Annotated in this window: 54 protein-coding genes (2 of these 54 cut by a window edge); 35 read left to right on the top strand and 19 right to left on the bottom strand. The window is 60.4% G+C overall.

The window, feature by feature from the left end; translation table 11 throughout:
- Positions 1–1,061: the 5' portion of a TolC family protein gene (locus tag IPK79_12480; protein MBK8191252.1), read on the bottom strand. Its footprint begins 313 nt before the window's first position; only the first 1,061 of its 1,374 coding nucleotides appear in the window; it begins with the start codon at positions 1,059–1,061; its stop codon lies beyond the left edge, outside the window.
- A 98-nt stretch (positions 1,062–1,159) separates the two neighbouring features.
- Positions 1,160–1,393 (bottom strand): preprotein translocase subunit SecG, encoded by a 234-nt coding sequence (secG, locus tag IPK79_12475; GenBank protein ID MBK8191251.1) that lies wholly within the window; start codon positions 1,391–1,393, stop codon positions 1,160–1,162.
- A 125-nt stretch (positions 1,394–1,518) separates the two neighbouring features.
- On the opposite strand from secG, the gene IPK79_12470 reads away from it, so the two are divergent.
- From IPK79_12470 to IPK79_12415, 12 genes are all read left to right on the top strand, one after another.
- On the top strand, positions 1,519–2,250 hold the full coding sequence (locus tag IPK79_12470) for a hypothetical protein (GenBank protein MBK8191250.1): 732 nt from the start codon (positions 1,519–1,521) through the stop codon (positions 2,248–2,250).
- A 380-nt stretch (positions 2,251–2,630) separates the two neighbouring features.
- Complete coding sequence (locus IPK79_12465; protein ID MBK8191249.1) at positions 2,631–4,106, top strand: chorismate-binding protein; 1,476 nt, start codon at positions 2,631–2,633, stop codon at positions 4,104–4,106.
- Complete coding sequence (locus IPK79_12460) at positions 4,103–4,699, top strand: aminodeoxychorismate/anthranilate synthase component II (GenBank protein ID MBK8191248.1); 597 nt, start codon at positions 4,103–4,105, stop codon at positions 4,697–4,699. The genes IPK79_12465 and IPK79_12460 overlap by 4 nt, the downstream gene beginning before the upstream one ends.
- Complete coding sequence (trpD, locus tag IPK79_12455) at positions 4,693–5,736, top strand: anthranilate phosphoribosyltransferase (protein ID MBK8191247.1); 1,044 nt, start codon at positions 4,693–4,695, stop codon at positions 5,734–5,736. The genes IPK79_12460 and trpD overlap by 7 nt, the downstream gene beginning before the upstream one ends.
- Positions 5,733–6,539: an indole-3-glycerol-phosphate synthase gene (locus tag IPK79_12450; GenBank protein MBK8191246.1), complete on the top strand. Its 807-nt coding sequence runs from the start codon at positions 5,733–5,735 to the stop codon at positions 6,537–6,539. The genes trpD and IPK79_12450 overlap by 4 nt, the downstream gene beginning before the upstream one ends.
- A gap of 55 nt (positions 6,540–6,594) precedes the next feature.
- Complete coding sequence (locus IPK79_12445; GenBank protein ID MBK8191245.1) at positions 6,595–7,248, top strand: phosphoribosylanthranilate isomerase; 654 nt, start codon at positions 6,595–6,597, stop codon at positions 7,246–7,248.
- Between the two features lie 54 nt (positions 7,249–7,302).
- The gene (gene trpB, locus IPK79_12440) at positions 7,303–8,478 is read left to right on the top strand and encodes a tryptophan synthase subunit beta (protein MBK8191244.1); all 1,176 of its coding nucleotides are present in this window, start codon (positions 7,303–7,305) and stop codon (positions 8,476–8,478) included.
- A 355-nt stretch (positions 8,479–8,833) separates the two neighbouring features.
- On the top strand, positions 8,834–9,277 hold the full coding sequence (locus IPK79_12435) for a hypothetical protein (protein ID MBK8191243.1): 444 nt from the start codon (positions 8,834–8,836) through the stop codon (positions 9,275–9,277).
- 320 nt (positions 9,278–9,597) lie between these two features.
- Positions 9,598–10,425 (top strand): hypothetical protein, encoded by an 828-nt coding sequence (locus IPK79_12430; GenBank protein ID MBK8191242.1) that lies wholly within the window; start codon positions 9,598–9,600, stop codon positions 10,423–10,425.
- Between the two features lie 138 nt (positions 10,426–10,563).
- Complete coding sequence (locus IPK79_12425) at positions 10,564–11,214, top strand: hypothetical protein (protein MBK8191241.1); 651 nt, start codon at positions 10,564–10,566, stop codon at positions 11,212–11,214.
- A 54-nt stretch (positions 11,215–11,268) separates the two neighbouring features.
- Positions 11,269–12,132, top strand: a complete 864-nt coding sequence (locus IPK79_12420) for a flagellar hook-length control protein FliK (GenBank protein MBK8191240.1) — start codon at positions 11,269–11,271, stop codon at positions 12,130–12,132.
- Positions 12,133–12,198: 66 nt separating this feature from the next.
- Positions 12,199–13,050 carry a flagellar hook basal-body protein gene (locus IPK79_12415; GenBank protein ID MBK8191239.1) on the top strand — a complete coding sequence of 284 codons (852 nt, stop codon included), beginning with the start codon at positions 12,199–12,201 and terminating at the stop codon, positions 13,048–13,050.
- A gap of 136 nt (positions 13,051–13,186) precedes the next feature.
- On the opposite strand, the gene IPK79_12410 is transcribed toward IPK79_12415, so the two are convergent.
- The 4 genes from IPK79_12410 to IPK79_12395 form a co-directional block, all read right to left on the bottom strand.
- Complete coding sequence (locus IPK79_12410; GenBank protein MBK8191238.1) at positions 13,187–13,588, bottom strand: hypothetical protein; 402 nt, start codon at positions 13,586–13,588, stop codon at positions 13,187–13,189.
- Between the two features lie 280 nt (positions 13,589–13,868).
- Positions 13,869–14,996, bottom strand: coding sequence for a hypothetical protein (locus tag IPK79_12405; protein ID MBK8191237.1), 1,128 nt, complete (start codon positions 14,994–14,996; stop codon positions 13,869–13,871).
- A 24-nt stretch (positions 14,997–15,020) separates the two neighbouring features.
- A complete protein-coding gene (locus tag IPK79_12400) occupies positions 15,021–15,776 on the bottom strand; it encodes a pilus assembly protein (GenBank protein MBK8191236.1) in 756 nt (251 codons plus the stop codon).
- Positions 15,777–15,933: 157 nt separating this feature from the next.
- On the bottom strand, positions 15,934–16,965 hold the full coding sequence (locus IPK79_12395) for a hypothetical protein (GenBank protein ID MBK8191235.1): 1,032 nt from the start codon (positions 16,963–16,965) through the stop codon (positions 15,934–15,936).
- A gap of 411 nt (positions 16,966–17,376) precedes the next feature.
- On the opposite strand from IPK79_12395, the gene cpaB reads away from it, so the two are divergent.
- The 6 genes from cpaB to IPK79_12365 all read left to right on the top strand — a co-directional run bounded on the left by cpaB (position 17,377) and on the right by IPK79_12365 (position 25,160).
- Entirely contained in the window at positions 17,377–18,429 is a 1,053-nt protein-coding gene (gene cpaB, locus IPK79_12390; GenBank protein ID MBK8191234.1) for a Flp pilus assembly protein CpaB, read from the top strand.
- Between the two features lie 41 nt (positions 18,430–18,470).
- Positions 18,471–20,165, top strand: a complete 1,695-nt coding sequence (locus tag IPK79_12385) for a pilus assembly protein N-terminal domain-containing protein (protein MBK8191233.1) — start codon at positions 18,471–18,473, stop codon at positions 20,163–20,165.
- Between the two features lie 26 nt (positions 20,166–20,191).
- On the top strand, positions 20,192–21,424 hold the full coding sequence (locus tag IPK79_12380) for a response regulator (GenBank protein MBK8191232.1): 1,233 nt from the start codon (positions 20,192–20,194) through the stop codon (positions 21,422–21,424).
- 6 nt (positions 21,425–21,430) lie between these two features.
- Positions 21,431–22,993, top strand: a complete 1,563-nt coding sequence (locus IPK79_12375; protein MBK8191231.1) for a CpaF family protein — start codon at positions 21,431–21,433, stop codon at positions 22,991–22,993.
- Between the two features lie 98 nt (positions 22,994–23,091).
- Positions 23,092–24,096: a type II secretion system F family protein gene (locus tag IPK79_12370; protein ID MBK8191230.1), complete on the top strand. Its 1,005-nt coding sequence runs from the start codon at positions 23,092–23,094 to the stop codon at positions 24,094–24,096.
- A 59-nt stretch (positions 24,097–24,155) separates the two neighbouring features.
- Entirely contained in the window at positions 24,156–25,160 is a 1,005-nt protein-coding gene (locus IPK79_12365) for a type II secretion system F family protein (GenBank protein ID MBK8191229.1), read from the top strand.
- A 40-nt stretch (positions 25,161–25,200) separates the two neighbouring features.
- Here IPK79_12365 and IPK79_12360 read toward each other — a convergent pair whose 3' ends face one another.
- Positions 25,201–25,767, bottom strand: a complete 567-nt coding sequence (locus IPK79_12360) for a hypothetical protein (protein ID MBK8191228.1) — start codon at positions 25,765–25,767, stop codon at positions 25,201–25,203.
- Positions 25,768–25,913: 146 nt separating this feature from the next.
- Positions 25,914–28,520 carry a DNA gyrase subunit A gene (gene gyrA / locus IPK79_12355; protein MBK8191227.1) on the bottom strand — a complete coding sequence of 869 codons (2,607 nt, stop codon included), beginning with the start codon at positions 28,518–28,520 and terminating at the stop codon, positions 25,914–25,916.
- A 332-nt stretch (positions 28,521–28,852) separates the two neighbouring features.
- On the opposite strand from gyrA, the gene IPK79_12350 reads away from it, so the two are divergent.
- Positions 28,853–29,197, top strand: a complete 345-nt coding sequence (locus tag IPK79_12350) for an STAS domain-containing protein (GenBank protein ID MBK8191226.1) — start codon at positions 28,853–28,855, stop codon at positions 29,195–29,197.
- Between the two features lie 68 nt (positions 29,198–29,265).
- Here IPK79_12350 and IPK79_12345 read toward each other — a convergent pair whose 3' ends face one another.
- Positions 29,266–30,546: a type II toxin-antitoxin system HipA family toxin gene (locus IPK79_12345; protein MBK8191225.1), complete on the bottom strand. Its 1,281-nt coding sequence runs from the start codon at positions 30,544–30,546 to the stop codon at positions 29,266–29,268.
- Between the two features lie 3 nt (positions 30,547–30,549).
- Positions 30,550–30,759, bottom strand: coding sequence for a helix-turn-helix transcriptional regulator (locus tag IPK79_12340; protein MBK8191224.1), 210 nt, complete (start codon positions 30,757–30,759; stop codon positions 30,550–30,552).
- Positions 30,760–31,104: 345 nt separating this feature from the next.
- Between IPK79_12340 and IPK79_12335 the strand changes: the two genes are divergently transcribed.
- Positions 31,105–32,208 (top strand): glycosyltransferase family 2 protein, encoded by a 1,104-nt coding sequence (locus tag IPK79_12335; protein MBK8191223.1) that lies wholly within the window; start codon positions 31,105–31,107, stop codon positions 32,206–32,208.
- On the opposite strand, the gene IPK79_12330 is transcribed toward IPK79_12335, so the two are convergent.
- From IPK79_12330 to IPK79_12320, 3 genes are all read right to left on the bottom strand, one after another.
- Entirely contained in the window at positions 32,166–33,527 is a 1,362-nt protein-coding gene (locus IPK79_12330; GenBank protein MBK8191222.1) for a class I SAM-dependent RNA methyltransferase, read from the bottom strand. The genes IPK79_12335 and IPK79_12330 overlap by 43 nt on opposite strands.
- A 3-nt stretch (positions 33,528–33,530) precedes the next feature.
- On the bottom strand, positions 33,531–34,775 hold the full coding sequence (locus tag IPK79_12325) for an acyl-CoA thioesterase (protein ID MBK8191221.1): 1,245 nt from the start codon (positions 34,773–34,775) through the stop codon (positions 33,531–33,533).
- Between the two features lie 132 nt (positions 34,776–34,907).
- The gene (locus tag IPK79_12320) at positions 34,908–35,351 is read right to left on the bottom strand and encodes a hypothetical protein (GenBank protein ID MBK8191220.1); all 444 of its coding nucleotides are present in this window, start codon (positions 35,349–35,351) and stop codon (positions 34,908–34,910) included.
- A gap of 559 nt (positions 35,352–35,910) precedes the next feature.
- Here IPK79_12320 and IPK79_12315 point away from each other — a divergent pair.
- From IPK79_12315 to IPK79_12280, 8 genes are all read left to right on the top strand, one after another.
- The gene (locus IPK79_12315; GenBank protein MBK8191219.1) at positions 35,911–37,002 is read left to right on the top strand and encodes a hypothetical protein; all 1,092 of its coding nucleotides are present in this window, start codon (positions 35,911–35,913) and stop codon (positions 37,000–37,002) included.
- Between the two features lie 100 nt (positions 37,003–37,102).
- The gene (locus IPK79_12310; protein MBK8191218.1) at positions 37,103–38,386 is read left to right on the top strand and encodes a hypothetical protein; all 1,284 of its coding nucleotides are present in this window, start codon (positions 37,103–37,105) and stop codon (positions 38,384–38,386) included.
- A 137-nt stretch (positions 38,387–38,523) separates the two neighbouring features.
- Positions 38,524–39,351: a MotA/TolQ/ExbB proton channel family protein gene (locus tag IPK79_12305; protein MBK8191217.1), complete on the top strand. Its 828-nt coding sequence runs from the start codon at positions 38,524–38,526 to the stop codon at positions 39,349–39,351.
- Positions 39,323–40,327, top strand: a complete 1,005-nt coding sequence (locus tag IPK79_12300; protein ID MBK8191216.1) for an OmpA family protein — start codon at positions 39,323–39,325, stop codon at positions 40,325–40,327. The genes IPK79_12305 and IPK79_12300 overlap by 29 nt, the downstream gene beginning before the upstream one ends.
- Positions 40,328–40,332: 5 nt before the next feature.
- Complete coding sequence (locus IPK79_12295) at positions 40,333–41,160, top strand: flagellar basal body-associated FliL family protein (GenBank protein MBK8191215.1); 828 nt, start codon at positions 40,333–40,335, stop codon at positions 41,158–41,160.
- Between the two features lie 97 nt (positions 41,161–41,257).
- Positions 41,258–42,283, top strand: coding sequence for a flagellar motor switch protein FliM (fliM, locus tag IPK79_12290; protein ID MBK8191214.1), 1,026 nt, complete (start codon positions 41,258–41,260; stop codon positions 42,281–42,283).
- A complete protein-coding gene (fliY, locus tag IPK79_12285; protein MBK8191213.1) occupies positions 42,270–43,361 on the top strand; it encodes a flagellar motor switch phosphatase FliY in 1,092 nt (363 codons plus the stop codon). Before fliM ends, fliY begins: the two co-directional genes overlap by 14 nt.
- A gap of 239 nt (positions 43,362–43,600) precedes the next feature.
- Complete coding sequence (locus IPK79_12280; GenBank protein ID MBK8191212.1) at positions 43,601–44,191, top strand: hypothetical protein; 591 nt, start codon at positions 43,601–43,603, stop codon at positions 44,189–44,191.
- A gap of 24 nt (positions 44,192–44,215) precedes the next feature.
- Here IPK79_12280 and ilvD read toward each other — a convergent pair whose 3' ends face one another.
- Positions 44,216–45,922, bottom strand: coding sequence for a dihydroxy-acid dehydratase (ilvD, locus tag IPK79_12275; protein MBK8191211.1), 1,707 nt, complete (start codon positions 45,920–45,922; stop codon positions 44,216–44,218).
- Between the two features lie 143 nt (positions 45,923–46,065).
- On the opposite strand from ilvD, the gene IPK79_12270 reads away from it, so the two are divergent.
- From IPK79_12270 to IPK79_12260, 3 genes are read left to right on the top strand one after another with little or no spacing between them, the layout of a single operon-like run.
- A complete protein-coding gene (locus IPK79_12270; GenBank protein MBK8191210.1) occupies positions 46,066–46,800 on the top strand; it encodes a nucleotidyltransferase family protein in 735 nt (244 codons plus the stop codon).
- Positions 46,800–47,822 carry an NAD-dependent epimerase/dehydratase family protein gene (locus IPK79_12265; GenBank protein ID MBK8191209.1) on the top strand — a complete coding sequence of 341 codons (1,023 nt, stop codon included), beginning with the start codon at positions 46,800–46,802 and terminating at the stop codon, positions 47,820–47,822. Before IPK79_12270 ends, IPK79_12265 begins: the two co-directional genes overlap by 1 nt.
- The gene (locus IPK79_12260) at positions 47,819–48,841 is read left to right on the top strand and encodes an SDR family NAD(P)-dependent oxidoreductase (protein MBK8191208.1); all 1,023 of its coding nucleotides are present in this window, start codon (positions 47,819–47,821) and stop codon (positions 48,839–48,841) included. The genes IPK79_12265 and IPK79_12260 overlap by 4 nt, the downstream gene beginning before the upstream one ends.
- On the opposite strand, the gene IPK79_12255 is transcribed toward IPK79_12260, so the two are convergent.
- On the bottom strand, positions 48,838–49,242 hold the full coding sequence (locus tag IPK79_12255) for a DUF192 domain-containing protein (protein ID MBK8191207.1): 405 nt from the start codon (positions 49,240–49,242) through the stop codon (positions 48,838–48,840). The genes IPK79_12260 and IPK79_12255 overlap by 4 nt on opposite strands.
- Before the next feature lie 420 nt (positions 49,243–49,662).
- Between IPK79_12255 and IPK79_12250 the strand changes: the two genes are divergently transcribed.
- The 4 genes from IPK79_12250 to IPK79_12235 all read left to right on the top strand — a co-directional run bounded on the left by IPK79_12250 (position 49,663) and on the right by IPK79_12235 (position 53,678).
- Positions 49,663–50,361, top strand: coding sequence for a response regulator transcription factor (locus IPK79_12250; GenBank protein MBK8191206.1), 699 nt, complete (start codon positions 49,663–49,665; stop codon positions 50,359–50,361).
- Positions 50,362–50,568: 207 nt separating this feature from the next.
- Entirely contained in the window at positions 50,569–51,564 is a 996-nt protein-coding gene (gene queG, locus IPK79_12245; protein ID MBK8191205.1) for a tRNA epoxyqueuosine(34) reductase QueG, read from the top strand.
- 148 nt (positions 51,565–51,712) lie between these two features.
- Positions 51,713–52,576, top strand: a complete 864-nt coding sequence (locus IPK79_12240; protein ID MBK8191204.1) for an electron transfer flavoprotein subunit beta/FixA family protein — start codon at positions 51,713–51,715, stop codon at positions 52,574–52,576.
- Positions 52,545–53,678: an electron transfer flavoprotein subunit alpha/FixB family protein gene (locus IPK79_12235; GenBank protein MBK8191203.1), complete on the top strand. Its 1,134-nt coding sequence runs from the start codon at positions 52,545–52,547 to the stop codon at positions 53,676–53,678. Before IPK79_12240 ends, IPK79_12235 begins: the two co-directional genes overlap by 32 nt.
- Here IPK79_12235 and IPK79_12230 read toward each other — a convergent pair.
- The 4 genes from IPK79_12230 to leuC all read right to left on the bottom strand — a co-directional run.
- Positions 53,675–54,844 (bottom strand): TPM domain-containing protein, encoded by a 1,170-nt coding sequence (locus IPK79_12230; protein MBK8191202.1) that lies wholly within the window; start codon positions 54,842–54,844, stop codon positions 53,675–53,677. The two genes, IPK79_12235 and IPK79_12230, sit on opposite strands and share 4 nt — an antisense overlap.
- A complete protein-coding gene (locus tag IPK79_12225) occupies positions 54,819–55,367 on the bottom strand; it encodes a LemA family protein (GenBank protein MBK8191201.1) in 549 nt (182 codons plus the stop codon). The genes IPK79_12230 and IPK79_12225 overlap by 26 nt, the downstream gene beginning before the upstream one ends.
- A gap of 164 nt (positions 55,368–55,531) precedes the next feature.
- The gene (leuD, locus tag IPK79_12220; protein MBK8191200.1) at positions 55,532–56,140 is read right to left on the bottom strand and encodes a 3-isopropylmalate dehydratase small subunit; all 609 of its coding nucleotides are present in this window, start codon (positions 56,138–56,140) and stop codon (positions 55,532–55,534) included.
- Positions 56,140–56,662, bottom strand: the 3' end of a protein-coding gene (gene leuC, locus IPK79_12215; GenBank protein MBK8191199.1) for a 3-isopropylmalate dehydratase large subunit. 923 nt of this gene lie beyond the right edge of the window; the window shows 523 of its 1,446 coding nt (coding positions 924–1,446); its start codon lies off the right edge, out of view; the stop codon is at positions 56,140–56,142. Before leuC ends, leuD begins: the two co-directional genes overlap by 1 nt.

Below are 56,662 nucleotides of genomic sequence, written 5' to 3'. Positions count from 1 at the left end.
ATTTTCTTGCGTCCGGCGACCTGACGTCCGGCGTCAAACAGCGCAATCGACGTCGCCATGCCGACAGAGGCGGCGAACGGCTCGGTCTGCCGATAGGTCGACAGGACGCGTTGTGGGTCGGAGCCATACAGGCGGTAATTGCCGTAGGCCGTGATGGCGGGCAGGAGCTGGCGGTTTAAAACCTTGAGTTCTTCGCGTTTCTGGGCGATTTGATGGTCCACCTCGCGCGTTTGCGCGGTGTTGGTGAAATCCACGGACTGGAAATCGTCGACTTGGGCGCGCGCTTGCAGCGGCTCCAGCGCGGTTCCCTTGCCGCTGTAGGTTTCATGGGTGACTTGCGAGAGTCTGCTGAGGGCCTGCTCATAGCGATCGGTCTGCGCTTGGGCGTCGGCGAGCGATTGCGCGAGCTGAACCGCCTCATCGGCCACTTCTGCGCGCGAAATCAACCCGGCTTGATACAGGCGTTGCTTGAGGATGGTCACTTCCTGCTGCGAAGAGGCGACGAGCTGCTGCACCCGGCGGTCGGTGTCGGCAAGAAGCGCCTCAGTATAAAGACGGACGACTTTCTCTTTGAGCGCGCCCAGCTCAGCGCGTGCGGCGGCGGCTTTGGCCTGAACATCCTGCTTGAGGTAGCGTACTTTATGACGGCGAACGCCGAAATCCAGCACGTTATACGAGAGTTGAAGCGCCATCGAGTTCTGATACAGCGTGTTATTGACCGAGATCGTGTCGCCGACGCTGCGCACCGACGGCATCGCGCTGCCGGTCAGATCGCGCGCGTATTCGGTATTGACGCGAAACGTGGCGGCGGGCAGATACTCGTTGAGTTGGGTGCGCAACACGTCCTGGCGGCTGATGGACACGTCGGTCGCCGCGATTTTAAGGTCAAAGGAAGCCTCGATGGCTTTCTGAATGGCCTCATCCAGGCTGAGCGCCTGAGAAGGCGCGCAGAGCGAACATACCAGCGTCAGCGAAAACGCCAGCGCCAGAAGCCCGCTCAGACGCTGTTGCCGCCCGATCGCTCGCGTGTGCCGCGCAAAGGCTGGCCGTGACCCCGACATCCTCACACCCCGCTCGCTTGATCTCTAGCGACACGGTAGCACGGCGCAGACGGCGCGGCATCCTGCGTTTAAGGGAACGGCGGGTCGAAAACGCCCCGCTAGCCCTTCAGGTAATACCCCAAGATGAAAGACAGAAAGAAGAAAGCGCCCGACACCCAGGCCGTGATACGCACCAACGTGGCGTTAGCGCCTTTTGCGCTGGAGAAAATCTGCGCGGTGCCGCCAATCGCTCCGATGCCGTCGCCTTTGGGCGAATGCAGCAGGACCAGAACAATCATCAGAAACGCGGCGACGTTCTGCGCAATTTGCAGGATGAGCTTGAAAACTTCCATGCCCCTAGCTAATCACAAATTTGCGCGCGCGCCAAGCGGGGGCGAAGCTGCTACAATAGGGCCAGTCGGGCGCAATCGCGTATCGCCCGGTGATACCCGCTTCCAGTAAGAGAGGATGCTGCGCCATGACGACGATTTTTCCGAGACGGCTGTCGATCGGCGCTATCAGCGCGCTGGCCGCCTTGCTGGCTGTTTCAGTCGCGCTGGCGATGCCGTGGAGCGCCTCGGCGCAGGTGCGCGCGGGCGGACGCCTGAGCGGCCTTATTCAGCAGAAGTCCTCTCTGTACCTGCCCACGCGTTTACTCTGGGGGCAGGAGAACCGCATTCTGGTGAAAGCCCCGCCGGGCGCCCGCGTCGTGGTCTATATCTCGCCGCAGAATCAGGGCTTTACGGCTCCCAATGGCGCGCCGCTGCGGGTGGGAGCCGATCCCGAAAAGCTCGAAGGCGTCGCGTCTGAAAAAGGCGTCGCCGCGCTCACGCTCACCCTGCCTGCGCCGCCGGCGGGCGAGGGGCTCGACGAAGAAATCAAGCCCCGCCCGGCGTTTCTCGATGCCGTGGTGTACCAGAAAGACGATTTCTCGGATATGACGGTGGTGGAGATTATCGATCCCACGGGGCGGCCCGCCGCGTCGAATCAAACGATGCTGACACAGGCCGTGAACGGTAGAGGCCCCTTGTTTTTCCCGGGTATGCCGGGCGTCAGCGGCGATATTGTGCGCCGACTCTCCACGCTGGGCGATTTGCAGAGCGGAGATACCCGCAAACGCGAGCTGATTGACGATGGAACGCGCAATCAGCAAGTCGAGCAAGACCGCAATGTCTTTATTCGCCGCGCGGATCAGTTGAGCCAGCCGTAACGCGCGTTCGCCAGAGAAATCGGGCTGCAAGCCCCGCGCCGGGGGCTTGTTTTGCCGTGGGAGGCGTTACGGCCATGCGGGCGCCGGGATTCCGATCGGCATCTTTACACAAGCTTTATTTGACATCCTCGTTTCTTACGGTATCTTAGTGTAGAAAATACTATATACCCCTCCTTAAGTTTCTCGGTCTGATCGAAGGTTCATTCTTCTTGACCGAGTTTTTTTTTGGAGATTTTTTCGAGGGGGCTGTCTGGGCATGGATGGGCAAGGGCTGGTCCCCAGGACTGTTTATGACGCGGATGTTTATGACACAATAAACGACGCGCAGGCCCGTAAGCCTGCGGGTTGCGCCCCCTGGAACTCAAAAGCGCTGTCTTCGCATGATGCCTTCGCCACTAGTGGAAACGCTGCTCTCTGACGCCGAGACGCCCGTCTCGTTGTTCTATAAGCTGGCGCGCGCGGCCTCGACGGCGTTTCTGTTCGAGAGCGCGGAAGGCGACCGCCGCGTGGCGCGCTTCTCGTTTATGGGCGTCGATCCGCGCCTCACGGTGCGCTTTGAAGATGGCGAGGCCGTGATTGAAGATGCGCGCGCGCAGAGCCGCCGATGCGAACCGTGCGAGGACCCGACCGCCCTGCTGGCCCGCCTTGCCGCTGAATTTTTACCCGATGCGCCTGAAAAAACCGGCGCCCTCAAGACCTTTCCCTTTACGGCCGGTTGGGTGGGGGTGATGGGCTACGGCGCGACGCGCTATTACGAGAATATTCCGCAGCAGGCGCTTGACCCGCAGGGCGCGCCGGATGGGGCGTACGCGCTGTATGAATCGGTGATCGTCTTTGACCATCTGTACCGGCGTCTGTATCTGATTTCGTACGCGCCCGCCGACGAGGCCGCCAACTGGATGGCCCGCGTTCGCGCCGCGCTCGGGGATCGGGCTGCCGCCCCGCCCTTGCTGCCTTTTCCGGCTGAAGGGGCGACCTGCGACCCGTTTGCGGGCGTCCAAAGCGCGATGGGCGAAGCGGCTTTCAAGGAAGGCGTCGCTCAGGCGCAAGGGTATATTCAGGAAGGGCAGGCGTTTCAAATCGTCCTGTCGCATCGTTTTTATCGTCCTGTGAGCGCGTCTTCGCTGGATATCTACCGAACGCTTCAGGCGGTGAACCCGTCTCCGTACGCCTATTTTCTGAAATTCCCCGGCTTTGACTATCTTGGCTCCTCGCCGGAAACCTATGCGTCCTGTCTGGACGGTCAAGTGACCTTACGCGCGCTGGCGGGCACGCGTCCGCGCGGCGCAACGCCAGAAGAAGACGCTGCATTGGCGGCCTCGCTGCTTGCAGACGAGAAAGAACTGGCTGAACATCGTATGCTGGTGGATCTGGGCCGAAACGATCTCGGGCGAACCTGCGTCGCTGGAACCGTGGAGACGGGCGAAGTCGGCTGTATCACTTGGTATGCGCACGTGATGCACCTGACGACCGAGATCAGCGGGCGGCTGCGCCCGGGGAAATCCGCTTATGACGTGTTTCGCTGCTGTTTTCCGCGCGGGACGGTGAGCGGCGCGCCCAAGATTCGCGCGATGGAGCTGCTGGCCCAGATGGAGCGCGAGCGTCGCGGCTTTTACGCGGGCGCCGTGGGGTATTTTGATATCACCGGCAACATGGACGGGGCGATCGCCATTCGCTCGGCCCTGATTCGCGACGGCGTGGCGCATATCAACGCGGGCGCCGGTCTGGTGGCCGATTCCACCCCGGAAGGCGAATGGCAGGAAACTCGAAACAAGGCCCGCAGCACCCTCATGGCGATTGCGCTGGCGGAAAAAATGGCTGTTTCAACTCCTGCGCCGGAGGGCTCTCGTCTATGACCGCGCCGGTGGTGATCATCGACAACTTCGATTCCTTCACCTACAACCTGTACCAGATGACTCAGGCCTTGACGACCCGCGAGACGCTGGTTTTTCGCAATAACGCCCTGGATTTCGATGCGCTGCTGGCCTTGCGGCCCGATCGCGCGATTCTCTCGCCGGGTCCCGGTCATCCGGCGAATGAGAAAGATTTTGGCGTCTGTCGCGAGGTGGTCACGCGCTATGAGGCGCTGGCATGCCCGGTGTTGGGCGTCTGTCTGGGGCATCAGGGCATTGCGCATCATCTGGGCGGCTCGGTGCGCCGCGCGCCGGAAATCGTTCACGGCAAAACCAGTATGATTGAGATTCTGGAGCCGTCGCCCCTCTTTGAGGGCCTGCCCAACCCGTTCGAGGCCATGCGCTATCATTCGCTGGTCGTCAGCGAAGACGACTTGCCAACGTGTCTGCGTATTATTGCGCGTGAAGTGCGCAGCGGCCTGCCCATGGCGCTCTGCCACGCGTCTGCGCCCTTGTATGGGGTGCAATTCCACCCGGAATCCATTGGAACGCCTCAGGGCGGGCGTCTTTTGGAGAATTTTCTCACGCGATGCTGAGCCGCGCCGAGATTGACGATTTAATTCACCTGCGGCTGAACGAGTCTCAGGCGCGCGCGCTGCTGCAACGGCTGACGGTTCCGGCGCTTCTGGCGCTTAACGAGCCCGGCGCGCAGATTCAGACCATTCATGAGGCCCTGCTGGCCAGCGCCCTGCCGCTTCCCGCGCTGCAAGATCCTGCGTTGCAAGAAGGGCCGCTGATGGACTGCTGCGGCACAGGCGGCAGCGGGCGCGCGCATTTTAATACCTCTACCACGGCGGCCTTTGTGCTGGCTGCGGGCGGGGTTCCGGTGGTGAAGTTTGGTAATCGCGCTGTCACCAGCGTTAGCGGCAGTTTTGATCTGCTGGAAGCGCTGGGCGTGAAATCGCCGCCACTGGCGAGACTCCCTGAAACCCTTGCTCGTTGCGGGATTGTCTTCCTGTATGCGCCGGACTGCTACCCGGCGCTGGGGCCGTTCCATCAACTGCGTCGCGCGCTGGGCGTTCCGACCGTGTTTAATCTTTTAGGGCCGCTGTTAAATCCCGTCAAACCGGCTTATCGTCTGATGGGCGTAAGCGATCCCACGGCGCTGCAACTGCTTGCGCCCTTGCTGGCCGAAGACCCCGCGCTGCGACGCGCCTGGCTCGTGAATGGTTTTCCGGATATTTCCGAAGACCCCATTGTGGCGAATCTTTCGGCGAGTACCGCGCCCGTCGGCGTAGACGAGCTGGTGATCAATGGCCTGTCCACGGTGTTTGACATCACGCCCGGCGCGGTGGACGTGCGAATGATCAATCGTTTTCACGCGGAACAGGGCCCGCCTGCCGATGGTTATTCGCCGCAGGCCAATGCGCGGCTGTGCGCGGCCATTTTAAGCGGTGAAGACACTCTCAGCGACGCGTATCATATGGTGTGTCTGAACGCCGGGGCTGGACTGGCCGTTTTTGGCGCGGCGTCCGATCTTGAAGCGGGCGTTGCGATGGCCGCCGGGCTGCTGGCGAGCGGAAAAGCCCAGGCTGTCCTGAATCGCGTGCGTCAGGACGCCGCGCGCGCATGACAAATAGCGCCCTGCAAGCCATCGTGGCGCGTCGCCGGGCCGATCTGGCCGCAGGCCTTGCGATTCCAAATCCGCTGCCGCAAGCGCCGCAGCCGGTGGCGCGTCCGGGGCGTCTGGAGGCGGCTTTGCGCGCCGCAAGCGATCGCCCGCGCCTGATCCTCGAAATCAAGCCTGCGTCGCCTTCAGCAGGCGCGTTGGGCGACGTCAGCGACCTGCCGCAGCGTCTGGCGCTGTATCATACGGCGGCGATTGGCTTTTCGGTATTGACTGAGCCTCATCATTTCGGCGGAAGCTATGCGTTGCTGGCAGATGTTGCGTCGCAAAGCTGTCATCCTGTTCTGTGCAAGGATTTCATTGTCGAGCCTTCGCAGTTAGACGCCGCGCGCGCCTTTGGCGCCGAAGCCGCCCTGCTGATCGTCAAGAGTCTGAGCGATGACGGGCTGGCGAGCCTGACGGCGCGCTGTCGGCACTGGGGTATGACGCCGGTCATCGAGGTTCAGAATCCGTCCGAATTGGCGCGCGCGCTGGCCACGCCCGGCCTGTCCTGCGGGGAGGGCGTTCTGCTGGTGAATAACCGCGATCTGGATTCGCTGGCTATTGATCTGGCGACAACATCTCGTCTGGCCGCGCTGATTCCACCGGGAACGCTAACGGTATCCGCCAGCGGCATCGAGACGCGCGCTGATCTCGACGCCTTAAGGCCTTACTGTGACGGATTCTTAATCGGTTCTGCGCTGATGCGTCAGCCTGTGACCGAGCTGGCGGCGATGTTGTCCGCCTTGACGGATGTCAATATGGCTTAGGGCTTGGGCGTAATCGCAATCGCACCTCCCCGAGAGACTTTTAGAGAGGATTTTCATGAAAACCCTGATCAAAATCTGCGGCGTGACCAGCGCGCAAGACGCCTTTCGCGTCAGCCGGGCTGTTGTCGCCTTTATGGGGCTGATTTTTGCGCCCGAGTCGCCGCGTTGCGTGAGCCTTTCGCAGGCGGCGGAGATTGTCGAGGCCCGCGTGCCGGGCTTGCTGGCCGTGGGCGTGTTTCAGGATCAATCGCAAGACTTCATCGAGCGGGCGGTGAGCGAAGCCTCGCTGGATTATCTTCAGCTCCATGGCTGCGAATCGCCGGAGTTGTGCAACGCGCTGCCCCGCCCGGTCATTAAAACCATCACCTACGAGCCCGATTGGACGCCCGATCAGCTTAAGGCCGCGATGGCGCCGTATTTGCCCCGCGAAAACCCGAATATTCACTTTTTACTGCTGGATGCGCCAAAGCGCGTAGCCATGTTACCCGCCCAGCGCGAGCGTCTGCTGGCGACGTTTTACGAAGACGGCTCGTTGGCCGCGATCCCTCATTTTCTGGCGGGCGGGCTGACGCCGGAGACTGTGGGGCCGCTGCTGCGGGCGTTTCATCCGGTGGGCGTCGATGTTGCGTCTGGGGTTGAGGCTTCTGTAGGCGTCAAAGACCCCGACAAGCTTCAGCGGTTTCGCGACGCCGTGCTGCAATTCGAGTAAAATGCGGGGACCGGCCCGCGCAGTCTGGCGGCCGGGTCGAACGAGGTTTGGCGAATGCAATCCCTGGGCTTTTTTGGTGAATTTGGCGGCGTATACGTTGCCGAGACGCTGATGCCTGCGATTGAGGCGCTGGAGCGTGATTTTCTGCGCCTGCGCGATGACCAAGCCTTTCTGGCGGAATATCGCCGCCTGTTGACGCATTATGCGGGCCGTCCGACTCCGCTGTACGAAACCGACCGCCTGTCGAAGGCCTGGGGCGCGCGTATCCTGCTCAAGCGCGAAGATTTACTGCACGGCGGCGCGCATAAGACCAATAACGCCCTGGGCCAAGCGCTTTTGGCAAAAGCCATGGGCAAAACCCGCCTGATTGCGGAAACCGGCGCGGGTCAGCACGGCGTCGCCACGGCAATGGCGGGCGCGCTGCTGGGCATGAAGACGGAAATCTATATGGGTGAGGTCGATATGGCGCGCCAACAGCCCAATGTTTTCCGTATGAAGCTGCTGGGCGCCCAGACGCACGCCGTGACCAGCGGATCGCGGACGTTGAAAGACGCGATTAACGAGGCGCTGCGCGACTGGATTGCCAATGTCCGCGATACGCACTATTTGATGGGCACTGTTGCGGGACCGCACCCGTATCCGACGCTGGTCAAGTTTTTCCAGCGCGTGATTGGCGATGAGGCCCGCGCGCAAATGCTTTCGCAATACGGCCGATTGCCGGACGCCGTGATTGCCTGTGTGGGCGGCGGTTCTAACGCCATGGGCATTTTCGAGGCCTTCCGCGCCGACCCGGACGTGACGCTGATCGGCGTCGAACCGGCGGGCAAGGGGCTCGACACGCCAGAACACGGCGCGGTGCTGGCTCGTGGAACCGTGGGCGTGCTGCACGGGATGAAAAGCCTTGCCCTGCAAACGCCGGATGGTCAGGTGCTGGAAACCTACAGTATTTCCGCCGGGCTGGATTACCCGCTGGTGGGCCCTGAGCATGCGTACCTGCAAGCCATCGGCGCGGCGCGCTATGAGTCGGCTTCTGACGGGGAGGCGCTGGCTGCGTTCGGCGAGCTGGCGCGCCTGGAGGGCATTCTCCCGGCGCTGGAAAGCGCGCATGCATTGGCGTACGCCCGGCGTCTGGCAGCGCAATCGCCCGATGACGCGCTGTTGCTGGTGAATCTGTCGGGGCGAGGCGATAAGGATCTGGCGCAGGTGATGGCCGCTATGCCCGGCGCTTGACCTGACGCGGCGCTTGTGAGCATCCGCTTCCCCTTCTGCGTGACGTATCGTATAATATCCGTGAGGCTTCTATCTCGCATCGCTTTTGGCGGGATAAAAGCAATCACTCTCCATGCGCTCAAAACGGCGAATCGCTTGGGATTTTTCCGCAGCAAGGGCTTCTGTCGTTCTCAGCGTCCGCCTCGTTCCGGGTTTTCTGGCGCGTGTCCCGCATGAGGGCGCATGGGAGCCGTCATTTCGCTTCTGCCTGTTAACGCTTTTTTGTCTGAACCTGTTTTTTGAGCCTTTATTCGAATCTTTTATTCGAGTCTTTCTTTGCCCCGAGAGTTAGCACCCCCTAAAGAGAGTTGAGCCTGTGAATCGAGCTGTCCGCTACCAGCAAACGCATGCCTGGCTTGAGCAAGCGCCTTACGCTGAGCCGCCATTCGACCTGCGTTACGGTCATCTGCGCGCCCCGGCGCATCGTCGTGACTTGCAACTTCGTCCGGTGGCGACGCCTTCTCGGCGACGCAAGCCCTTTTCGTGGTTTCAAACCGCTGTGCAGGCTTTTGTGTTGTGCGCGCTGGCCTTTGGGTGTCTGCAAATTACGCGGGCCATTGTCTCGCATCTGTATCAGATTTCGGTGTTGACGGCCAATGCGGGCGTCATGAACCGCCTCTACCGCGAAACCATCGACGAGCGCGCGCTCTTGACGCATAAAATCGCCGTGTATTCGTCGCCGGCGGGCGTTGAAGAATTGGCGCGCAATAACCTCGATATGGTCGGCCCGGATGAAACGCTGGTGCGTCTGCGCCCGTAAAGCATGGGTGTGAATCTGGCTGCCGCACGCGTTTTGCCTGAATCATGCTGTCTGAACTGAAGCGGGCGCGCCCGTATCTTCTCAGGCTGGCGGATGCGCGTCCTTGGGTCCCTGGGCGCGTTTCACTCCCGACCACACTGACCGACAGCCGCTTCCCCGCCGATCGCGCTGAAAGCTCTCTCGGCGCAGGCTATAATAGGCATGGCGCCGGAGGGCGGAGAGGCGCGCTAAAACGCCAGAATCTCATTCGAAAGCCCAGAGCGCCAGAGTTGAGCGCTCAGCAACCAGAGCCGCACGCGATACAAGGGAGACTCGCCGCTATGTCCATTACCACCGATGCGCAACGCCGAAACACGGATCGCGCGCGGGCCGCGATCATCGGGCTGAGCCTTTTCGCCGCGCTCTCGCTCTGCCCCGGCGTCGCGCGCGCGGGGGACGTTAGCGGCGGCGGCCAGGCTCCAGGGGGCTCCGCGCAAAGCGACGGCGCGCCGCTGCGGATTAATTCCTCCTCAGAGAAAGTCCCGGAGGGGACGGCGCTGACGATTGCCTTTACCTCGACGCTCGATTCTCGCATCTCGCAGGTCGGCGAACCGTTTACGGCGGTGCTCAAAGACGATTTTACCGCGCTGGACGGCGACGGCGTTCCCCGCGTGATTCTTCCCAAACAGACTGCCGTGCGCGGACGGCTGGCAGAGGTCAAGCGTCCGGGCCTGTTTAGCCGCGGGGGCTCGATTCTGCTGGGTTTTGATCACGTCGCGCTGCCCAGTGGCGAACTTCTCCCGCTGGACCTGAATTTATCCGCCCAGAACGACACGGTGCGCCGCGCGGGCGACCCCAATAGCCCGACTTACGCCCTGTATTCGGACCCTGGGGTGGGGGCCAAGCTGCGCAAGAGCGTGGGCGCGGGGGCTGCGGTGTATGATCATCTCAAGCAGGCTGGCATCGACCGCGGGAAAAATGTCGCGGGAGGGTTGGGCATGGCGGTGACCGTTCCGGCGGGGATTCTCGGCGGCGCCGTGGCGGGAACGGCGGTGACGACAGGAAAAGGCGTGATGGCGGTGATCGGACGCGGCGATTCGATGAAAATTCAGCCCGGCGATACCGTGAAGATTGACTTTGGCGGCGCTTTCACCCTGCCCTCGCAGTAAACGCGCCGACGTCCCCTCGTTGAGGGATTTTAACGCGGGCGCGCTGGCCCGACGTTGCTTTTTGCCGATAGTTGACTAGACTCCCCAACAGGGCAAGCCGCGCTCGTGGGGCGTCCGTTGTAAAGGGCCGAATCCGCCATGGCGCGTTTTGTCTATCGACTCCAAAAGGTCTTCGATCTGCGCGAACGGCGCTGCAAAATTCAGCTTCAGGCTGTCATTGAGGCCCAGCAAGCCGTCTACGCCGTCGAAGCCAAAATCGAGGCCAAACGCAACGAAATCCGCCTGGTCCATCAACATTTGCTCACCGGTCCGCACATGATGATGGAATCCCACGATCGTTACCTGCACCGCTGTCATGAGGAACACGACTATCTGGTCAAAGTCGAACTGGTCGAGGCCCAACGCCGCCTGCATGAAGAACAGGCCCTCTACGAGCGCTATCTGGCCGACCTGAAGGCGCTGGAAAAGCATCGCGATAAAGCCCGCGAAGCCTGGCAGGAAGAAGAAAAACGCCTGGAACTGAAGATGCTCGATGAGGTCGGCAGCCAGCGCTATTTCCGGGCCCAGCTCGAACGCGAGCAGGACGATCAGGAAGAAGAAGAACTAAAACAAGAAGAACTAAAACAAGAAGAACTAAGACAAGAAGAACTAAGACAAGAAGAACTAAAACAGGACGAACTCAGACAGCAAGAACTAGAACAAGAAGCCCTGCAAGACCAACGACAACGCGACGACGCCCTTCAGCAAGAACTTCAGCAAGCCTTACGAGAAGAACGCCAACAAGCCTGAATCATCCCGAACCCTGAATCGCGCTGCGCCCCCCGTAAAGGAGACTTTTCCGCCATGACCCGCGCTTCTGATAAACGCGCCGACGCCATTAGCGCCTCCGCCGAGTCTGCCGCCGCCGCCGCCGCGACAACGACGACGACGACGGCCAGCCCCACGCGTACCGCCGCCGCGCGACAAGCGTCCGCTCCAGGCGATGGCGTTGACCTGCGCTTTCTGGATCTGCTGGTGGATCTCAGCGCGACCCGCGTCAATCGTGGCGCGCTGTCCCTTCTCAATGGCGCGCCCTCGTCAGACGCCGACGCCGCCGGGGCCGCCGCCGACAAAGAGCGCAAGCAGGCAGCCGCCGCCGCTGCCGAAGACGCGGCGAAACAGGCCGCCAAATTAACCGCCGCCGCCGCGACGGTCGCTCCCGCTGCGAGCGCCTTGCGCGATACCGACGCTTCGCCTGTGGAGGGCTCTCGCCGCGCGCTGTCGGCTCTGAATGGCGATCTGACGCGTCAGGACGTGCGCGTGATGGACCAGCTCACCATCACGGCGATGGCTTATCCCGGCGGCGTGCCCTTGCAGCAGGCCTTTGCGCTGACTCCCGGCGGCAAGCCGGACTTTGCGCGCGCGGGCCTGTCCGAGCGCTTTGCCAATCTCATGGAAAAGGCCTACAGCGAAAACCGCTCGGTGCGCGTGGAACTCGACAGCCGCTCGTCGCTGATTCTGCGTTTCCATGAAGGCAAAGTCTCGGCAGAATTCCTCACCCAGGATCAGGCCATGGCCCATTACCTGCGCCAGACGATGGACGACTTGCGTCAGCGCCTGGCCGATCGCCAGTTGCCGGTGTCGACCCTGACGTTTCGCCAGCCCGATGCGCGAGACGACGGCCGTCCGCCGCGCGATTCCGGCGAAGACGGGGTGTCAGACGCCTGATGACGTCATCTCAGTAGATTTCTGGCAGACTCTTTTTCTCGCGACTCTGAAGGAGGCATGCTCACGATGAACGATCCGTTTATTACCGCGCTGAATACCCAGAAAGCCGCTCAGGGCTGGTTTATGCAACTGGCGGAGAATCTGGGTAACGTGTATACGCCCGGTTATCGCGAAAAGCGCATGACCTTCTCCGATTTCATCAATGGCGTTCAAAGCGCGAATATTTCCCGCAAAGACGAGCAAGGCAAATCGTTGCCCGGAAAATCCCCGACCAACCTGTTTATCGAGGGCAAGGGCTTCTTCGTGGTGCGCAAGGCCGATAATAGCCTGCGGTTTACCCGTCTGGGCGACTTCACGCTCAACAAGGACGGGACGCTGGTGAACGCGCAAGGGGCCAAAGTGCAGGGCTATCTGCTGGGCGAGAATGGCGAGGTCGTTAATACGGGCGACGTCAACGCGCCGGGCGGCGCAGGTTCCACGGGGCCGAATAATCCGCCGCAGGGTCAGGGTGGCACGAGCCAGATTCCGACCACGGAAATCAGCCTGTGGGCGGACCCGTCCAATGGCAAGTTCTTTGGCAAATATGACGAGTACAAGATCCGCTCCGACGGCACGGTGGTCGGTCTGGGCGATGGCGGCAAGACCGTCACGCCGCTCTATAAGATCGCGCTGGTGAACTTCATCAATCCGGGCGGCCTTAAAGAGGTGGAAGACTATCAGTTCGTCCCCAGCGACGTATCCGGCGAGCCGATGGCCGGCAGCGGCGAGATTCGCAGCGGGCTGATTGAGAAGTCGAACGTCGATATGCGCGAAAACGTCAATTACCTGCAACAGGCCAAGCTGCAACTCGACGTGACGGCCAAACTCATCAGCACCAACAAGAATCTGCTGGAAGAATCGCTACGCCTGCTGCAATAAGCTGCGTCCGCGATCAGCTTCACAAAAACCGCCGCCCTTGCGTGAAAACCGCGAGGGCGGTTTTTGTGAGGCCGCCCTGCGCCATTATTTTTTCACGCGCGGGGCGTTTTTGACTTGAGGTCCGGCTACAACTGGGCTACCTGATAACGGGAAAAAACTCCCTTATGCGGTTGACTAACTCGGTATCGGCCTTTGAGAAAGGGCCAACGGGACAGCCGTTTAAGGTTTCCCCGATGAGCCGGTCATTGCTGGAGGTAACGGTGAAAGTTTCGGGTCCGCCATGGCGTTTGAGAAGCTTTAAGGCCCGAGTGGCTAAGAGTACTTCTTCGCCCCCAGAGGTGTGCCAGATGACAAGTTGAGGAGGCTGGTCTGTGGTGGCTATGGAGAAGGCGACTTGTGGCTCGCCAGCACGGGCGTACCGATTGCGTAAATCCGTCAGTTTGCTTTCACGGGTGGCAAGGGTTTTTTTAACTGTTTGAAATGTATGGGCTTTTCCATTGTTTTGTGTAAGGACGATAGCTCCAAAACGAACTTGCATGTGAGGTTACTCCTGCGGGCAAGGGGGGAAGACGGCGGCGCCAAGCCAAAGGGCGGCGAAGCCCTTGGGAGCCTATTGGCTAAGCCCTAATGCTTGCTTGGCCTATCGCTGCGGCGATTCCAGACGCAAGGCGCATCTGCGTCGATGATTGTAGCAGAATGGGCCGCTGCTGCAAATAACGCGACGCGCGCCGTTACTATTCTTATCCCTCGCTTACGCGCATAAGACGGCTTGGCGTCTAAGAAGGAGATGGCAGCAGCCAGGCCCCTGTTGGCAATAGTCAGATGGGCGTAAACACGTAGCCGGTTGGGGCGACGCAACCGCCGCTGGCCGGGCAGTATACGGCGTTGTGCATCACCTGCACGGATTGAATCAGCGTGCCGGGCATCGCTGGCGTGGGCAGGGGGATCGCGCCGGGCGGAATCTCCATGCCGCGCGCGCGCGTGCCGTCCGGCTTGATGTAATCGTTGAAGCCGTCGTCGATAATCTTGATGCGGTCGGCCTTCTTGACGTTCTTGTTATAGCCAAGCGCCGTATTCACCGCGCCCAGATCGATATAGAAATTTCCGTACAGGACGCGGCGCTCGACGCCGCCGGGGTATCGGCGATCGGCCACGGCGCCGGTGGCGTCGGCGAGAACGGCGGCCGCTCCCACGTCGTAGCATCGCGGGCCGCCGCAGGCTTCTACCAGCACGCCGTGATACCCAAAGAAAGGCGTGGGGGCGACGCCCACGTAGAGATCGGGACCGGGCCCGTCAATCATCGGCGGATTCAACGTGCGCATGATGTAGCCGGGGCCGCTCACCGTGTCGATCGCTTGCGGAACCGTCGTCAGCACGTTGCGCCGGGCATAACGCGCCATGGTGATCGCGCTGACGTCGTACTTCTCGATGCCGATGGGGGCCAGCAGGGCCGTGGGAATCGTCGCCACGGCGTCGACCGTGACGGTTTCGCGCGCGGCGTCGATGGTCGGCGCGCCCCCCTTAAGCTGGGCGTTGAATCCGCTCAGCGCGGGGCTGGACTCCACCAGATGCCGGAAGGTGTCGGCGGCGGCGGTTTGCGCGTAATCGGCGCTTTTGAGCGGACCGCCGTTGGCGTCAAACTTGTCGTAGAATGCGGCCGCCCCCGCCCCGGCGGCGGTCGCTGCGGCGTTGGACAACTCGCTTTGCAGGAACATATTCAGGCCGGTGTAGACAGCCACGCCGACAAAGCCAATTAAGAAGACGCTGAGCAGCGTCACGACAATCAGCACGCTGCCGCGCTGGGCCCGCCGCTCGCCGGGCCTGCGGACAAAGCCATAAACCGGACGCGGCGGCTCAGTCAGTCGGGGCGGGCGCGCGATGGTCTGCGCCAGAAGCCCAAATCGCGGCGCGGGCCGCTGAGGGGACGGGGGCAAGAAGTTTTCCATCCGACGGATCTCCGGTTAGAGGCTTTAATAGGCCGGGACGCTGCGATCAAGCACGACGTCATCGGTGTTGTCGCGCATCGGCTTGGCGCAGGCAACCAGACCCTGGGCCTGAAGCTTGTCGACGTAGAGTTTAATCAGCGCCTTGGCGCCGTCCGCCGATAATCCGCTGGTGGCGAAATCAATGGCGATATCGGCGTCGGCCGGGATGCAGTCCGCTTTGGAAATCGTCGCCCCTTTGGGCAGCGTCGCCGGGACGGCCCCGACGGTAGTCGGATCAACGAAGGGCGGCAGGATAGAAGACGGCAGCGTGGGCGGGTAAGGCGTCGCGGTAATGCCGGCGGCGGTCCCAACGTTGGTGCGTAGCAAATTGCCGGGAATGCCTTGCGAAACGACAAAGGTAAACGTCGGCAACATGGCAAACGTGTACGATTTGCTGGCATTGACCACCACGGTGCGCTTGTCGCGATGGGCTGCGACGATATCAATGCTGTCGACCGGCGCGCCCGTCACGACGAACGATCCGCCCGAATAGCCGTTGATTTTCGACTCCATTAAGGTAATCGGCGTGTCGGTGGCGGCGTAGAGCGCCTTGTTGTCGACGGCTTCCTTGACGGCGCTTGACGCGTTGGAGCCGGTGTACATGGCCGCGCCCACGCCGTAGGCCGCAATCAGGAGCAGAATGAGCACGGGAAGGGTGAAGGTCAGCTCCATCAGGGCTTGTCCCCGACGGGCGACTCTAAAAAGCTTTTGCGAGCAGGAGAAGGTGACGGACAGGGGCATGACGGGCGCGTTCCTCTCGAATCCGGGTAACGTCCGCGCAGGGACGTTGCGCGACCATTCTCAGCATGATCCCTATCGGGCGATACCCGCGTAACTTTACGATGAAACGCGGATCTTAACTTTTTGTAATATTATGGGGAATACTAAAATGGGGGCCTCAGGCGCGCGTGTCGCGCAGCGCCGCAAACGGCGAATCGGGCCGAATGGCCAGCGCCGGGCCGGGGATCGCAGCCGGAGCCTCGGGCGGCGTGAGCGCCTTGGGGGCTTTCATCAGGGGTTCTAACACATAGCGCTCGCCTGCCACGCCGAAGGCCACGCCGCTGAGAACGCCCGCCAGGGCGGCGCCCGTTTTATAAACCAGCCCCGCTGTCAGCGAGAAGCGCTTGAAGGCCAGCGCAAACAACAGCGTCCCGATGGCGTAGCCAACATTGGCCACTTCCCACGAGGCGAGCCAGCGCGCGCTACGCTTGACGCCCTGCCATAAGGCTTTGACGCCGGAGACAAACGCGCCATGGCCCTGCTGGCGGTTATTGCGATATTCGGTTTTGGCGGCGTCGACGCCCAGGGCGATCATCGACAGGTAGGCCAGCGCAAAGAGGCCGGTTAACGGCGCATTGCCGCGTTTGAGCGGCGCAACCAGATTCTTGATGTTCTGATTAAAGATGACTTTTTTAAAGAAGTTGCCGGTGGCGCGCAGGCCCCGCTCAGCGCTCGAAAGATTTTCGGGGACGCCTGCCAGTAGACGCGCGCGCGCTTGACGCCCCATTTCCAGCGGGTTGAGCATCCCGATTTGCGCGCTTTGCGGGGTGACGGCCCCGCCGTAGAACAGTTCAGAAAACGTCATGGCCGCCGCGCCCGCCGCAGCGCCTTGCGTGGCGGCGGCAAAGGGATTTTGCGTCAGGCTTTCGAGGTATTGATAGCGTTTGACCACAGGCGTCACATGCTGCGACAGCCACTGGTTGCGAAACAGGGGTTTGGCCGACTCGCTCGCGTTGGCCAGAAACTCTTCTCCCACGACCTGCTCAAGACGTCGCTCGACCCAGGGCGTGCCGCGCCGAACGGCTTCTTCCACCGGGGTTTCGACGCCGCCAGGCGACGGCGGCGTCTGGCCGGGCGGACGCGTCCATGCGCCACTCGCCCCGGAATTCGCGCCGGTTGTCGCGCCCCAATTTCTCACAGGCGGTATCACGTCTGGTCGACGTCCTTCAATCTCGGCTTTGTGCGCTCTTCACCCAACTAAGAAACAGATTCAATTCCCCCCAATGGGGCTCTCAATCGCATAAAAACGATCGCCGCGCATTTTGTGACAGTCGCGTCGAAGGGCGCGGCAGGGTGAGGCGTCGGCTCCCCCGTCTGGATGAAATCCGGCGCGCGCCAGGGGCGTCGGCGGTGGAATTCGTCAGGATGGGGGATAAGGCGGAGGCAGGCCAGTTGGTATGCTGAAGACGCATCCTTTCATGAGAAAGGCGCGCTGGAAAGACGAGGGTCGCCTCTCGGGGCGAGTCGATGGCAGAAAGAGAGACGGGTGATGGGGTCTTTTCCGGCGTTCAGCGGTTTCATCAGTTGCAATTGTCAGTAGCAATTTGGGGGCGTTTTCCCGATGCCCATGCCGAAACGGCCTAAAAAGAGCTTTATCCAGTTTGCGGTCGCCGCCGTAATTGCGCTGGTCGTGGGCGGCATCGGCATTCTGGTGGCGGTTTTCGTCATCAGTGGGATGTCGGCGCAGAGCGCGCAAGTCGCCCAGCAGAAAGACGCCGAAAAGCAGAAGCTGGAGGCCGAGGTCCAGCGCCTCAAGCAGGAGGCGCAAGCCAAACAGACCGTGGCGATGAAGCGTCTCCATGAAATTCGCGCCGCCGTGCGCATTCCGGAAGGCGTGCGGATTACGCCTGCCATGTTGGTAGATATCGAGCTGGAGCCGGGCGAAACGCCGGCCGAGGATAGTTTTTCGAGCGTTAATCAGCTTGCGGGGCAGTTCAGCGCCGAGGTGATTGAGCAGGATGCTTCGTTGACGCAAGACATGCTGGTGGACACGGCTGGTATGCTGCCGGTGACTGAAGGGATGCGGGCCATCAGTATCAACGTCGACAAAATCGGCGGCGTCAGCGGCGCGATTTCGCCCGGGGCGCGGGTCGACGTCATGGTGATTTTTGAAGACGCCAAAATGAGCAAGACGCTCCTGCAAAACGTGCGCGTGATCGCTGTGGGCGGGAGCTTTATTCTGCCGCCTGCCGCAACATCCTCGACGCGCGGCGACGATAAAAACGCGCCGCCGCCGGTGACGGCCAATCCCGGCGCGGGGATTACGCTGGAGGTAACGCCTGAGCAGGCCGAGATGCTGGCGTTGGCCAACAAACAGGGCGAATTCCATCTGGCCCTGCGCGGCTTTGGCGACAAGAAGCGCAAAACCCTGCTGGGCGCCGATATGGCGCAACTCATCAGCGGGACCGCATCGGTGAATTTTCTGCCGCTGCCGCCGCGCGCGCCGCTGCCCAAGCTGACGGCGCATCCTGTCGCCGCGCAAAATCCGGTTAATCCGGCTGGCTTGCCTGCGCCCGGTGAAGCCCCGCCGCCAGAACCGGTCCCCAAAACCTTCTCGCTCCAGATTCTCAAAGGCCCCAGCAGCGAAACCAAAGAATTCGAGTGGTCGCATTAAGTTTACCCCTATTGCCGTCATTACTGGCAGGAGCCCCCGCGATGCCCCGTATGCAACACGATGTGATAAAACGAGCCCTCAGCGTCGCCATGGCGTTGAGCGCGGCGGCCTCGCTGGGCGGATTGGCCCTGGCCAGGGACGCTCTCCAGCCGCTGAATCCGGTTGAGACTGACGCCATCGCCCGCCTCGCCGCAGCGCCTGATAAAGCAATTGCCGTAACGCCTGATAAAGCCATTCCGGCCATGGCGCTGCAACAAACCGCAGAGCCTGTTGCGGGGATAGAAACGCCCGCGGCGATGGAAATAAGCCCATCGCCGTTGCCGACCCCGCCGCTGGCCGAGGAGGCCTCGCGCGATCGCGACTTGATGCCGATGCCGTTGCCATCTGCGGCCAGCGTTGCGCCGTCCTACCGCGCCGACGCAGGCGGGCCGCCTGCTCAGGAAAGCGCCCAGTCGCCGCAATCGCTCGCTGGAAATCTCACGCAATTGACGGTGCGCAAAGGGCGATCGCAAATCATCAAGTTTGCGCAACCCATCGAGCGCCTGTCGATAGCCGATCCGCAACTGGCCGACGTGATTCCGCTGGCGCCGGATCAGCTCATGATCAACGGCAAGCAGCGCGGCGTCACCAGCCTGATCGTCTGGGACGAGCGCGGACAGGAAGGCATCTTTGACCTGCACATCGAGAACGACACCGCCGAACTGATGGCCGCCATCAACGAGATCGCCCCCAATGAGAATATTCGCGTGCGGGTGACCGACGACTCGTTCATTATTTCAGGGCAGGCGTCGAGTTCGGTCGTGCTGGACGAAATCCGGCGCACGGCGGGCGCCTATGGCTATCGCGATCAGATGTTCGTCGATCTGACCGAGACCCCCACGCCGCAAGTGGTGCTGGCCGTCAAGATTATCCAGATGAATAAGCAGGTCGCCCGCGATCTCAAAACCTCCTTTGGCGCGCAGGGACAAGACTTCTCCATTACGCGCCTGCAAGGGCCGCTGGACTCCAAGGCGCTGGAGCTTCTCGGTCGCGCTTCGGCAGGTCTTGCGCCCGGCTGGGATTTCGGCGGACGGGGTCTGGCGGGAGGCCTCAAGCGCTCGCTGCGAACCATTCAGGCCAGTAATGGCAGTCCGGGCGGCGTGACCAGTACGTTTGGCATCAGCCGGAATTTTGAAACCGCGCTCGATATGCTGGAAACCAATGGCAAGGTCTCGATTCTCGCAGAACCCAAACTGGTCGCCACCCATGGCCGCGAAGCCAGTTTTCTGGCAGGCGGCGAATTCCCGTACGTGTCGGGAACCGATCAGAACGGCAGCCCGATTCTGTCGTTTCGCGAATATGGCGTGCGCCTGACCTTTACGCCGTGGATGAACATTCGCACCGGCCTGATCGAGATGAAAATCGCCCCGGAGGTCAGCAGTCTGGACTCTGGCAACTGTATTGATATCACTGGCGGGCGGGTGTGCGGCATCCTCAAGCGCACGACCAACACCACCGTGCAGCTTCATAACGACGAAAGCCTGATGATTTCCGGCATTCTGACGCGCGAGGAAAACAACACCTTCGCCAAGACGCCGTTTGTCTCGGATCTCCCGATTCTGGGCATCTTTTTCAAGAACGGCAGCTACAACAAGCTCAACACCGAGCTGGTCGTCATCGTGACGCCCCACGTGCTCGACAATAACCAGGATCGCGGCCGGTACTTCGAGAGCAGCGCGCCAGGCGCCAAAGGCTAGCGGCAGGCAGGGAGAAAGAGGCTAACATGAGTCGGGTGATTTCAGTCATCGTCATTGAAGGGGACGTCGAGACCCGCGGCCTGATTCGTCAGACGTTGGGCGAAACGCAACTGGTCGATATCATCGCCGAGACCGATAGCCTGATTTACGGCTACGAACTGGTGCGGCAGAATCATCCCGACGTGGTGTTCATTGATCTGCGCGCCGACACGGCCAAGACGCTGGAGCTGGTGACGCGCATTTCCACGCACTTTAAAGACGTGCTGATCGTCATTTCGGGCGATCAGATCGATTTGCAAACGATCATGGCCTGTATGCAGGCCGGCGCGCGCGAATTCATCCGCCGTCCCATCCAGCGCGAAGAATTGCTGGGTCTGTTGCATAAGCATCAGTCGCATTTGGGCGCAGAGAGTCAGGGAGACGACAGCGGGCGCATTATCACGATTTTCAGCAACAAGGGCGGCCTGGGCAAGACCACGCTGGCCGTGAATCTGGCGCAAGCCCTCTCAGAAGTGACGCAACAGCCGGTGGCGCTGGTCGATTTAAACCTGCAACTCGGCGATATCGTCACGTTTCTGGACGTGACGCCCAAGCAGACTATTGTCGATATTGCCCGCAATATCGGACGCGTGGACGCCGCCTATCTGGAAACGTCGCTGGCGAAGTTCGAATACGGGGCCTCGCGCGTCTACGTCCTGGCCGATCCGCTGCACGTCGAAGAAGCCGAAGAAGTCACCGCCGATCAGATTAATACCGTGCTGACCGTGCTGAAAGCCACGTTTCCCTATGTGATCATCGACACGACGACCTCGTTTGACTCCAAGACGCTGACCGCGCTGGATCTCGCCGACAATATCATGCTGGTGTCGATGGTCAACCTGCCTTGCATTCGCAGCAATCAGCGCGTGTTAAGCCTGTTTGAGCGCCTCGGCTACGACAAGCAGAAGGTCAAGCTGGTGATGAACCGCTATGTGCCCGACGACGAAATCAGCGTCGAAGACGTCGAGGAAACGCTGGATCACGGCGTGTACTGGAAAATTCCCAATAACTATTTCGCCGTGATGACGGCCATTAACCGCGGCATCCCGATCAGCTCGCTGGAAAACGGGCAGGCGATTTATCAGAACTTCCTCGGGCTGGCGCGGCAGGTGAGCGGCTTGCTGCATCGTGACGACGCGGTCGAGAGCGAGGCGCGCCCGGCCGGATTGGGCAAGAAACCGACCAAAAGCCTGTTATCAGGCCTGTTCGGCAGGAGATAAGCCCGCATGTCGCTGCGAGAACGCCTGAATAAGACGCGACCCGCCTTACCCGGACAAGGCGCGTCGACGCCTGCGCCGGGACCGCTCATCAGCGCCAATTCCGCAGGCGGCGGTCCGGCGGCTCCCATCGGCGCATCCGAAGCCGGCGGCGCGATTGATACGCGCAAAACCGCCAAGGGCGAGCATTTCGAGCAGCTCAAAAACAAGATTCACAATAAACTCGTCGAAAATCTCGTTGTGGGCGACGATCAGGCCACCGATCGACAGGCCATCGTCATGGCCGCCTTCCAGTTCCTGGAGCAGATCCTGCAACAGGAGCGCATCCCCATGAGTCGGCCCGAGCGCGAAGCGCTGGTCGGCGAACTGGTGGAAGAAATCATGGGCTACGGCCCGATTGAACCGCTGCTGCTGGATGAGATCATCTCAGAGATCATGATCAATGGGCCCAATCAGGTCTACGTCGAGAAAAACGGCAAGCTGACGCTCAGCGCCGTGCAGTTTCGCGACGACGCCCACCTCATGCACGTCATTGAGCGGATTGTCTCGACTGTAGGCCGCCGCGTCGATGAAAAAGTACCGCTGGTCGATGCGCGCATCAAGGCGCCGGGCAAACCTTACGACGGCTCGCGTTTTAACGCGGTGATTCCGCCGCTGGCAATTGACGGGGCGTCGGTCACCATTCGTAAATTCAAGAAAGACGCCGGGACACTGGATAAGCTGCTGGGCTGGGGCTCGATGACGCCTTCCATGGCCGAAACCCTGGTGGCGGCCATGAAATCCCATATGAACATCATCATCTCCGGTGGAACGGGCTCCGGTAAAACGACCATGCTCAATAGTCTGTCGGCGCTAATTGCCGAAGACGAGCGCATTGTCACCATCGAAGACGCCGCCGAGCTTCAGTTGCAACAGCCCCACGTCGTGCGGCTCGAATCGCGTCCGGCCAACATCGAGGGCGAAGGCGCGATTCCCATCCGACGGCTGCTCATCAACGCCCTGCGGATGCGCCCGGATCGTATCATCGTCGGGGAATGTCGCGGCGGCGAGACGCTGGACATGCTGCAAGCCATGAACACCGGTCACGACGGCTCGCTGACCACGTTGCACGCCAACACCCCGCGCGACGCCCTGTCGCGGATCGAAACCATGTGTCTGATGAACGACAATCCCCTGCCCGAAAAGGCCATCCGTCAGCAGATTTCTTCGGCGGTGCATCTGATCGTTCAGGTCAGCCGTCTCAGCGACGGGCAGCGTAAAACCACCAGCATCACTGAGATCGTCGGTATGGAAGGCGACACGGTCACGATGCAGGAGATCTTCAAATACGAGCAAATCGGCCTGGACGAGCGCGGGCGCGTCATTGGCGCGCATATCGCCACCGGCGTGCGGCCGCGTTTCGCCGATCGCGCCAAGGCCAAGGGGCTGCATCTGGCCAACGAGATTTTCGTCAAACAGTCGGTCGAGGACATGCTGGCCATTAAACCCCCGCCCGCGCCGGACGCGCCAGTCGACAAGCCGATTCTCAGCGCCGACGAGATTGGCCTGTTTCAGCGCTTGCGCAAGCCGTGACGCCCGCCCAGAGAGGTTCTACTCAGAGAGGTCGTATCCAATGAAGCGCCATAGACTGATCGCGCTGCGCAGGGGACAAACGCCGGGACGCCGCGCCCATGGGTGATTCGACGCTTATCTGGATGATCGTCGCGGTGGCGCTGGTGCTGGGTCTCTCGGTGGCGATCGGCTTTGCGTTGTTCTATTTTCAGCGCTACGCCAGCCCAGAGCCGACGCCGATGCAGATGCGCCTGCGGCAGATTAAATCCGCCCACGCCGTCATCGTCGAGGCTCAGGACGAGAGCATGCGGCGTCTGGAAGAGCTGATGCGCGATCGCAGCTACGACAACGAGGCGGTGGGCAAAGTGCTCAACCGATTTAACTTTGCCGCCTCGCTCAAAAAGCAACTCGCGCAAGCCGGCATGAAAATGACGGTGGATAAATTCATCCTGTTTTTTATCGTCGCGCCGATCATTATTTGCCTGCCCATTGGTCTGGCGAGCCTCAATATCGTGATAGCGCTGCTTGGGCTGGGCGTGCCCATTGGTTCGTTAGTCTTTCTCAAGTTTAAGAAGGGCTCGCGCACCAACGCCTTCATCAAGCAATTGCCCGACGCCCTGGGGCTGATGACCAGCGCCTTGCGCGCAGGCCATTCGTTTCAGTCGGCCATCAACGTCATCGCGCTCGAAATGCGCGCCCCCATCGGGCCCGAATTTTCTCAGGTGGTGAATGATATTAATCTGGGCATTCCGATTAAAGACGCTTTAAATCGTCTGGTCGTGAGCATGGAAGTGCCGGATATCCGCATGTTTGTTACCGCTGTGCTGATTCAGCGTGAAGCGGGCGGCAATTTAGCCGAAGTGCTGGATAAGCTGGGCTATACCATTCGCGAGCGCTTCAAGCTCAAGGGGCAGATTTCCGCCGCGACCGGGCAAGCGCGCATGACCGGCTATATGCTGGGCGCCGCGCCCGTGATTGTGTTTCTGGTGCTGTTTCTGTTTATGCGCACTTACGTTGAGCCGCTCTATTCAACGATTCTCGGTCAGATTGCCCTGGGTATCGCCGCCTTCCTGCAATTAATCGGCTTCTTTGTGATGAAAAAAATCGTGGACATTCGCGTCTAGCGCCATGAGTATCCCCCAAAACGCCCGCCGAAACGCTGGCCTGAAAGGACCCTAAGCCGTTGCCACCCTTAACCATCGCCTTAATTGCGTTTGCGGGGCTCCTGCTGGTCGGGGCGGCGTTTTTTCTGACGTTTCAGTCGCTGGCGCTGCTCTTTCCCGAAAAAGATCCCGTGCATTCCCGGCTGGACTCCTTGAAGCAACTCAAGGCGCTGGGCGGTCGCGCCGCCACGCCGCGAAAAGATTTGTTCGAAACGCTCGTGGATTTTTCCACCCCCCTCTCGCAACAGTTTTACAGGGGCAACGATCGCCACTACGAAAACGTCAAGACGCTGCTGGCGCAAGCCGGTCAGGCGGATCACGATACGGCGGTCAATCGCTTCCTGGCGGTTGAAATCGCTGTGGGGATGGTCTGCGCGGGCTTTGGCCTGTTGGGCGGCTTCATGATTGGCGTCAAGAATTTTGGCCTGGGCATGGGCATGGTGGTCTCTGTGGGCGCGCTGATTGCCGGGTTATTGCTGGGAAAATATCTGGCTCTAATCAATATTCGCTCCAAGGCGGGCAAGCGGAAAACCGAGATTCGCTATACCTTGCCCGATACGCTCGATTTGATGGTCGTCTGCGTCGAGGCCGGTCTGGGGCTGGATTCCACGATTCAGCGCATTGGCGACGAAACCGAGCGGATGGCGCCCGAATTGTCGTATGAATTCAAGCGTCTCAACAAGGAGTTAAACGCCGGGATTCAGCGCGGCGAAGCGTTTTCGAACCTGGGGACGCGCTCGGGCGTCGACGAGTTGCGGTCCTTGTGCAGCATGATTGTCCAGGCGGATAAACTCGGCACCAGCGTGGCCGATTCGTTGCGCGTGTACGCCGACGACGTGCGCGTTCGCCGCCGTCAGAAGGCCGAAGAGCTCGCCGCGAAAGCCAGCACCAAGATGACGATTCCGCTGGTGTTTTTCGTGTTTCCGCCGCTGTTTATCGTGCTGATGGCCCCCATGTTGATCTCCTCGCTGGGGTCTTTCATGGGCGGGGCCGGCAGCGCGCTGGGCTCTTCTGTTGGCCGTTAGGGTCTCGCCGCCGCCAGCGATCGCCTGCGCGCGTCAGATGCTAGGTGTCGGGATCCCCATCCGGCGCGCCGCCTAAGGGAACCTCCCGAAAATCAGGCCCTTTGGCGCGGGATCGTAAGTCTTTCAATTTAAAACCCAGTTTTTTGGCCTCGTGGACAAACTTCCGGTAGTTCGGGGCGCTTTCAAGAAAGCCGGGAGAGAGATCGAGATCTTCCGGGATTAAGACGTGAGACTCAAAACTTTCTAAAGCTATCAGCTTATTTTTGAGTTCTTCCAGCTTGCGCCGGATCTGTATGGTTTCTGCAGAAACCTGTCTTCCGGGCGAATGTCGTCGAAATCCAAGTCGTTTGGCCAGCCGTATGATCATGACCCGTTCTGATGGGTTGGCCGGTGGCTCCAACGGGATATCTCTTTGGGAATCAAAAAGATGGTATTGAAAAGTCCCCGCTTCGAGGAGTGTTTGTTTGAGTTGATGGATTTGTTCGGCAATGAACGTCATTCGCTCCGAAGTCTGTCTGCCTTTGCGCTTGGGGCCAGATTCAGGGCTTTTCGCGCCAAAGCGCGGGGGCGTAGACGCGGGACTGTAAAAAAAGGCGGGCGAGAGCATAGACGCCATTCCTGAAGCGGGTCGGGTACGTCCTCAGTAAAAACCCGCAGGCTTCAGGCGATTGCGCGGCGGCGCCTGCTGCTCCCGGAAGGCCGCACGAGCAGCGCTGTCGGGCCGTTCTTGCAATAAAGCAATCGCGCTGTGGCTTACGCCGAAGGGGCGTCGTCGTCTTCGGAGGGCGGCTTCAGATCCGGCAGTCGGGTCTGAGCGTCGTCATCGGCGTCGACCGGATCAGACGGGGCGAGCGTATCGCTTCCATGCTGCCGCGCCGCGCCTGCTGCGCCGTCCTGGGTCAGGCGTTCCTGCTCTTCGTCAGAGACGATCTTCGTGACGGAGGCCACAAAGTCGTTGTCGTCCATATTCTGCAGGCGCACGCCGGTGGCGGCGCGCCCCTGGCGCGAGATGTCGCGGGCGTTGAGACGCACCACGACGCCGTTGGCGCTGGCGATCAGCAGCTCGTCAGAGTCGTCAATCACCAGAATATTGGTCAGGCGGCTGCGCGGGTTCTTGAATTTGGTTGCAATCAGCCCGATGCCGCCGCGATTCTGCGGACGGAATTCGGCGATATTGGTGCGCTTGCCGAAACCGTCGTTGGTGATAATCATCAGGTCGAGCGTCGCGTTATTGGGGCAGACGCCGAAATCGACGATTTGATCGCCGGCGCGCATTTTCATCGCCGTGACGCCGCGCGCCGTGCGGCCAATCGGACGCAAATCGCGCACCGGGAAGCGAATCGCCATACCCAGACTGGTGCCGATAATCACCTGATCGTTGTCATCGGCGGGCAGCACCCAGTTCAGCGAGTCGTCGTCTTCCAGGCCAATGGCGATGAGGCCGTTGCGGCGAATATTGGCGAAATGCGCCAGCTCGATTTTCTTAATCCAGCCTTGCGCAGTCAGCATCAGCAGGAAGCGCGAGTCGGAGAAGTCGGCGACCGGCACCACGGCGGTGACGCGTTCTTCCTGCTCCAAAGGCAACAGGTTGATGACGGCCAGGCCCTTCGATTGGCGGCTGCCTTCGGGTAAATCGTAAACCTTCAGGCTGTGAGCGATGCCCCGGCTGGTGAAAAACAGCACGGAATCGTGCATATTCGCCACGAAGAACAGGATCACGTCGTCCTCGTCGCGCGTCTTAATGGCGCCTTTTCCGCGCGTGGCCCGGTTCTGACGCTCGAAGGCGTCCAGCGCGATGCGCTTGATATAGCCCTGACGGGTGATAAAGACGGCCATCGCCTCGTTGGGGGTGAGATCTTCCATCGAGAAGCCGTCATCTTCGGTCGGCAAGATGCGCGTTTTACGCGGGTCGCCGTATTGCGCCTGCAATTCTCGCAGTTCTTCTTTAATAATCGACAATACGCGCTGACGATCTGCGAGAATCGCCTTGAAATCAGCGATTTTGACTTGCAGATCGTTGTATTCCGCCGTGATTTTCTCGCGTTCCAGTCCGGTGAGGCGGCGCAATTGCATTTCCAGAATGGCGTTGGCCTGATCAACATCGAGGCTATAGCGCGTCGTGAGCTGCTCGCGGGCCTCTTCTGCGCTTTTGGCGTTGCGAATCAAGGCGATCACCTGGTCCAGATCGCCGATGGCGATAATTAATCCGGCCAGAATATGGGCGCGGGCCTGGGCCTTGCCCAGTTCAAAGCGCGTGCGACGGACAACGACTTCGATGCGGTGATCAATAAACTCATGCAGAATATCGAGCAGGCTCAGCAAGCGCGGCTGATTATTCACCAACGCCAGCGAATTGACGCCGAAGGTGGTCTGTAACTGCGTGTGCTTGTGCAGGTTGCGCAGGACGACGTCCGGTTTGGCGTCGCGCTTGAGTTCGATGACCAGACGCATGCCGTCGCGGTCCGACTCGTTGCGCAGGTCGCTGATGCCTTCTACTTTGCGTTCGCGGGCCAGTTCTGCAATTTTCTCGATCAGATTGGTCAGGTTTACCTGGAAGGGAATTTCCGTCACCACGATGGCGGTGCGTTCCTGGCGTCCGCCGCCGCCGGGAATCTGCTCAATGCTGGTAATGGCGCGCACCAGCACGCTGCCGCGCCCGGTTCGATAGGCTTCCCGGATGCCGCGCATCCCGACAATTTCGCCGCCGGTGGGGAAGTCCGGTCCCTTGATGTACTGGGTAATGCCGTCAGCGTCCAGCGTCGGCTCGTCGATGAGCGCGCACAGGCCGTCGACGACTTCCGACAGGTTATAGGGCGGGATATTGGTCGCCATGCCGACGGCGATGCCGCTGGATCCGTTGAGCAACAGGATGGGCAGGCGCGTGGGCAACACGCTTGGCTCCGACTCCGAGCCGTCGTAGTTGGGCTGAAAGTCAACCGTGTCTTGCTCGATGTCTTGCAACATCGTCATCGCCACGTGCGTCAGCTTGCATTCGGTGTATCGCATGGCGGCGGCATTGTCGCCTTCGACGCTGCCGAAGTTGCCATGGCCGTTTACCAGCGGGTAGCGGCTGGAAAAATCCTGGGCAAGGCGCACCAGCGCGTCGTAGACGGCGGTGTCGCCGTGCGGGTGATATTTCCCCAGCACTTCGCCGACCACCTTGGCGCATTTCTTGAATGCCTTCTCGGGGGTGAGGCCCAGTTCGTGCATGGCGTACAGGATGCGCCGGTGAACGGGCTTGAGACCGTCGCGCACGTCGGGCAGGGCGCGGCCGACGATGACGCTCATGGCGTAATCGATGTACGAGCGGCGCATTTCGTCGCGAATGCTGATGGGAACGACGTTGCCGTCGCCGAAAATCTGGGTTTGTCGGGTGCTCACGTGCGGTCTCTACCCCGTTTCATATTAAACGCTGTTAACGGCCCTGTTACGTCTGCCGGCCAGACGGACCGGTCAAAATCAATGGCCAGATTACCGGGGGCGATTATACGCCAAAAGCCCCAAGGTCCCAAGCGCTCGTAAAGCAATTGCGACGTCTGCGCGCGGCGCGCCCTTCTCCCCCAGCCGGAGGGCTTGCCCGCGCTGGCGATGCGCGGCGGTCCCATCAGTGCTATAGTAAGGAGCAATCCTGAGACCCATTTTCGATACCCAAGACAATACCCGCGACAAGACCAGAGAGGCCCGTAACGCCCATGACCCCTATCACCGGACTGAAGACGCGCGAAGCCGGCGACGCCACCGTCGTGGAAATCGATTCGCAAAACGTGGATTTCCGTAACTGCGAAACCATCAAGGCCGCCATCCAGAGCATCGTGCGCAGCGGCCGCAACCGGCTGATTCTCAATCTGGGCAAGGTCGGCTTTATGGATAGTTCCGGGCTGAGTATTCTGCTGTCGTGCAAGCGCCTGTGCGAAGAGACCAACGGCCGTTTGACGCTGTGCGCCTTGCAAAGTTACGTCAGCAATCTGGTCATGCTGACCAACCTGAATCGCTCGATCCCCATTTTTGAAACCGAAGAGCAGGCCATCGCCGGCTGACGCGCCTGTTTTTTTCGTGAGAACTGAGCTTTCTTAAGATGCCTGGGAAGGTCTGAGGGCTTCAGAAATCAGTCGCCTGTCTCAAGCCGCTGAATGGTTTGCTGGCAGCGCGCTTCAATCACGCGCGCCATCTCATCCAGTACCGGATCAAACACGTTGCGCTCCTGCATGTTGGCTTTTTCGGCCTGAAGCGCGTCCGGCAGAAGACGGGCCTGCTTATAGAGCGTTTCTCTTAAGGCCGGGTACGAATAGCCCATCTGCCGGCATTGCCGTTGCCAATGACGCGCAAAAATCCGATCGGGTTCATAATAGCCGCCGATTTTCATCGCCATGGTCTGGGCCAGATGGGGATAAACCTGCGTGCAGATCAGGTCATAAGCGGGCGCCATGGCAATCTGGCTTTGAGGATGATGAAGCAGCGAGACGTTTTTTCCGTGCGCGTCGCAATTGGCAATGAGGTAGTTAAACGCCATCAACGCCGCCATTGCGTTGCGGTCTTTGACCGGTCGGGTGGTTGCTCGCAGGAGATCAAAACAGGCGGTAAAATCCGGGCCGCCTTCTCGCTGGTATTTATTGGCGGAAATAATCCCCAACGCCTGACAGAAATCTTCCTGATGAATGCGTTGAACATGACCGCTCGCTATCACCCGGTCATAGCGTTCAATCAACAAATAGGGCGTTTGCTGCGCCCAGCGGATTTCTGCGTGAGGGACCTTCAGGCCCATCGACCCGCACACCCGTTGGGCGAGCTTCAGGCACGCGTATTCATTATGAATAATCCCATCAACGCCTGGCATTACAGGCTTTAAGATGTGCGTGGTGGGACAACCCGCTTGTGGCAGGGCAATTTCGTTGTCAATGACGCAAACCGCCGCTTTGTCCTGCGCGCCCGCCAGCGAGAGTCTCAGACCCTCCGCCCCTAAAAACAGGGGCTTTTGAGGCAATTCCTGAATATGGTGATACAGCGCTTCTTCTGAGAGCGCCTTGCCGGATAAGGGAAACGGTTGTGCGGCTTGCGCACTCACGGTTTCGTGAAGCGGATGCAGCGAAACCGCCCCGGCGCAATCGTAGCCAATGGCGCGCAGCACCCCAAAACTGTTATGAGGATTAATGCCATAGCGCTGACCGATGGCTTTGCGGGCCATGGCGCTTTCTGGCAGCAGGCCGCCGAAGTAGGCCTCGCTTCGGACGTCATTGTAGGGTTCTGACCGGATTGGCATGCCAATAGAAAGCGCCTGAGACGCCTGCGGCAAATAGGTAAATTGCATGCTCCCCGTCGGGGTTTGCTGGAGAACCCCGACCCATTCTCCAGACAGCCAGACGGCGAGCGATTGTTTATCCTGCGGCATGGATTATTCGCGCCTCACGTTCAGCGTAAGGCCGAGCATTGCGGCCGCTAGCAATGCTTTTTCCAGTTCGCAAGTGGGTTTGCCTTTTTCCAGCTCCCGGATGAATCGAACGCCCACGCCGCATGCCGCCGCCAACTCTTTCTGGGTGACTTGGCTGGCTTTTCGGGTTTCTCGAATCAATTGTCCGAAGTCGCGGGCATTTTGAATGGGCATGCGGGCCTTTCAAAAAAGATCCTGCTCGGGATGTTTTTTGATTGTACCTCCTTGCGAGGGAAAAATCATCCCGTTCGGTGCTTTTCGGTGATCTTCGCGGGGATTTTTCGTAAAAAGATCCCGCTCGGGATTTTTAGGGGCTGGCGTTGAATGCGCGGGGGATTCGACGCGACGCGAGGAGCTCCCGGACGCATCCGGGAAGCGCTGGGACCGGATTTCGACGGGTTTTTGGCGCGCGAAGGCGTCTGCGCTATAATGGGCCGGTTGACGCGAAAGCGACGAAGAGAGACCCGCAAATAAGACGTTAAAAAATAAGACGTTAAAAAATAAGAGAGGACGCGCGGTATGGAGAGTTCCTGCGCCATGAGCGCCGCTGACACGCGGCAAACGCCGCTGATTTCCGTGATTTTGCCCACGCACAACTGTGAAAGCTTTTTGGGCGAGGCGGTGATGTCCGTCCTTCGCCAGACTTATCCCCATTGGGAGCTGTGGGTCGTCGATGACGGCTCGACCGACGGCACGCCCGCGCTGATGGCCTCGTTTACCGCGCGCGATGAGCGGATTCATTATATTCCGCTGCCCAAGCAACCGTCTTCGGCAGGGAGCGCCGTTCGTAACGTCGCATTGACCCACGCGCGGGGCGACTATGTGGCGTATCTGGACTCTGACGACGTGTTTTACCCCGATGCGCTCGAAACGCTTCTGGCCGCCCTGCGCGATTGCCCGGATAAAGTCGTTGCCAAAGGGTTCTACAATACCATTGACGAGCGCGGGCGACCGCTGCGCAATGTGGGCGTGGATCTGCTGACCCTGCCGTCCGGGGAAACCGTCCTGCCGCCGGGGTTTTGCTACGACTGGCTTACGGTTCTCGACGTGCGTTTTCCGTGTCAGTTGGGAACCGGCCTGTACCGCCGCTCCCTGCTGGATGAATTGGGACCGTTTCGCGAAGATTTGACGCATTCGGACGACTTTGAGTACTTCGTCAAGATTTTTCAGCGCTATCCGCAAGGCGTCGCCGTGCTGCCGCGCTACGTGCTGGGCTACCGTATTCAGCCCAACGCGCTGACCAAAGATCCGCAGAAGGCGCAGGCGCTCGTGTCGTGTCACTTGCGCGTGCTGGACGATATTTTCGCCCCTGAATTCGGCTTGCCGCCGCAGGCGCAGGCGTTGCGCTCCCTGGTGACGCTGTATTTCTTCCGGCGCGTGGCGCGCAATCAGCTCAATTTAAACCGTCCGCAGTTGGCCAGGGCCTTGGCGCTTCAGGCGCGGCGACGGCCCGATGTGGATAAAACCGCATGGCTGCGCGCTTTTTGGGGCGTGTACTCCCAAACGTTCTTCCCCAGCGGATTCTATCAGAGTCTGGCCGGTCTGAATCGTGAAGTGCGGCTGATGGCGCAAGGCTTGCGCTACGCCTCTCCCCTTACCAGACAAACGACGGTTTCCACGTGATGCGTGTCCGCGAACATATCCACCGGCTGGATGCGCTCGATGCGCCACTCGCCTTTCTCTTTGAGGCGTTTGAGATCGCGCGCCAGCGTGGCCGGATCGCAGCTAATCATAATAATTCCTTCGCGGACGTGGGCGTTTAGCCAGTCAATGACGCGATACGGGCAGCCCGTACGCGGCGGATTCACAATGGCGATGGCGACGTCGTCCTCCATGCTCTTGAGCGTACTGCACACGTCGCCATGGCGGGCTTCCACGGTTTCGACCTGATTCAGCGCGCAGTTCAGGGCGAGGTCGGCGATGGCGCCGTCGGCGTATTCGGCGGCGATCACGCGCTCGCATACGGCCGCCAGCGCAAACGTAAACGTCCCAACCCCCGCGTAAAGATCCACGCCGGAAGGCAGCAGCGCGCGATCCCCGGCGATGACGCGTAGAGAGTCTTTCACCAGGCCCAGCAACAGCCCCGCCGCGGCCCGATTGACCTGAAAAAAGCTGTCGCAGCCGACCTGAAACGTCCACTCGCCCAGCTCTTCGCGGAAAAACGCCTGTCCTGCCAGCACCCGGTGCCCGGAGACGCCTTGGGCGTCGATTCCCAGAATGGCGGGAAACGCTTGGCGCAGCGGCGCAACCAGCGGTTCGAGAGCCTGATGCCGAAGCGTTTCGCCGCGAAAACCAACCAGAATATCGCCGCCTGCGTTTTGCCGTAACAGCAGGCTTTCTGCGCCGGTCTGCCCCGGCCAGCGCGCGCTCAGCCAGGCGACGATCTCGGCAAAGACGGGCGGCGCCTGTAGGCAGCCCTCATAAGCGACAATGCTGCGACTCCCCGGCGCGCGATACCCGATGAGCGCTGCGCCCGTTTGGGCCGCGTCTTTGGGTGGCGCGTCCGTCTCAGAGAGCGGCGGCGCTTCGTGGATAGCCAGCGAAATCTTGTTGCGCAGCGACAGTTCCGGGGGCGGGGCCAGAGTCTCTTCGATCGCGGTTTGCGGCAGGCGCGCCAGACGGCGCATACAATCGGCGACCAGCAGGCGTTTTTCGCGCAACTGCGCTTCTCGCGTCAAATGGACCCAATCGCATGCCGGACACGGCGCAGGCGCCGGATCGCGGCGATCAGGCGAAGGCTTGAGGACCAGCCGAACCGCCCCGCGCAAGGTCTTGGCGCGTCCGATCCGATAGACAATCGAAAGCTTGTCTTGCGCGGCGGCCCCTTCGACCAGCACGAGCTTGCCTTCCGGCAGGCGGGCCAGCCCGACGCCGCCCGGCAGAAGTTTTTCAACGACGACGACGGCGCTTGCGTCGTATCTCGGGTCAAAATCGACGTCCATAGGTTAAGGCTCCATCCATATCCAGAAACAACGTTTAAGGCGAGACGCCTTGTCTCGCCAGAATAACTGGCATCGTCGCCAGAGTGGTAAGCGCGGGGTGTGCTCGTTCTTGGCCTGAAGCGCCTCACTGGCGCGAAACTGGCGTCGAATGTCGGCGGCTTCTGCGCGCTGGGTCTGCTGCGGGGTCGTCGGTTGCCAGGGAGGCACAGGCGCGGGGCGTTCAGTGGTCTCATCAAGCCGGACGAAGACCAGATAACACTGAGCGATTTCTCGCGGGTGAAACGGGTCGCCGGGGGCGATGGCTTCCACGAGGACCTGGGTTTCCATCGAAGTTTTCCACGTCTTGGTCGGCAGCGCCCGCGCGCGGACGGTTTCTCCCACAAAGGCCGGGGCCAGAAAACTCATGCGATCAATCCGCGCCAGAATGGCGGGACCGCGTCCGGCGTGGCGCAAGGCGGCCTGCTGGCCTGCTGCGCTGATCATTTCCAGAATCACCCCGCCAAAGACGTTGCCCAGCGAGTTGGTCTCTTTGCGCGTCATCAGGCGAGAAATATCGCTGATAAAAGGATCGTCAGTGGCATTGAGCGCCAGCGGCGGGGCCTCGCTAGCTTCCTGTCGGCGGTTTTCGCGCCGCAGGTCGGCGAGCCGCGCGGCCCGGTAGTCCGAAGCGCGCCCCAACGACAATGGCGGCAGGGTGACTTTATGGCGGCGCTCATCCAGGGCGACATACGTCAGATAGGCGGTGGCCACGTCATGGCGCACGGTTTCGCGATCGCGCAAGCCAAAGGCCGATAACGTCACTTCGGTTTCCAGCGAGGAGCCCCATACCTGCGTGATGCGGCTGTCCATGCGGATGTATTCCCATGCGTGAATGGGACTGACAAAATTGGTTCGGTCGAGCGAGGCCGTGACAAAGATATTGCCCTCATTAAAATGCCGGAATGCCGACACGACGCCGACGACATCCATCAGCTTGAGTAAATGGCCGGCTTCGACGTGGCCCAATTCATTACAATTCTCTTCCAGCGCTGGTTTCAGAATCAGCGCGCGAGAATCCTCCGGCGAGCCGCCCGGTTTTCGGCCCCGTTTGCCGGGCGATGCGTTGGGTAAGGATTCCCACAGGGCGCGCGACAGCCATCGCTCAATCATGCCGCCGTGCGGCGGCGGGGCAAAGCCCAGCGCGCTCTCAGGCGGGCGCGGGGATAGCAGGCTTTCAAGCCAGCGGCGCGAAAAATAGGACGCAGTCATAACGACAGGACAACCCTGATTGAGCGGGGCGAGCGCCAGGCGAGGCCCCGGGTGTTCAGCGTATCAAAACGGGCCCGATGCGCCAATTGCTTTTCGCGCGCCGGGGGCTCGCCGTTAATAGCGATCCGCAGGTTAATAACGATCCCACCAGCGCCAGCCTTCTTTGAGGCCGTGGGAGGCGCCCCTGGGGGCTCCGCTGATGGCGCCGACCGGCAGCGCGATCAGCGCCCCGGCCACACCCACCGGAACCAGCATCGGATTGCGATCGGCGCGTCCGAAGGTTTCTTCAGCGACGCTGGTTTCCATCGCCGCAACGCCTTCATAGCCGCCTTGCAGTGCGCCCAGCCCCGCCCCCATCGCTGCGGTGGCCAGTCGCAGCGGAAAACTGACCAGCTTCCAGCCAGTCCCGCCCCCGCGCGTTCTCTCTCCGGGAGCCGGTAACGGCGTCTCGTTGGGGGTCGGCGGGTCCGCCCACGCGCCGATTTCCGCCATACAAAAGCTGGCTGCGCTCATGACAATAGCGCTGATGACGATGACGCTCCGCGCGCGCGCGCCGCATCCGGGAAGTGTTTTCACGCAGTCTCTCTCCCTCTCTGCCATAATCTGTCCGACATAATTCCAAGGGAGATGCGGGCGTTCCTCTGTTTGGGGGGCTGCGCCGCTTTCCCTCTTTCTTAGTTTAGCCCACGCGCGCGCGTCCTGAGCCCAAGATCCATCATCTCGCCGATAACGCCCTTTTGGCCGGCGGGCGAATGTCAGCATTGTCGTTGGGATAGGGCCATATCTGGGTCGTTTGCGCTTTGGTTTTACACAGTTTTGAGCGCTCAAAACGCTGAAAAAGCGCGCTGTGTCCGTGAGGGCAATCATCCCGATTTTGTTGTTTTTATTCTTGTAGCACCCGTTTGTTGTAAATAATAGATAGAGAGTATTGAAGATGTCCGACCCCGTTCAAGGCATGTTCTCCCGCCGTTCGGGCGATCCGCGTATGGAGATCCCCCGTTTGCAACGTGCAGAGAGGGCGCCTGGCCTTCGCGGGTTTCAAGATGCGGAGCCCACAAACTTTACGCCCGCATTTGGCTCGACGCGGGAGGCGTCCGCAGACCTCCGGCTTAGACGCGCCGATTCGCCTGAGCGCGTGAGACGGCAGGCCCTCAAGACCCTGGCGGGTCAATTTCAGGCGAATCAAGCGCCCGGGCCTTACGCGACTCAGACGCAAGAATCTGTATTTACCGATCCCGACCGCGGGGGTCGCGAAATCAAGACGCTTTTATACCAACCGGTCAAGGCCGAAGGCGACACGTCTGCGGCGCCGCTGGTGATGCTCTCTCATGGCTTGGGCGGCAGCGAAAAAACGCTGGGGTATCTGGCTGAGCATTTGGCCAGCCATGGTTATGCGGTCATGGCCCTGAATCATCCGGGGTCGGACGTGGAGGCTGAGCGCGCTGTCAAACACCAGTTTTATCAAACGAAATTGCATGATTTCGGGGTGTCTGAGGAGGCGATCCAGGAGTTGTCCGAAAATGGTCGGCTGACCGAGGCGGGCGTGTCGCGTTTCCTCAGCAATAGAGGGGTGGATGAAGGCCAGATTTCCCAATTGAACCGCGAAGCCGAAAAGTCCGTTACCGATGCGTTACTGGATCATAATCCGCAGCAATGGGCGGATCGTCCTCAGGACGTCACGTTCGTGCTGAATCAGCTCGAAGCGCAGGCGCTGTCGCAGCCTGAGCTTGCCCCACGCATTGATTTCAATAACATCGCCGCTGCCGGCCACTCGTATGGCTCCTTTACCACGCTGGCGCTGGCGGGCGCCGAGGTTAAAACCGCAGATGGCGCGACTAAGAGTTTTCTCGATCCGCGCATCAAGGCGGCCTACGTCTTATCGCCGATTGGATCGCGCGAAGACAGAGGGCCATTTACGTCGACTTCTTTCCAGTCGCTTAAAACGCCGGTGTTTGGCGTCGCAGGTTCTGAAGAAGACCCTGAATTCCGCTCGCAACCCGTAAAACTGGGCCCCGAGACCGAAAACCATTATATGACAGTCTTGAACGGGAAACGCCATATCGATTTTGGCAATGGCGGCGATGAGGAGACCCACACGTTTGTTAACGGCAGCGCCCTCACGTTTCTGGACGCCTATATGCGCAGCGATCTGGTATCGCTCAGCGCTCTCAATGACCTTCCCACAGGCGAGGGGCGACTGGAGCGCAATCCGTTTTTCAAACGCTAAAGACCCGCAGGCCTTTCGCGGCCTGTAAGACGCTTTCCCATGAGAGATAGCTGCTGAGAGAGAGAATCAAGAGAGAGAGAATCAAGAAAGAGTTGAGAGAATGATTCATCCGGTTTCATACCAGACAACCGCGCGTGCGCGCGCCAAACGCGCCACGTCAAGGGAAATTTCGGGACCGGCGAGTCTGCAACGCCAAGCGGCTCGCGCTTCCTCTCCCGCCGCTGGGTACAGCGTTGCTGACTACGGCCTCTATGATCAGGCCCAGGCCACGGCCTTCCGTCAGAAGGGCGCCGCCAACGGGGCGATGCGGTCTTCTTTGAACGCGCTGGGCGGCGTTATTAAGACCAATCAGCAAGACGGGCCGCTCGGCGTGACCCGGGAGGACGTCACCTATACGGACCCCACGCGCGGCGATCGCGCCATTAAGACGCGTCTCTACCTGCCAGCCAGTCAAGGCGACCGGCCTGCGCCTCTGGTGGTGCTGTCCCATGGGTTGGGCGGCAGCGAAAAAACGCTGGAGTACTTGGCTGAGCACTTGACCAGCCAAGGTTATGCCGTGGTTGCAATGAATCATCCCGGATCCGATGTGCAGGCGGTTCGAGAGGCGCAGCAGGCGTCCTTTAAAGAACAGCTTCAGCAACTGGGCGTCCCGCAACGCAAAATCGATCAGTTATCAGAAAATGGCATTGGTCCTGCAGAAATATCCAAAACGCTGAGCGCCCAAGGCTTGTCGCCTCAGGAAATTCGAGAGGCCAAGCATAAAGCCTTCAGTCAGGCCGCTGAGAAGTTACTGTTCCAGCAGTCGGAGAACTGGTCGGATCGGCCTCAAGACGCCAGCTTCGTACTGGATCAACTGGAGGCGCGGGCGCAGCAGGATCCCGCTTTCGCCAAACAGATTGATTTTGACCATATCGCGGCGGCAGGCCATTCGTATGGGTCTTACACCTCGTTGGCGCTGGCTGGCGCGACGATTAATATGCCCGAGGGTCCGACCAGTTTTCGGGATCCGCGCATTGACGCCGCGTTTATCCTTTCTCCGGTGAGTACCCGGCCAGGCGGCGGGGGCCCGTATACGGCTGAATCGTTTCAAACCGTCGAAACGCCGGTGTTTGGCATTTCGGGGACCAAAGACGATCCCGAGAATCGGGTCTTGACCGTGCGGCTCGGTCCGCAATCGCAGGATGGCTATATGCTGATGCTGGAAGATCGGCGTCACAAAAGCTTTGGCAACCACGGCGACGACGCCACGCAAAATATCGTCAAAGGCGCGGCGACTACGTTTCTGAATGCGTATTTACGGGGAGACGCCGCCAATCAGGCCGCTCTTGACGCCGTGCCCAGCGGCGACGGGCTCATGCGCGGCAACGCTTTTTTCAGGCGTTAAGCCCTGCGAAATCCTCCAAACCGTTGAGGACGCGCGCCGAATTCCATCCTACAGTGGGATCAGTGTGGGAATAAAAGAGGTGACGTCGGGCTCGCCACTGGCTGGCGCGCCACGCCCTCGGGAGTTGACGCGCGCATATGGACAAGGCGACGGTAATTGGATTAATTCTGGGCTGTCTGACGTTGGGCGGCGCGCTGTTGCTCGGGCATGCGCCCCTGCAGGCGTTGATTCAGCCCGAAGCCCTGCTGATGGTGTTTGGGGGCACGGCGACCGCCGTTCTGGTGAGTTTCTCAACCCGAACGCTGGGAGCCGCCTGGACGGGCTTTTGTCACTCTCTGCGTGAAGACGCCTTCGGCGCTGAAGATTATCTCGACTACCTGACGGAAATTTCCCGTTTTGTGCGTCAGGAAGGCACGCTGGCCCTTGAGCCGATGCTGGCGCAGGTGGAAATTCCCTTCATTCGCCAAGGTCTGCAACTGATGGTCGACGGGCAGCCGGAAGCCTTCATTCGCAATAGCCTGATGACGGAAATTGACATTACGTATCGCGATGATCTCGATAAGTCCCGCGTCTTTGAGGCCGCTGGCGGCTTTGCGCCCACCATGGGCATTGTCGGCGCCGTCATTGGCTTGATGAGCGTCGTCGGATCGTTTCAATCGCCGGGGCAATTGGGTGAGGGCGTTGCCGGGGCTTTCAGCGCGACGTTATATGGCGTGGCGCTGGCCAATCTGTTTCTGCTGCCGGTGGCGGGTAAATTGCGTCAGCGCGCGCGCGATCAATGGTTCCGTAAAACGCTGATGCTGGAAGGCATGATGAGCATCTGCTGCGGCGATCACCCGATGATGACCGAAGAAAAGCTCCGCTTCTTTGCCGGCGCCAAGCCCGCAGAACGATTCCCAGAACGTCTGGAAGACGCAACCCCGGATTTCATTTTCGATGACCTGGCGCATACGACCTCCCGCTAATTTCGCGACCGGTCCCGGCGATCCGCCCATCATTCCGCTGAAATCGATGGAGCCTGCGGCCGAGGATCCGGCTGTCGGGCAAACCGTCAGCCAGGCCATGATGCAGCGCCTCGACGCGATGGAGCAAGACCTGTCGGGCGGGACCACTTACACGGGCGCCGTCCGCTGGATGATTCCCTACGCTGACCTGTTGACCGTATTGCTGGGCTTGTTTTTGCTGGTTATCGCCCTCTATGCTCATGAAAAACAGGTCGTCGACGCCTCGTTGAGTCAAACGCGCAAGGCGCTGGCCGTTCAAACGGCGGAAGCCACGGCGACGAAAACCCGTCTGGCGACGATTCGCCATAGGCTCGAAGCCATCTCCGGGCCGTTGTCGCGAGAAGAAGCCGGTATTTTTGAAGAAAGCGCCGGATCGAAGATCCCGCCCGCCGCGCCTCTGGACGCGCGCCTGATGGCCATCCCCGATATCGAAGTACAGCGTCAGGAGCGCGGCATCGTCGTGCGATTGCCCGATTCGCTGCTGTTTCCGTCCGGCAGCGATGCGCTGACGCCGGGCGCCCGCACGACGCTCGACCGGCTGGCGCCGGTCCTGCGCGACAATCCGACGCCTATCAAGATTGAGGGTCATACCGACAATGCGCCGATCGCTACCGGGCGTTTTCCGTCCAACTGGGAATTGTCGACGGCGCGCGCAACGCAGATTGTGCGCTATCTGATCACCCAACGGGGCTTTTCGCCGGGGCGATTGTCCGCGTCGGGTTATGGCGAATTTCATCCCATCGCGACAAATTCCTCCATCGAAGGGAAACAAAAAAACCGCCGGGTCGATATAGTGTTAATGAATGCGGATGCGGCCAAACAGGAGCCGCCGCCCGCCCCTCAGACATCATCGGGAAAATTATCGGCAAAAGTATCGGGAAAGGAGAGCCCCCGGCCGACAGCCGTTTATCACATGACGGCTCCGCTGGCGGAATAAATCCTATGGCCAGACCTACCAAGCCCAAAGATCTCAAGCCCAAGGCCGATGGCGACGCCCCTGCGGAAGGCGCTGGCGGCGGCGGCGGCGGCGGGGGATCCAAGCTGGATTTAAAATTTATCATCACGATTGTGGCGATTATTCTCGCCAGCGTGGGGGGATCGGCGGCGTCCATCTATTTTCTGGCGCCGATTGCGCTGACGCCTCAAATCGTCTCGCAAATTAAAGCTGCCGGAACCGAAACGGGCAAAGATGGCGAGCACGGCGGCGGCGGCGAAGCGTCGGGCCCCAATCAGACCATCGGGATGAATCTGGAGCTGGATGAGTTTACGGTCAACCTCAAGCCCGACCCGGCGCGCCCCGGCAACCAGTTTTTACGCACCAAAATGTCGTTGAGTATTGCCGTGCCCGAAGAAGAGTACTGCGACGCGGGCGGCGAGCATAAAGCGATGTTACCGACGGTCTCTCGCACGGCTCTGGCTCAGGCGTTTCCGCTGCAAGGCGGCGTGCTGGCGGGCGCAGCGGCCAATCTGGAGCCCGTTCGCACGCCGTCGCCCGGGTCTGCTGACGAACAGCTCATGGCCAACGGAGGAGAGGCTGAAGACCCCTTCGTCGCTTGCCAGAAAGCGTTTAACAAGAACATGGCGCGCTACGTGCCGACGATGCGCGATATCATCAACCAGGCCCTGATGAAGCGCACGGCGGGAATGCTGGCGTCCATCGAGGGGCAGGAATCTCTCAAGGACGAGATCAAAGAACAAACCAACCACCTGATCGGCGACCATTATTCGGTCATCCGCATTAATTTCTCTGACTTCATCATTCAATACTAGCTTCGGGATGAGAGAAACCGGCGCCTGAGAGAGAGCGCCTGCATTTTACCGGGACGCGCGCGCGCCTCGCCACGACACGGAGCGTATACGACGGCTCATGCTCTCGCAAGACGAAATAGACAGCCTACTATCGTCCCTCTCCGTCGGGATGGAAAAAAGCGCCGCCATCGACGAGGGCGGCGACGAACCGCTGTTTGAGAAGCGCAATTACAAGCTTTATAACTTTCGTCGCCCTGACAAGTTCTCGAAAGACCATTTGCGGGCCCTGCAAACGATTCACGAAAACTACGCCCGGCAGTTGGGCATGGTACTGACCGCTTATCTGCGGATTCCGGTCGAAATCGATGTCGTATCGGTCGATCAGCTGACCTATGACGAATTTGTACGCTCGATGCCAAGTCCCATGACCATCAGTATTCTGGAAATGTCGCCGTTGCCGGGTCAGACCCTGTTCGGTCTCGGCTTTGACGTCTCTTCCGGCATCATCGATCGAATGCTCGGCGGTCCCGGCACGCCTGAAAACCGGGCGCGCGAGCTGACCGATATCGAGCAGTCGCTGATCCGAAGGGTGATCGATCGCGCCGTCACCAGTCTGGAAGAAGCCTGGCGCTCGATGATGAGCGTCAACATCATGATTATGGGCATGGAAGAAAGCTATGCCCTGATTCAGGTGGCCACGCCCGGCGAGATCGTCGCGCTGATTACCTTTGAGATCAACGTCGGTAACCGCGAATCGGGCCTGATGAGTCTGTGTATTCCGTATCCCGTGGTGGAAAGCGTCATCGCCCAGCTCAGCGCCCAGCGGATTTTTCACGGCCAGAAGGGCGATATCCCCCGCGAGCATCAGGAAAAAGTCCTCAGCAAGCTGCATTACGCCAAAATGCCGGTTCAGGTGCATCTGGGCGGGACGCATATCAGCGTCAAAGACCTGCTCGAACTCGGCGTCGGCGATGTCATTCGCCTTGACAAGGAGGTTCGCGAGAGCCTGCTGCTGAGCGTCAACAGCATGCCCAAGTTCTACTGTCGTCCCGGTACGCTGAAAAACAAAATGGCGGTCTACGTCGTGGAAGAAGTGATGAACAATGACGCAATAGAAGGATTCGGATTCGATGACCACCGATGACGCAATCACCAGCGCGCCTGCTGTCGGCGCTACCTCGCCCGCGATCTCGCCTGAAGATATCGAGACCATTCGCGAGTTGTCCAACATCGCCTTCGGGGCCGCCGGATCCAATCTGGCGATCATTCTGAATCAGAGCGTCGACGTCCCGTCGCCCGAAGTAACGGAATACGCCACGCTGGCCGACTGGGCCGAGCCCTTTGCGGGCGAGGATAAAATTCTGGCGCATGCGCAGTTTGTGGAAGGCTTCCGCTACCATACGGCCTATCTGCTGCGCATTGACGACGCCAAATACGTCACGGGCCTGATGCTCGGCGGCATGGGAGGCGAGTCGCCCCCCGGCGGCCTTAATGAGATGGAAATCAGCGCCATCAGCGAGGCCTTCAGCCAGATGCTGAACGCATCGGCCATCAGCCTGGCCTCCGTCATTGCGGAAACCGTCGAAATCGGCGCGCCCGAGATTCAGCCTTACTCGGTCGAGGCGCTGGCTGAGAGTATGCCGGAACTGGCGCAGGCGTCGTTTGTCAGCGTGCATTACGAGCTGCACATCGGCGATGGGCAGGTCATGCCTGTTGTTCAACTGGTGATGGCGGCCGATGCGCTTTCTCAGGTCAACAAACTGATGTCCGTGACGGCGGGCGGCGGCAGCGGCGGGAGTAAATCCTCCTCGGCGTTCGATGGCTTCGGCGATCTGGGCCTGTCCGGCGGCGCTTCGGCTTCCGGCTCCGCCCCGCGCGGGCCTGAGGGCGCGCCGGTGACGGTTCAGCCTGCGCATTTTGCCGCTTTTGACAGTCAGCCCAGCATCTCGGGCGAATACAATAAAAATCTGGATCTGGTGCTGGACGTGACGCTGAATTTGACCGTTCAGCTCGGCGCCACCGAACTCAGCATCAAGCAGATTCTGGAATTGACGCGCGGTTCGGTCATTGAGTTGGAGCGCATCGCCGGAGAGCCGGTTGATTTGCTGGCCAACGGCAAGCTCATTGCCAAAGGCGAAGTGGTCGTCATTGAAGACAATTTCGGCTTGCGCATCACCAGCATTGTCTCGCCTCAGGATCGCCTGCGCGGCCTGACGGGCTAGGACGCTGCGCCCACTTGGGTGACAGGGTTTCGGCTCGCTCTGTCTAAAAAAGACGTGTCCGCGCGCCGACTCACGCTGCGTCTGAAATCCTGGCCTCGGGTGGGGATGCCGGAGGCAATCGCGCGTCTTTACGCGCTTTGTCTGTCATGAAAGCGTGGAATGGTCTTCCTGCCATAAGGCGCAGGTGTAGGTTAAGCGCTCTGCATAGGGGCGCTGTTGATATTGAAAGGTAGTCTTCCATGACTGTTTCCCCATCCCTGAGCTCGTCGCCGATTCGCTTTGGCATGGCGATGAGCGCTGATGCCGCTCAACAGACGATTCATACCGCATTGCAGGGCGTTCGGCTGTCGTTAGAAGGCCGCGATCCCCAACGCGCAAAACAAGCGCTTTACCATGCAAGCGATTTAATTCTTCAGGATACCCAAGCGCCGCCTGTCGAGAGGGCCAAGCGGCATCTCGGCTTATTGGACTTGGCGCCGCAAGTGTCAGCGAAGTTTAAGGAGCCCGCGCTTTTAACAACAGCCATAGACGAGGTGAGTCGTCTCTCTGAAAAAGCCTTGGGCGTCATCGCTCAAACCGCTGCTGCCCGAAGGGACGCCGCCCTGATTGCGTTCATTCGCCAAGGCGCTTTGAACAGCCCCCACCTCTTTCAGGATCAAACCGTTGCTCGTTTGGACGTGGCGTATTTGCAGGCGATATCGATGCCTACGGCCCCGCTAAACTCTTCACGAGCCTCGGTCAAACAACCTAAACCCGCACCAGTATCTTCAGGCCAGCAAATGCCTGTAGCTGCAGATGGTTTTTTACGAGCCGAGCGGGCGTTGAATTAACCCAGATCGGGTAGCGTTTTAAACTCAGGCGCGGGTCTTGACGCCTGGGCCCGGATGGGTCACGGCGCCGCTGGAGGCAGGGCCGACGAGTTGGGCGTACTTCCAGAGCACGCCTTGCGTATAGTTGGGCGCAGGCGCCTGCCACTGGGCGCGGCGATTCGAGAGCTCGGCCTCGCTGAGGTCTACGTGCAGCGAGCCCGCAGCGGCGTCGATGTCGATGACGTCACCGTCGCGCAGCAGGGCCAGCGGGCCTCCGGCGCTGGCTTCCGGGCAGGCATGGCCGATCATCAGCCCGCGCGTGCCGCCGCTGAAGCGACCGTCGGTAATCAGCGCGACATCGAGTCCCAGCCCCTGGCCGTAGATGGCGGCGGTGACGCTGAGCATCTCGCGCATGCCGGGACCGCCGCGAGGACCTTCATAGCGGATGACGACCACATCGCCGGGTTGAATGCGACCGGCCTGCACCGCCTCAAAGGCATCCTGTTCGCGGTTGAAGACGCGCGCCGGGCCGCGATGCTGGAGTTTTTCCAGCCCGGCGACCTTCACCACCGCGCCCTGCGGGGCCAGATTGCCGAACAGAACTTTCAGTCCGCCGGTGGCGCGAAGAGGAGACGATACGGGGCGCATGACGTCTTGCGATTGCGGTATCACAACGTCACGCAGGTTGTCGGCGTGGGTCTTGCCGCTGACGGTAAGGCAGTCGCCATGGAGCAGGCCCGCTTCCAGCATGGCCTTGAGGACGACGGGCACGCCGCCAATCCTGAACAGGTCATACATGACGTAGCGGCCGCCGGGCTTCAGATCCACAAAGTGCGGCGTGGCGTCGAAAAGCTTGCCAATGTCGGCAGGCGTGAGCGTCAGCCCGCATTCGTGGGCGATGGCGGGTAAATGAAGCAGGCTGTTGGTGGATCCGCCGGTTGCGGCGACAATACGCACGGCGTTTTCAAAGGCTTTTGGGGTCAGAATGTCGCGGGGACGGATGTTACCGGCCAGCAGGCGCAGCACCGCTTCGCCGCAGGCGCGCGCAACGGCGGGCCGCCCGGGATCTTCGGCCGGGACCGCGCTGGATCCGGGCAACGCGATGCCGATGGCTTCGGCCACGCAGGCCATCGTATTGGCGGTGAACTGGCCGCCGCAAGAACCTGCGCCGGGACACGCCTTCTTTTCGATGGCGCAAAGCTGCTCATCGCTGATTTTGCCTGAAGCGTGCGCGCCGACGCCTTCAAACACGTCGACGATATTCAAATCGCGTCCATCGAGATGGCCCGGCAGAATGGTGCCGCCATACAGAAACACTGACGGCACGTTGAGGCGCGCCATGGCCATCATCAGCCCGGGGAGGGTTTTATCGCAACCGGCCAGCCCCACCAGCGCGTCATACTGATGCCCGTGCATCACCAGCTCGACCGAATCGGCGATAATCTCGCGGCTGACGAGCGAGGCTTTCATGCCTTCGTGGCCCATGGCGATGGCGTCGCTGACGGAAATCGTCGTAAACTCGCGCGGGGCGCCGCCGTGCTCGCGAACCCCTGCCTTCACGTCTTCGGCCTGGGCGTGGAGCGCCACGCTACAGGGCGTTACTTCGCCCCATGTGCTGGCCACGCCGACCAGCGGCTTTTTGAAATCTTCGTCCTGAAAGCCCATGGCGCGGTACATAGAGCGATGCGGGGCCCATTCTGGCCCGTCGAGAACGTGACGGCTGCGGTGGCGGAGATCGGCGGCGTCAGTCATGGCGTAAAGATCCTTTTTAAATTGAGTTAAATTGAATCGAATAAGCGCTTGCGTCGGCGCCAGCATAGCGCAAAGGCCCCGCGCAGGCGAGGGCGGTTTATGGTAGCCTGAGAGCCCAATCCGCGATAGGGAGATTCGCCGCCATGCTCGCCGTGATTCTCGCGGGCGGCAAAGGAACCCGCTTGAAGCCGTATACGACTGTTTTCCCAAAGGCGCTTGCGCCGTTGGGGGAGATGCCTGTTCTGGAATGGGTGCTGCGACAACTCAAGGCGGCGGGCTTCGACGAAATCATTCTCTCCGTCGGGCACTTGGCGCATCTGATTGAAACCTACTTCGGCGATGGCGCGTCACTGGGGCTTAAAATCACCTATGCGCGCGAAGAAACCCCGCTGGGCACCGCCGGTCCGCTGCGGGCGATTGCCGACCTGCCGGAACAGTTTCTGGTGATGAACGCCGATATCCTGTGCGATCTCGACTATCGCGCGTTTTTTGAGGCGCATTGCGCCAGTGGAGCCCTGGCGACGGTGTCGGCCTATCGCCGCGACTCGCGCATCGACTTTGGCATTCTGCATTTTGATGGCGCCGGATCAAGTCCTCAAGCAGGGCGAATTCAGGGCTTTGAAGAAAAACCGACCCTGCATCACTGGGTGAGTATGGGCGTTTATGCCTTTCGCCGCGACATTTGCGCGTTTATTCCAGACGATCGGCCGTTTGGCTTTGACGATTTAATGCATGCGCTCATCGCCGCCCAGGCCGATGCGCGCGCGATTCCGTTTGACGGCTACTGGCTCGATATTGGGCGGGTGGACGATTACGATCAGGCCATGGCTGACGTTCAGACCCAGCGCGATCGCCTCTTGCCCGGAGGCATGGCCTGATGGGACCGATGGCTGGACGCGGCGCCGAGCGTCTCTTGATTACGGGCTGCAACGGCTACATCGGGCGGTATCTGGCCCGGGCGGCAAGTTGCTTGCCGGGGGCCGAAGCGTTTGGTCTTGATCGCCAGCCGCCTGGCGGCGATTTGGCGGGTCCTCCTGTCGAAGACGTGCGGCTGTATGAAGGCGATCTCTTTCATCCCGACTTGGCGCTGCTGTTGCAGGAGATTCAGCCGGACGTGATTTTTCATGCGGCGGCGGTCCCGCGCACGGCGTCTCTGGCCGAACAATGGCATGGGACGGCGCTGGCGAGCGAACGCCTGCTGGCCGCCATTGTTGAGGCGCATCTGTCCTGCCGGGTGGTGTTGCTGGGTTCCGCCGCCGAATATGGCTTGCGCGAAGGGCCAATCGGCGAAGACGACGCCTTGCGCCCCGAAAGCGATTATGGCGTCGTCAAGGCCTCTCAGACCTTGCTGGCTTTGTCTTATGCCAAACGCTTTTCGCTGCCGGTTGTCACAGGCCGGATTTTCAACGTCTACGGCGCGTCGCCGCCGATGCTCGCCATTGCGTCGATCGCCAGCCAGACGGCGCGTCTCGAAGCCCAGGCGGCGCGGCGGCGCAATCGTTTTGCAAGCGCGGAACCCCTGGACACGCGCCTTCATGTCGCGAATCTGGCTGCAAGGCGCGATTTTATCCATATTGACGACGTGGTGGAGGCGTTGCTCACGTTGCGACGCTACGGCCGCCCCGGCGAGATCTATAATATCGGTGGCGGCGAGGCCATCGCTTTGCAGCACGTCGCCGATCGCCTGATTGCGCTGAGCGAGTGCGACCCCGATCAAGACGTGACGCTCGCGCCGAGTGCGGCGCAAATCAGCGATTGCTCGCAGGCGAATCTGGCGAAAATCATCGAAGAAACGCCCTGGCGTCCGCGCGTTTCGCTGGAAGAAGGCCTGTTGCGCGAATTGCATTATTGGCGCGCGCGTCTCCCGCTGCCCGTCGAAAAAGAAAGGCTTGGCGCATGACGGCTCCTCACGCCCCGCTGAATTCTCAAACCGTTCTGGTCACAGGCGCCGGGGGCTTTATCGGCTCTCATCTGGTAGAGGCGCTGGTGGCGCAAGGCGCTCAGGTGCGCGCGATGGTTCGCTACAATGGCCGAAACGACTGGGGGTCGCTGGAGCGCTTGCCGCGCGAAACGTTAGCGGCCATCTCCGTTATGCCGGGCGACATCACGGACCCGTTTTTCGTGCGTCGCGCCGTGTCGGGCTGCCAGACGGTATTTCATCTGGCCGCGCTGATTGGCATTCCGTATTCGTATATGGCCCCGCAGCACTATGTCGCCGTCAACGTTCAGGGCGCGCTCAACGTGCTGGAAGCCTGCCGCGAAGCCTGCCAGACGGGCGCGCCAGTCAAGCTGATTCAGACTTCTACCAGCGAAACCTATGGCACGGCGCTGTATACGCCCATAGACGAAGCGCATCCGCTTCAGGGACAGTCGCCGTATTCGGCGACCAAGATTGCCGCCGACAAACTGGTGGAAAGTTACGTGCGGTCGTTTGATCTGCCTGCGACCATTCTGCGCCCGTTTAATACCTTTGGCCCACGGCAATCGGCCCGCGCCATTATTCCGACGATCATCGCCCAGGCGCTGGCCGACGAAGGGCCTATTCGCGTGGGCTCGCTTGACCCGGTGCGCGATTTTCTCTTTGTGGAAGACACCGTGCGCGGTTTTCTGGCCGCAGCGCTGTGTGAGCGCAATATTGGAGAAGTGGTGCATATTGGCACGGGACAAGCGCGATCGATTGGCGAGACGCTGACCCTGATTCTAAAGCGCTTGAATTGCCCGGATCGTCCCGTCCAAACAGAGGCTGCGCGCGTTCGTCCCGCCAATAGTGAAGTGGAAGTGCTGCTGTGCAATCCCGCTAAAGCCAAAGCCTTGATGGGCTGGACCCCGCAGACGTCGTTTGAGGACGGTTTACAGCGCGTGATTGACGCAATGGCCGCCGATCGCCCCCGCGATAAAGCGCATTTGTATACCGTTTAATTTCGCCTTTCATGGTTTTGATTTTCTTCGTTTTGATTTTTTCCGGGACCCAGCGTGATGATATCGCCCGGCTGGCAGGCGCTTTGAGCCAAAGCCCCCGCCGGCAGTTCCAGAACCACGCGCGAGCCGCGCACCCACGGGGAGGCGCGCCAGGGACGCATGGCTTCCACGCAACGTAAAATTTTACCCGAGCGGTCGATAAATGCCGCATCGAACGGAAATCGCATAAAAAATGAATGAATATCGGCGCAGGGCTCCAGCCAGAGCCCGTCTCCCGGCGGCAGGCAGGGTTTTCCCATTAGCCCCCAAAAGCGCGTCCAGTGCGTGTTGGCCATCCGGACACGTTCGGCGACGATGGTTTGGCGCGTCTCATTGACGGCCTGATAGCATTTTGACGCCATAGCGCGCGGGCTCCCACAGATTGACGACTCCTATTATAGGGGGCTCGTGTGGCGAGAGGAAGGGCAGGGCGCGGGGCCGCTTTGCGACGGCGGGCGGGTTTTGGCCTTGGGGCGTAGACCTCGCGATGGACCGTGGCGCGACCGCAACTGGACCGGAAGGAGGAGGACGCTTCATGAAATTTAAAACTTTCAGATGATGGCCGACCTCGGGACGTCCGTTATGATGACGATACGTGTGAAGCCCATATAATCCAAAAACAAAAACGAGGATTCGGTGATGGGTTAGGGACGTTGAGAGGCGTCCAGGCGCAGCGACAACGAGGCGTTTGCGCGTCAACAGCCGTGTTTCAGGGACAGAGAGTTACCACCGCCGACCCGTGGTGGGCATGATGATGGAGGCCGTTTGTAGCGATGAGACGTATGAGTACTTCTGAACTTCGGATTTTCGTGGTGGATGATAACGCCAACCACAGCACCGGCATCAAGCAACTGTTAGAGCTTCAGTCCGGTTACAACGTGGTGGGCATTTCCACCAACGGCGAAGACGCCATTCGGCGCCTCGAGTCGCTGGACGTCGATATCGTCCTGATGGACATGAACATGCCCGAGCTGGACGGCGTATCGGCGATTCAACAAGTCGTGGCCAAGAACGAGGAAATTAAAATCCTCGCCTTGACCGGCTACGACGAGCCTGATCTGATCTTTCGCGCCATGAAAGCCGGCGCTCGCGGTTATATCCTCAAAACAATGGTCACCTCACAACTCATTAGCGCCATTGAAGAAGTGATTGCCGGTAAGGTCTACCTGCCGCCGTCGCTGGCCACCAAGTTCTTCGACGAATTCCACGTGAAAATCGCCAAGAACAGCCGCCCCGACCCCACCAAGCAAGCCCTGCTCAGCTATCTCACCTCGCGTGAGAAAGAGGTTCTGCGCCTGCTCACCGAGGGAATCACCTATAAAGGCGTGGCGGACAAGCTGGTGATCAGCGAAACGACCGTCAAGACGCACGTCAACAATATTTTCCAGAAGCTTCAGGTCAACGACCGCACGCAAGCGGTGCTGTACGCCATCAAGCACGGCTTGGTGGAAGCGGCTGCGCCCTTGCCCGCCGCCGTCTAGCCGTCGCTTCGGCTTCTACACGCTCTGTTTGAGCGTCAAAACGTCTCTATCAAATTGTCCATGTCCCAACAGCGTCCCGGGTTCTTGACTGACTCGGGGCGCTGTTTTTAACAGGGCCGCCGAGATCCCCTCCGGGTGACACGGGCGCGGTGCTTGCGCTCAGCCGTATAATGCCGATGCGAGGCGTTTGCCGAAGGATTACCCGCTATGGCCGAAGACAGGCCGCCACCTAGCGATCTGCTCGATAAGATTAAGCGCAAGGCGCTGGAACTGGGATTTCAGGCCGTCGGCGTCGTATCACCGCAGGCGTTGACGGCTGAAGGCGCCCTGTTGCGCCAATGGCTCGATAGGGGCTATCACGCGGACATGGCCTGGATGGCGCGCTATCTGGACAAACGCATGGACCCGCGCGCGCTGATGCCGCAAGCGCAATCCATTATCGTGGCGTTGATGTCCTACGCCCCTCGACCGGACGACGCGCCGGGGCCGGGCGCCCTCAAAATTGCCCGCTACGCGCGCGGCGACGATTATCATCGGGTGATCAAGCGCCGACTCAAAGAGCTTCTCAAGGCAATCCAGCAATGGGAACCGAAGGCCGAGGGGCGCGCCTTCACCGATAGCGCTCCGGTGCTTGAAAAAGCGCTGGCGGTTCGCGCCGGACTGGGCTGGTTAGGAAAAAACGGCCTGGTGATTCATCCGGATCTGGGTTCTTACTGCTTTATTGGCGAGTTGTTCTTAAATCTGGACCTGTCTGGCGACGAGGCGGCGCCGACCCCGAACCATTGCGGGCGTTGTACGCGCTGTCTTGACGCCTGCCCGACGCAGGCGATTGTTGCTCCTGAGGTGGTAGACGCCAATCGCTGCATTGCGTACTGGACGATTGAGCATCAGGGAGAGGTCATTGCGCCCGGGATTGCCGCGCGTCTGGAGGGTTGGGCCTTCGGTTGCGATATTTGTCAGGAGGTGTGTCCCTGGAACGCGCGGGCCGAAAAGATTGCCGCTTCCGGCTCCGCTTGCGCCCCTGATATTGAACCCGCCTTTCTGCCGCGACCGTGGAATGTCGCGCCTCAGGCCGACGAGCTGTTGGCCCTGACGCCCGAGGTCTTCGCCGAGCGCTATCGTCACAGTCCTATCAAGCGCACCGGTCTGGCGGCGCTTCAGCGCAATGTGCGCGCGATTGTTTCGACAGAGCCTTCTCAGTAGGGGCGCGTTTGCAGGCGGGCGCTTGCAAATCGTTCTCGCCGCGCGTCCTCATTGCCGCTTTGTCTCCTTGGCAACGCCTCTTGCATCGCGGGCGCCCTTCTGGTGTACTGAGAGGCCACGCTATTAGGTTATCGGACAGGGCTCCGCAATGACTCACACGCCGCTCAACGTCTGCGTTTTAATAAAACAAGTGCCCGATCAATCCGCCAAGGCCGGGATTAACCCGGATGGGACCATCGATCGAGCCAAAGCCAAGCGCATGCTGAATCCTTTTGATCGCTATGCGCTACAGGCCGCCCTTAATATGAAAGCTCGCCATGGCGCAAGCGTCACGGCCATTACCATGGGGCCTCCTCCCGCGGTCGAAATCCTCTACGAGGCGCTCGCCCACGGCGTGGATCGCTGCGCTCTGCTCACCGATCGGCGTCTGGCCGCGTCGGATACCTGGGCGACCTCTTACGCCCTCTGGAAAACGGTTCAACATCTGGGGCCGTTTGATTTGGTCTTCTGCGGGCTGCAAACCACCGATGGCGATACCGCGCAGGTCGGTCCTGAAATCGCTGAGCGCGACAACCTGCCGCAAGTCAGCTACTGCGAAGATTTTCGGCTGGAAGACGGCGCTGTCGTGGCTCGCCGCGTTATCGAGGGCGGCTATCAATGGGTCAAAATGCGCCTTCCCGGCCTGATGACCATTGCCAACGCCTACGAGCCGCTTAAATACAAAACCATTGGCGGCGTCAAACGCGTGCAGCGCTTGCAGCGCGATGAGGCCGAGCGCGCGCAGACGATTCTGACGCTGAGCCTGGACGATGTTCACGCCGATCCCGCCGAATGCGGCCTGAAAGGCTCGCCGACCATTGTCGCCAAAACCGAAAAAGTATCGGAAATCGGCGGCAGTTGCGTGATTCACCAGGGCCAGCCCGTGGCCCGTATGGTGGAAGACGTTTTGCAGTCGACCCATATCCTGGAGTTTACCGCCCATGACCGAGTCTGCGCCAGCCAATCCGCCTGAGCCGTTAGCGGAAATCATTACGCCAAGCAATAAAGAAGTCGTTATCGTCGCCGAACAGGTGGATGGCGAAATTCAGCCCGTGACGCTGGAACTGCTGGGCGCGGGTCGCGATCTGGCCAACAAATTATCCGGGCGCCTGTCGTGCTTCCTGCTGGGGCATCAGTTGGGTGACGCGCCGCAATTGCTGATTGCCCATGGCGCTGACCGCGTGTATGTTGCGGATCACCCTGAACTCAAAGACTACCGCAGCTTGCCCTATAAGCGCGTGATCGTCGATACCGTGCAGTCTTGGGAATTGCCGCCGCATATCATCCTGCTGGGGTCGACGACCACCGGTCGCGATCTGGCGCCGCGCATCGCCGCTGCGCTCAAGACCGGCCTGACCGCCGACTGCGTGGAGCTGGATATCGGCCCTTACGAGCATACCAATAAGGCGGATCCGGCCAAGGTCGGACATTATCCGGGGTGTTTATACGCGATTCGCCCCAGTTTTGGCGAAAGCCTCAAGGCGCGGATTCTCGGGCCATGGAACAACCCGCAAATGGCCACTGCCCGCCCCGGCGTGATGATTCCCCTGCCGGCTGACACGCAGCGCTCGGGTGAGGTTATGGCCGTGCCGGTCGCGCTGGATGACGCCGATCGGCGCGTGGAAATTCTTGAGATCGTGCGCGAAGTCAACAAAAGCGTGAATCTCACCGAAGCCGACGTAATTGTAGCGGGCGGCTATGGTCTGAATTCCGCTGAAGGCTTTAAACTCCTGCAACAATTGGCCGATTGCTTCGAGAACGCCTGCGTGGCCGCCTCGCGCAAGGCGGTTGACGCCGGGTGGATTCCCTATCAGAATCAGGTCGGTCAAACCGGCAAAACCGTGCGCCCCAAAGTCTATTTCGCCTGCGGTATCTCGGGCGCCATTCAACACCGCGTGGGCATGCAGAAATCAGGCCTCATTGTGGCCATCAACAAAGATCCCGACGCGCCCATCTTCACGTTTGCTCATCACGGCATCGTGGGCGATCTTTATCACGTCCTGCCGGAACTCATTGCGCAGTTGAAATCCCCGAAGGCGGCCTCGGCTGCCCGGACGGTCTGCGCGGTCGGCTAACGCGGCCCGCTCACACTATCATCGTTTATTTTTCGCGGCGCGTAAGTCGCGTAGCCAAAGCGATCGATTGCGAAATCTTTAAAAGCAAACGCGTAAGTCTGACGCGGGCTGATAAAGCGCCATTGCCCGCGCTCGTTGTAGTCAATTGCGCCCATCAGCATACTGCCGTCGAGCTGCCAGCCGACGCGTGTTTTACGAAAGAAGACGGGCGCCAGCGTGCGATTGGGGTCGTTGGGGAAAACCGCGACAGCGCGATTGCCGTCCTGGCGGATGAGGGGACGCTTGTCCTGATAGCGCTGATACAGCCGGGAGAATTGTTCCGGCGGCTGGTTTTTAAGAAGCCGGTTCGCCGAGGCGTCGTAAATGCCTAATGGGGGCTCCTGCTGCCAGCGGCATGCCTGAAGGAACGTTTGCCAGGCCTCTTTGGGCGTGGGTTGCGCATCATAAGCCTTCGCATCGGGCTCTTCGGACGGCAGCGCAGAGAGTGCGCTTGTCTTGACGCTCAGCGGCGAGGCCGCATTGGAGATGGCTGGCAACGATTCCATGGGCGGGAGCGCGTTTGCGACGGTGCTCTCACCGTTGACAGGCGTGTCCGTGAACAGCAATTGGCGCGCGCGCGCGCGACGCGTGAGCAGGGCGGCTGTCCTCTCAATGCCGAGCGGCAGGCGATCCGGGCGGAAATACGTCCGAAACTGCTGCCGGTTGATAAACGTGATAAATTCCGGCGGATAAATTCGCACCAATGCTTCGCCTACGTAAAGGGACGCCTGATGCGCCGAAGGCGCAATCGCCAACAGCATCGCGCGCCGTCCGCCGGAAGCGCGTCCAAGCTCCCACTGCTCGGCGCGACGCTGGGCCCATTCGGAAAGCGGTTCTTTGGGCGCTTTCGCCAGCGTAATAATCACCAGATCCAGCCGCATTTGCTTGTGCGCATCGAGCAAGGCCGCATTGATTCGAAATTCAGAGTGGCTCGGCAAGACGTTGGCGTCGTCAAATACGAATTGCGTTTGGGAGGGTCGCTGGTCGCCGTTGCCCGATCGCCATGGCGAATAGAACCACACCGCCAGCGCGATGGCGACGATCAGCAGCGTCAGCGCAGCCAGCCCGATGACGCGCGGAAGTATCCCCCAGAAGGATTTTTTAGCGGCTGTAGCGGCGCGCTTCAAGATATTCGCGCTCCTTCAGGCGTAAGAACGAGGCAACGGCTCCGTTTGGAAATCGCCTTAACGTCTGGTTAAAGCGGTTGACAGCGATATTGTATTGCTCGCGCTGGGCCCGCAAGCGCTCTTCCATTTCGGCCATCTGGTTGGCAATCGGACTGAGCTCGGGATCGGCGGATAATTCTTTCGAAGATTCAATCAGGCGCTTAATTTCGCGGACATTTTCCAGAATAGCCTTTTCCGTATCCGACAGGCGCTTGATATCGCCTTCGAGCAATTGCCGTTCCGAGTCGTCTCGCCAGGTGGACAGCTCTGACAGACGCTCGCGTTCCGCCGGTAGCTTTTCTTCAATGGCCTGAATCAAATCGGGTAAGATGGCGTTGCGTTTCACGATGACAGATTCCACAAAGCGCCAGGAGCTAATCAGCGATTCCTTCTCTCCCAGCAAGCGTTGGGCGCGTCGTCTAATCCAGGCCGCCGTGAGCGCGACCCCGCTGATAGCGGCGATTCCCATTAAAAACTCCGTCATAGAAAAAACGCGCAGCTCCCGGTGTCTTTCCAGGACTATCTTTAAACGCGTGAGCGCCCCGCTGGAGTTAATTTCTCCGGCACGCGCGCGCGTTGTCCTGGGCTTATCTCCAGCAAAACATTCCGCCGGCGCCGGGCGCCTCCGTCAGACTCAGGAGATTGCCTTCAGGCGTAAGACAGGGCCGATGGCGAGGCCGTTTGCTCGTAAGCGGCGATAGACGCTTGGCGCTTCAACGCGTACCCAATATCGTCAAGCCCTTCGAGCAGGCATTGCTTGCGGAAGGGATCGATTTCAAACGAAAGCGCCGCCCCGTCGTCCACCGTGACGGTTTGAGAGGCCAGATCAATGACAATTTCCAGACGCGGGTCGGCTTCCACGCGCCCCATCAGATCCGAAACCGTCTGTGACGGGAGCGCAACGGGTAGCAGGCTGTTTTTCAGCGCGTTGTTGCAGAAGATATCCGCAAACGAGGGGGCAATAATCGCGCGAAAGCCGTAATCCGTCAGCGCCCACGGCGCATGCTCGCGTGAACTGCCGCAGCCGAAGTTGCGCCCGGCAATCAGAATGCGCGCGCCTTCAAACCGGGGATCGTTGAGCACAAAGCACGGATCCGGCGATCCGTCGCCGCGATAACGCCAGTCGTTAAACAAATGCGAGCCGAGGCCGGTTTTGACCGTTCCGGTCAGAAACCGCGCGGGAATCACCTGATCCGTATCGACATTCTCTTGTCGTAAGGGCGTCGCTGTTGCGACAAGTCGCGTAAAAGGCTGCATCATACGGAAGACCCTCCCCCCGATAGGGCGCTGTGCTGACGAACGTCGACGAGTTTCCCTGCTACGGCGGCGGCGGCGGCCATCGGCGGGCTCAATAAGAACGTGCGTCCGCCGGGACCTTGCCGTCCCTTGAAGTTGCGATTGCTGGTGCTGGCGCAGGCCTGCCCCGGCTCCAGTTTGTCCCCATTCATGGCAATGCACATGCTGCATCCGGGCTCGCGCCATTCGCAGCCGGCTTCGAGAAATACGCGATGCAGCCCTTCGGCCTCAGCGGCGCGTTTGACCCGCTGAGAACCCGGCGTGACCAGCGCGCGCAAGCCCGACGCGATATGACGGCCTCGCAATACCGCTGCCGCCGCGCGTAAATCTTCGAGCCGGGAATTCGTACAACTGCCGATAAAGGCGACGTCAATCGCAACGCCCGCCAACGGCTGTCCGGGCGTCAGCCCCATATAGCCGAGCGCGTCTTCGAGTTCCTGACGCTGCTCGGGCGTTTGCATGGCTTCCGGCGACGGAATTCTC

This window comes from Vampirovibrionales bacterium (assembly GCA_016712355.1).
In the GTDB taxonomy this organism is placed as follows: Bacteria; Cyanobacteriota; Vampirovibrionia; order Vampirovibrionales; family Vampirovibrionaceae; genus JADJRF01.
Note: the sequence above shows the minus strand (reverse complement) of the source record. Positions and strands in the feature narration are given on the sequence as shown.

Coding starts and splice junctions, on each gene's coding strand:
- IPK79_12225 (MBK8191201.1), bottom strand. CDS start 55,367: ATGACGGAGTTTTTAATGGGAATCGCCGCTATCAGCGGGGTCGCGCTC.
- IPK79_12430 (MBK8191242.1), top strand. CDS start 9,598: ATGTCCATTACCACCGATGCGCAACGCCGAAACACGGATCGCGCGCGG.
- cpaB (MBK8191234.1), top strand. CDS start 17,377: ATGCCCATGCCGAAACGGCCTAAAAAGAGCTTTATCCAGTTTGCGGTC.
- IPK79_12380 (MBK8191232.1), top strand. CDS start 20,192: ATGAGTCGGGTGATTTCAGTCATCGTCATTGAAGGGGACGTCGAGACC.
- ilvD (MBK8191211.1), bottom strand. CDS start 45,922: ATGACTGACGCCGCCGATCTCCGCCACCGCAGCCGTCACGTTCTCGAC.
- IPK79_12310 (MBK8191218.1), top strand. CDS start 37,103: ATGATTCATCCGGTTTCATACCAGACAACCGCGCGTGCGCGCGCCAAA.
- IPK79_12330 (MBK8191222.1), bottom strand. CDS start 33,527: ATGGACGTCGATTTTGACCCGAGATACGACGCAAGCGCCGTCGTCGTC.
- IPK79_12340 (MBK8191224.1), bottom strand. CDS start 30,759: ATGCCCATTCAAAATGCCCGCGACTTCGGACAATTGATTCGAGAAACC.
- IPK79_12445 (MBK8191245.1), top strand. CDS start 6,595: ATGAAAACCCTGATCAAAATCTGCGGCGTGACCAGCGCGCAAGACGCC.
- IPK79_12255 (MBK8191207.1), bottom strand. CDS start 49,242: ATGGCGTCAAAATGCTATCAGGCCGTCAATGAGACGCGCCAAACCATC.
- IPK79_12400 (MBK8191236.1), bottom strand. CDS start 15,776: ATGCCCCTGTCCGTCACCTTCTCCTGCTCGCAAAAGCTTTTTAGAGTC.
- IPK79_12325 (MBK8191221.1), bottom strand. CDS start 34,775: ATGACTGCGTCCTATTTTTCGCGCCGCTGGCTTGAAAGCCTGCTATCC.
- IPK79_12470 (MBK8191250.1), top strand. CDS start 1,519: ATGACGACGATTTTTCCGAGACGGCTGTCGATCGGCGCTATCAGCGCG.
- IPK79_12250 (MBK8191206.1), top strand. CDS start 49,663: ATGAGTACTTCTGAACTTCGGATTTTCGTGGTGGATGATAACGCCAAC.
- IPK79_12260 (MBK8191208.1), top strand. CDS start 47,819: ATGACGGCTCCTCACGCCCCGCTGAATTCTCAAACCGTTCTGGTCACA.
- IPK79_12370 (MBK8191230.1), top strand. CDS start 23,092: ATGGGTGATTCGACGCTTATCTGGATGATCGTCGCGGTGGCGCTGGTG.
- IPK79_12240 (MBK8191204.1), top strand. CDS start 51,713: ATGACTCACACGCCGCTCAACGTCTGCGTTTTAATAAAACAAGTGCCC.
- IPK79_12345 (MBK8191225.1), bottom strand. CDS start 30,546: ATGCCGCAGGATAAACAATCGCTCGCCGTCTGGCTGTCTGGAGAATGG.
- IPK79_12425 (MBK8191241.1), top strand. CDS start 10,564: ATGGCGCGTTTTGTCTATCGACTCCAAAAGGTCTTCGATCTGCGCGAA.
- IPK79_12300 (MBK8191216.1), top strand. CDS start 39,323: ATGACCTGGCGCATACGACCTCCCGCTAATTTCGCGACCGGTCCCGGC.
- leuD (MBK8191200.1), bottom strand. CDS start 56,140: ATGCAGCCTTTTACGCGACTTGTCGCAACAGCGACGCCCTTACGACAA.
- IPK79_12270 (MBK8191210.1), top strand. CDS start 46,066: ATGCTCGCCGTGATTCTCGCGGGCGGCAAAGGAACCCGCTTGAAGCCG.
- IPK79_12235 (MBK8191203.1), top strand. CDS start 52,545: ATGACCGAGTCTGCGCCAGCCAATCCGCCTGAGCCGTTAGCGGAAATC.
- IPK79_12410 (MBK8191238.1), bottom strand. CDS start 13,588: ATGCAAGTTCGTTTTGGAGCTATCGTCCTTACACAAAACAATGGAAAA.
- IPK79_12375 (MBK8191231.1), top strand. CDS start 21,431: ATGTCGCTGCGAGAACGCCTGAATAAGACGCGACCCGCCTTACCCGGA.
- IPK79_12360 (MBK8191228.1), bottom strand. CDS start 25,767: ATGCTCTCGCCCGCCTTTTTTTACAGTCCCGCGTCTACGCCCCCGCGC.
- IPK79_12335 (MBK8191223.1), top strand. CDS start 31,105: ATGGAGAGTTCCTGCGCCATGAGCGCCGCTGACACGCGGCAAACGCCG.
- IPK79_12295 (MBK8191215.1), top strand. CDS start 40,333: ATGGCCAGACCTACCAAGCCCAAAGATCTCAAGCCCAAGGCCGATGGC.
- IPK79_12465 (MBK8191249.1), top strand. CDS start 2,631: ATGATGCCTTCGCCACTAGTGGAAACGCTGCTCTCTGACGCCGAGACG.
- trpB (MBK8191244.1), top strand. CDS start 7,303: ATGCAATCCCTGGGCTTTTTTGGTGAATTTGGCGGCGTATACGTTGCC.
- IPK79_12350 (MBK8191226.1), top strand. CDS start 28,853: ATGACCCCTATCACCGGACTGAAGACGCGCGAAGCCGGCGACGCCACC.
- secG (MBK8191251.1), bottom strand. CDS start 1,393: ATGGAAGTTTTCAAGCTCATCCTGCAAATTGCGCAGAACGTCGCCGCG.
- IPK79_12280 (MBK8191212.1), top strand. CDS start 43,601: ATGACTGTTTCCCCATCCCTGAGCTCGTCGCCGATTCGCTTTGGCATG.
- fliM (MBK8191214.1), top strand. CDS start 41,258: ATGCTCTCGCAAGACGAAATAGACAGCCTACTATCGTCCCTCTCCGTC.
- IPK79_12305 (MBK8191217.1), top strand. CDS start 38,524: ATGGACAAGGCGACGGTAATTGGATTAATTCTGGGCTGTCTGACGTTG.
- IPK79_12265 (MBK8191209.1), top strand. CDS start 46,800: ATGGGACCGATGGCTGGACGCGGCGCCGAGCGTCTCTTGATTACGGGC.
- IPK79_12420 (MBK8191240.1), top strand. CDS start 11,269: ATGACCCGCGCTTCTGATAAACGCGCCGACGCCATTAGCGCCTCCGCC.
- IPK79_12460 (MBK8191248.1), top strand. CDS start 4,103: ATGACCGCGCCGGTGGTGATCATCGACAACTTCGATTCCTTCACCTAC.
- IPK79_12415 (MBK8191239.1), top strand. CDS start 12,199: ATGAACGATCCGTTTATTACCGCGCTGAATACCCAGAAAGCCGCTCAG.
- IPK79_12405 (MBK8191237.1), bottom strand. CDS start 14,996: ATGGAAAACTTCTTGCCCCCGTCCCCTCAGCGGCCCGCGCCGCGATTT.
- fliY (MBK8191213.1), top strand. CDS start 42,270: ATGACCACCGATGACGCAATCACCAGCGCGCCTGCTGTCGGCGCTACC.
- trpD (MBK8191247.1), top strand. CDS start 4,693: ATGCTGAGCCGCGCCGAGATTGACGATTTAATTCACCTGCGGCTGAAC.
- queG (MBK8191205.1), top strand. CDS start 50,569: ATGGCCGAAGACAGGCCGCCACCTAGCGATCTGCTCGATAAGATTAAG.
- IPK79_12450 (MBK8191246.1), top strand. CDS start 5,733: ATGACAAATAGCGCCCTGCAAGCCATCGTGGCGCGTCGCCGGGCCGAT.
- IPK79_12385 (MBK8191233.1), top strand. CDS start 18,471: ATGCCCCGTATGCAACACGATGTGATAAAACGAGCCCTCAGCGTCGCC.